Below are 44,506 nucleotides of genomic sequence, written 5' to 3' on the forward strand. Positions count from 1 at the left end.
ACCTGCTTGGGGCGCGCGTCCGCCGTGGGCGCCTGCTCCCCCGCGGCGCCCCGGGGCCCCGCGCCGGGCGCCCGGCGCGGGACCCAGGGACACGACGATCCCGACGCAGCGGGCCGCCCGGTCATCCGGCGGCCCGTCAGCGGGCGCAGGTAAGGTGCGGTGCCCGACTAATCGGTTGGCACCGCGCCGCCGCACCGCACTACCGTGCCGGTCGTGCCCATCCACGATGACGAGGTCCGGCCCACCGTCGGTCAGGTGCGTCGCCTGGTGGCGGCCCAGTGCCCGCCGTGGGCCGACCTCCCCGTGTCACCCCTGGCCGACGAGTTGGAGGGCACCGACCACGTACTGTTCCGGATCGGCAACGACCTCGTCGCCCGGATGCCCAAGATCGCCTCGGCGGTCGACCAGGCCGATTCCGATGCTCGATGGCTGCCCGTGCTCGCGCCCCACCTGCCGGTGCGGATCCCCGTTCCGCTGCACGTCGGCGAGCCTGGCGAGGGTTACCCGTGGCATTGGACGGTGGTGCCGTGGATCCCGGGCGAGACACCGCCCCGGCTCGGCTGCGACGACGTGACCCTGGCCCGCGACGTGGCGGCCTTCGTCCACGCCCTGCACCGGGTGGATCCCGCCGGAGGTCCGGTCAAGCCACCGGGTTCGCGCGGTTCCGCCCTGCGCCACGTCGACGCGGCCGTCCGCCGGGTGCTGCCGCGCCTCGCCGAGCATGACGACGGCTTCGACGTGGCCGACGCCGAGGCCGCCTGGGACGCCTGCCTCGCCGCTCCCGACTGGGACCGAGACCCCGTGTGGATCCACGGCGACCTCCAGCCGGGCAACCTGATCACCGACGCCGGCCGGCTGGCCGCGGTCGTCGACTTCGGGGCGCTCGGTGTCGGCGATCCGGCACCGGACGTGGCACCGGCGCTGTGGACCTTCACCGGCGCGGCCCGGGACGCGTACCGGGAGGCGATCGGGTACGACGACGCCACCTGGCACCGCGCCTGCGGCTGGGCCCTCGCACCGTCGCTGACCGGCATCGACTACTACCGGCACACCTTGCCCCGGATGGCGGAGCACGGCCGCCGAATGGTCCGCGCAGTGATCGCCGAACTGGCGTGAGCGCCGCTGCCGGCCGGGTGCCTCCGCGCTCAGCGGACCCCCCAGTCGCAGCGCCGGACGCGACGAACCCTGATGTTCAGGCCGAGGCAGGGTCACCGGCCGTGAACCTTGTCCTGCCGCCGCGCCTCACCGCCTCGGCGGAAAGCCTGCGTGACGCCGCTCACCGACGCGGACTACGCACCATCCAGCTCCACACCTTCGAGGTACCCGCCGGGATGCGCGCCGATCACCTCCTTGCGGGCCCAAACTTCGCCGACGTCGTCGCACCGCTGCTCGGGATCGCCCTCCTGGAGGCCGCGCCCAGCTGGCTGGCTCGGCTGCCCCGTGACCTCACCCGCCGGGAGATCGACCTGGTCGCCATCGGCGAGGCCTACGAACTCCGTCGACCAGCGTTCATCAAGTCACCCAACGACAAGAGCATCCCGGCGATGATCTACACCGACGGCTCCCGCCTTCCCGGCCCGGATGCCTTCGACCGGCGGACTCCGGTGCTCGTCAGCGACATCGTCGACTTCACCGCCGAGTACCGGCTGCACCTGCTCGACGGTGTCGTCCACGCAGGCAGCCAGTACGCCGAGCACGGCCGGTTACGCCTCGGCCCTGCGTCGACCGACGCGCTGGCCTTCGGCACCGACCTCCTCGCCGGATACGGGCACACGCTGCCGTCCGCCATCGTCGTGGACGTGGGACTGACCGACGGCCGCTGGGCCGTCATCGAGGCGAATGCCGCCTGGGCCAGCGGCGCCTACGAAGCAGACCCGGATCTGGTCCTCGACGTCGTCCTCCGAGCGGCCGGCCCGACGGCTTCGGTCAGCGCGCGCGACCGGCGGTTCATCCGACGGCCGCAGCGACCCGAACCGGCCCCTCGGCCCGCTGCGGACAGCGGTACGCAATGACCGCGCCTGCATGCGAGGCTCCATGCGAGCGTGGCAGATCCAGGTCCGCGAACCAGAAGCGCCGCGACGGACAGGAGCTTTCCTCATGAACAGGGTCGTCCAACAGGTCCTGCTCTACCGGACGCCCGACCGGTGGCGGATCTCGGTCTGGGAAACACCGGAAGCCATCGGCTGCGGCGACCTACCCGACACGCCACCAGGCGCACCCATCGAGGCCGCCCAGCAAGACCTCCTGGCACACCTTCGTAGGCACTGGCACTTCACGGGCCAGCTGACCTGGCGCGAAGAGAGACCCGACCGCTGGGTCGCGACGCCCACCACCAGCTGAAGCCGAAGATCGTCCAACCGGGCGTCGCGGGCCGGGGACCGGTGATGGTGGCGGTGGTGATGGGTGGGCGCGGCAGGTTTCGAACCTGCGACCCCTCGCTGGTAAGTTCTGGGCGCTCCCCAACTCACAGCCGTATTGTCCCCGACGCCGACTGCTTCGGTGTGAAGGAATCACCAGCCGTCGATGAGCTGCGCCAGCAGCAGGGCTGAGCTGCCCGAACGGTCCGCCGCAATCCACGGGCGTCCGGCGGTGCCCGCACCCGTCGTCACCCAGTTGGTCACCCAGCCCCAGTGTCAGACGTTGAAGCGGAACTTAAAGCGACTACCCCGCCACCAGCGGGAACGGCGGGCGACGCCTGCTCAGACGGGCGTCTCGGGCTGCCATCGTTCACGGCTACTTGACGACGTTTCACCGTGTCTTGCGCCCCCTGTGTGCCCCACAGCGGTCAGCCGGGCCAACAGGCGCGCCAGCGGAGAGCTGGGAGGATCCTCGTCGTGATCTCTCTACCTCAACCCGACGACCTCGCGTCACTGGTGCTCCGTACGGACTTCACCGACGACGCCGCCTGGGACGCCCTCAGACGGCCTTGCACACCTGGGAGGGCCACGGCAGTGCCACCTTCGTCAGCGACCCGCACTATGCGGGCCTAAGCCTCCAGGAGCTGGTTGACGCAGACAACGCCGCAAGCCACGAGAATAAGCTGATCTACCTCTTCCTCGCCGACGCGACCACGATGACCGACGGCGAACGCCCGCTGCTCGCCGTCGACCTGGCCCACGAGCCCGGCCGCACCTTCCGAGTGCCGCCCCGCTGGTACGCGGACGTCTCAGCCAACCTCACCATCGCGAACATGGACTTTGCCGAGTTCGCCGACGCCGCCGACAGGTCCGGCACGTACCGGGGCTTCAACGGGGACTGACGTCCTGGTCTAGGCCTTCAGGCGAAGCCGGTGACGAAAATCGAACCCGCACTGTCAGCTTGGGAACCAGGTTCATCTGCACTGTGAGTAGGCGTGTTGACTGGTGAATGAGCACGGAACGCTCAGATCGCCGATGCCCAGGTGCCCATGCAGGCCCGGTGTTGACCGCTGCATCGGGCACGGATCGGGCACGGTGCGGGCAGTGCCAGGCTGGTACCACAATGGCGACGTGCTGAGCTACGTGCGCTGGTACTGGCCGGAAGAGAATCGTTGGAACTACGACGAACTCGACACCGGTCGGTGGTGCCTGCGCCACGTCGAGCTGCACGGGAACGGAGCGGTCATGGCAGCGGCGTCTCTTGCAGAGGCGCTGGCCGCACGCGACTCAGGGGGTGCGGACGCCGTCGTGAGGTACGAGAGACGGTACGGCGTCATACCTGAAGCGCCGTTCCCGTCGCCTGACGCCGACGTCGAGCCTGCGCTGGAGATGCTGTCTGCCACCGAGTTCGAACAACTGTGGCGGCAGGCTCGCCGCCAGTTGGACCAGGACGACAGCAGGTGACCTGTTCGGTGTGCAGGAACGATCACGGGTCGATGAGCTGCGCGGGAAGCGGGATTGGGCTGCCCGAACGGTTCGCTCGCGTCCACAGGCGGCCATCCCTGGCCGCATCCGTCGTCACCCAGTTTGAGCGTCAGACGTCGAAGCGAAACTCGCACTACGGCGTACCGGGTGTGCCGCCCTCGCTCCCATAGGCTGCGTCATGCGAGAGGCCTACGTCGCCCCCGCCACCCCTACCACGCAGGCTGCCGCGCTTCGATCTCCGAGCTTCCCGATCGATCTGCTGGGCGGCGCGCCTGGCCAATCGCAGTTGCTCCTCCCGATCCAGCACCCGTGATGCTCCCCGACGCCGAGCCACCACCGCCACACTGACGATAGCCAGCAGCAAGAGCGCAACGACTCCCCATGCCGCGCCAGTCATACCCGCACGGTAACGAACACAGCCAACGCCCTGCCATCCCGCCGTCATGGAGAGCGGGCCGCCGCCCGGCCCGTCACGTCAACCGAACCTTGACGCACGTACGGACGCTGCCGCAACAGCCTGCGTCGGTGTCGGCTCTCGTGTCACGGACCGCGCCCTCGGCGGACACCGCCACAGTGGCGCAGTTGACCTAACCTCGCCCGGTACGGACCCGGCTCCTGGGGTCGGAGCTGGCCACCGGCGGCCACCCCTCCCCCTCCCAGGTGAGCGGTTGACCTGACCCTGAGTGGCTGCGGAGCCGGCTCCTGGGCGACCGGCATGCCGCCGCGCGGACACCACCCCCATGCTTGGGGCTTGCCGCGCGGACCCGGCACGCGCCCTCCCTGCGCCGCGCTGCTCGGGCGCGGCGCGGCCGGCTGCCGGCGACGGACCTCCACCACTCTCTCAACTACTCCGTCTGCGGCGGCCCCTCTGGGCTTTCCGCTCTCCGCGCCAGCCGCCGGGCGTGTTGCGTGGCCGGAGTCGGAGCGCCAGCGAAGCGACGGACGCGCGCCCAGGCGGCGGCGCGTGCGGCCCGTTCAGGGCCGCCTTGATAGACGTACAGAAAGTCCTCCCATGCGGATCGGCAGCCGGTCGGTCCGCCCTGGCGGCGGCGTCACGGCGGGTTGACGTGTCGGTACCCGGTGCTACTCTGGCGTTCGTCGAGCACGCCAGCGCGGCCCTCTGGCCGGACCGCTGGACTCGACGTCGGAGATGCCGAGCGGCCTTCCTGCCGCTGATGCGGGCCATGTCCCGCCGGCTCTCGATCGCACCGGCCGCTGTGCCGGTTCCCCGAATCCGCTGAGCGGCCCAGTACGGCGTCTCTGCCGTCCACGATGGCCCGGATTCGCTCACCTCCACGGGTGGGGGCAGCCTGCGGCAACCCGCCGGTCGCCGATATCCCAGGCTCCTCACCCGTGCCGGCCTCATTACCGAGTCCACGAGCGCAAAGGACATGACCAACGGCGGGAACTGGCATCACCAGCCAGCCGCCCTCCGGCGTGAGCCGCCCTTCCGGCGGTGCCAAGAGACACGACGAGCACCACCAGCGGACAGACGGCTGGTGGTGCTTCGTCTTCCGTCCCTGCCACCCCCGTGAGGAGAAGTCGTGTTCACACCCCTCGACCTGTACCGTCCCGGCCTCGCCGTCGGCCGTGACGCCCAAGCCCTACACCGGGCCGCCATGCCGGAGTTCTCCGGCTGGATGGAGCACACTCGCACCGCTGGCGGCTGCGCCCGCCCTGTTCGCCTCACCGGCACGATCGCCTCTGTCGATCGGCAGACCGGCCGGGTCTTGGGCGAGCAGCACACCGACGAGATGCCCGACGGGACGCTCTACAAGGCGTGCGGCAACCGCCGCGAATCGCACTGCCCCGACTGCGCCTGGGTCTACCAGGGCGACGCCTACCAAGTTGTGCGCTGCGGCCTGACTGGCGGCAAGGGCGTCCCCGCCTCGGTCGATCGGCATCCGGTCGTCTTCGCCACCTTCACCGCGCCGTCCTTCGGCGCAGTCCACCACCGCCACATCCCCCGGCACACCTGCACCAACCGGCAGCGCTGCGACTGCCGTCCGGCTCCCTGCCGCGCCCGGAGCAGCGCCGGCACCTGCCGGCACGGGCAGCCGGCGGCGTGCTTCGCCCGTCACGACGCCGACGATCCGCGGCTTGGGCAGCCGTTGTGCCTGGACTGCTACGACCACGGTGCCGCCGACGCGGCATTCCCTTTGTCCAGGTCGTCACCGACTCCGGCAAGGTGCGCCGGCTGCCGCCGGTTCGGGTGTCGCACGGGAAGGTCGCCGAGATGCAGCGCCGGGCAGCCGTGCACTTCCACGTCCTGCTGCGCCTCGACGGCGTCGACCCTGGCGACCCGGATGCGCTCGTGCCGCCGCCGGCCGGCATCACCGTCGATGACCTGGAGGCAGCCGTCCACGCCGCCGCCCGCCAGATCACCGTCACCACACCTTCGCACCCCGACCAGTCACAGGGCTGGGCGGTCGCCTGGGGCGAGCAGATCGACGTCCGGCGCATCAACAGCGCCAGTGACGAGCTGACCGACGGCAAGGTGGCCGCCTACCTCGCCAAGTACGCCACCAAGGCGACCGAAGCCACTGGCCACCAATCGACCCGCCTCACCCCTGCCACCGTTGACGACTACGCCGATCCGGAAGGCGACCACCTCGCCCGACTCATCGACGCCTGCTGGCACCTCGGACGGCCCACCGGCACCGACACCGCCAGCGGCGCCGTAACGGCCGGCGACCGTCAAGGCAGCCTTGACACCAAATCCAACGCCTACGCCGGGCTGCGCCGCTGGGCGCACATGCTCGGCTTCGGCGGTCACTTCCTCACCAAGGCCCGTCGCTACTCCGTCACCTTCGGCCTGCTCCGGGATACCCGCGCGACCTACCGCCGGGCCGAGAACGACAACCCCACCGACACCGTGATCTCACCTTCGCTGGCTCCGGATGGCTCACCGACGGCGACGCACTCCTGGCAAACACCGCCGCCGCACAGCGCCGGCAGGCCAGACGCATCGGCCGGGAAGAACTGGCCCACGAAACCTGGCTCGTTGGGGCCGCGGCATGAGCAGAGACCTCACTCCTCGCTGGTACTCGCCCGCCGAGGTCGCCATCCTGCTCGGCTTCGGCATCTCCAGGATCAAGATGAAGATCGCCACCGGCGAGCTGCGCTCTATCAAGGACGGCAAGTACCGCCGGATCCTTCCCGAATGGGTCGACGAGTACATCCGTGACCAGGTCGAGCGGCAGGAGGCGGCCTAATGCCCGGACGATCTCGCCCAACGGGGAAGGCTCGATCTTCCCGTACCGCAACGGCTTCGCCGCGTACGTCTGGGTCGAGAAGCCCGACGGCAAGCGGGGCCGGAAGTGGGTCTACGGCAAGACCCGCGAGGAGGTCCACGACAAGTGGATCAAGCTGCACGGGCAGGCCAAAGCCGGCCCGGTGGCGACGCGCTCTCCGACTGTGGGGGAGTACGCCGGCTACTGGCTGCGCGAGATCGTCAAGCCGAACCTCGCCCCGGGCAGCTACGTCACCTACGAGGTGGTGGTCCGGCTCTACCTCGTGCCGGGGCTCGGCGGGAAGCGGCTCGACAAACTTCGGGTCAGTGACGTCCAGACGTGGATCAACGAGGTCGGGCGGACCTGCCAGTGCTGCGCCCAGGGCAAGGACGAGCGGCGCAAGCCCGCCCAGCGTCGCTGCTGTGCCCTCGGCCGCTGCTGTAAGGATCTGCCCTCGGCAACGAGCGTCACCCATCTGCGGACCGTGCTCCGGACGCTGCTCTCCCAGGCGATCACCGAAGGGCTGATCACCCGCAATGTCGCGTCCCTGGTGAAGCTGCCACCGGTACGCAAGCGCAAGCGGAAGGCATGGATGAGCGACGAGGCGCGGCGCTTCCTGGAGTCGGCCCGCGCCGACGACGATCCGCTCTACGCCGCGTACGTCCTGGTCCTGGTGCTCGGTCTGCGCAAGGGCGAAATGTTGGGGCTCACCTGGGCTGACGTCGACCTCGGCGCGGGGGAGTTGACCATCGATCGGCAGCTCCAGCGGGTGGGTGCCGAACTGCTGCACCGGGAGACGAAGACGGCCGCCTCGGACGCCACCCTGCCGCTGCCGGACATCTGCACCGTGGCGCTCGACCGCCGCCGCGCCGCCCAGACCACCGCCCGGGACACCGCCGGCCCGGCCTGGCACCCCTCCGACCTGATCTTCACCACCCGTTACGGCCGTCCGGTCGAGCCGCGCAACTTCAACCGCTTCTGGGACCGGCGCTGCGACGCTGCCGGAGTCCGGCGGATCACCGTCCGGGACGCCCGGCGGACCTGCGCCTCGCTCCTGGCGGACCTGGACGTGCATCCCCGGGTGGCGATGCAGATCCTTCGGCACGCGCAGTTCGCCATCACCATGGAGATCTACACGGTGGTTTCCTCGGCGGCCACCCGCGACGCCGTCAAGCGGCTTGGCAGCGCGCTGGACCGGTGAACGGCCTACTGCTGTACTTCGCTGCTGTACCGGCCCTGATCGCAGCGTTCAGAAGCTCGGTCAGGGCCGGTGACCTGCGGAAAAGTGGGCCGCCAGGGACTCGAACCCTGAACCTATGGATTAAAAGTCCACAGCTCTGCCATTGAGCTAGCGGCCCGCGCGCTCAGGTTACCGGAAGGCTGCTGGTTCCGACTCTCGGCTTTCCTGTCGCCGTCGATACGAGCGGGTCGGGGGCCGGCCAGCAACGCCGCCGGAGGCGCCGGTGTCCGGGGAGCACCTCCGGGCGTACGGAAGAGGGTCAGGCCCGACCGGCGGTGCGGGCGACGAACGCGCGCCAGGCGGTGGGGGCGAAGGTCAGGGCGGGGCCGGTCGGGTCCTTTGAGTCGCGGACGGCGACCATGCCGGGCAGGTTGTCGGCCACCTCGATGCAGTTCCCGCCGCTCGCGCCGCTACGGGTGGACTTTCGCCACTGAGCGCTACTGAGGTCCATGAAGGCTCTCTACTTCCTTAAGCAGGTCGATGGACTGCCGGCGGGGCAAAGCCTCGTTCCGCACGCTTTCCCACCTGGCTTGAAGCGTAGCCACGTCGTCGTCCTTGTCCACCACGACGCCGGCAAGCTGGTTCTCAAGGTGCCCGACCCACACCCCGTCGCGTGAGCGGGCGAGGGCGAACGGCCCCGACAGGCCGACGTGCAGGCCGCTCCTCGCCGGGATGACGTGCACGTGTACGTGCGGCAGTTCGGCGCGGGCGATCAAATGGGCGATCTGTTGCGCCATGACGCCGCCGATGTCGTCGCCGGAGCGGCGTAGGGCTGCTTCGTCGAGTACCGCGACGAACTGCGGTGGTCGGTCGTCCGTCAGGATCTTCTGGCGCTCCATCCGAGCCGAGACGCGCTGTTCCACCTCGTCACTGGTGAGGACGTCGACGGAGCGCAGCACAGTGCGGGCGTAGTTCTCCGTCTGCAGTAGGCCCGGGATCAGGTTCGGCTCGAAGTAGCGGAGCTGGGTGGCGGCGCGCTCGGCGTCGAGCCACGGCAGGAACCAGGACGGGGCGCCGACGCTGGCGACGAGCCGTTCGAAGAGCCCGCCGGTCCTGAGCGCCCGGTCGGCTCCCTTGATGAAGTCCATCGTCAGCGCCCGGGTGCCGCCCTCGACGGCGCTGACGTGCGACGCGCTGAAGCCCGCGCCCCGGCCGAAGGTCTCCTGCGTCATGCCGGCACCGCCCCGGGCTCTGCGGATCTCGCCCACGATGAAGGCGGCGAGCGGGCTCGGCACGTCGGCCATTCAGGACCTCCCAATTTGAAGATCGACTACCCGTGGCGCCACCCGTCGGGCGAGGGCTCGGCCAGCCCGGCCCGGACGCGTTCCGTGGCTTCCGAGAGTAGTTGCCTGCACAGCACAGTGTCACTAGCGCGGGCTGCTCGTGGAGCGTTGGCCGGGGGCGGTCCTCGCGGGGGCCGCCCCCGGGGCGGGCGTCCGTCGGCGGCCCCCTTCCAGCACGTCGGCGGCCGCCGGGGTCACTGGTTGGCGAGGGCCACCCGCCCTCACCTCCGCTGCTCCGCTCGTGCTGAGCAGGGCGAGGCGGTCGCGGGTGGACGGGGGCTTATGCGGGCGAGCGGTTCGGCCATGGGCGGGAGGGGCCGCGCCCGGTTGGCTGGTGGGGACGACGACGGGGGAGGACCACCGATGACCGAGACGCTCCGTACCGCCGCCCTGGCCGGGGCGACCCTGACCACCGGGCTGGTGGCGGGGCTGTTCTTCGCGTTCACCTGCGCGGTCATGCCGGGTCTGGCCGCGACCGACGACCGGACGCTGGTCGGCACGATGCAGTCGGTCAACCGGAAGATCCTCAACGGCTGGTTCCTGGGCGCCTTCCTCGGCGCGCTGCCGCTGCTCGCCGTGGCCGCCGCCGCGCACCTGACCCGGGGCGGCCCGGTCCTGTTCTGGACCGTCGCCGCGCTGGCCTGCCACCTGATCACCGTCGGGGTTACCGTGCGGCTCAACGTGCCGCTCAACGACCGGTTGGAGGCCGCCGGCCCGGTGGACCGGATCGCCGACCTGGCCGAGGTGCGGGCCTGGTTCGAGGCGGCCTGGGTGCGCGGGAACCTCGTCCGCACGCTCTCCTCGGTGGCCGCGTTCGCCTGCCTGATCGTCGCCCTGCTGGCCCGGCACGGCTGACCCTCCGCCGCACTGCCGCCTGGCGCGGGAGGCCGCCGCGCTGCCGCCTGGCGCGGCCGCACCGCCGGCCCGACGCGGTGGACCGCCGCCCCGCCGACCCGGGCCGGCCGTGTCGTCGCCGCCACCGAGGCGGCAGGCATGGGCGGGTCGGCGTGGGGGAATCGTGCCCGTATGAGGATGAGCAGCACCCCGGCCGTGGCGGCCTCCAGCGAGGAGACGGGCCCCGACGGCGTACGGGAGCCGGCCGGTGAGGTGCACGCCTGGCTGCCCGGGCAGAACCAGACCGTCTGCGGGCTCCCGCTCAGCCGGACCCGGCTGCGCCGCTTCCCGCACGTGCGGTTCGAGTACACGTCGACGGACGTGCTCACCGAGGCGGACCCGGTCGGCCGGATCTGCCCGCGTTGCCTGGCCGCCTCGGACGGCCGGCGTCGGGGCGGGCAGAAGAGCTGGGTCCGGCACTCGCCCCGGCCCTGACGGCGGCGCGCGGCAGCGCGGATCCGCGGGCGACGACAGCCGGGCCCGACCGTCGCCGCCGCGCAGCGCGATTGACCCGTGGCTGACCGGGTACGGGGCGGACATGCGGATCGTGGTGGTGGGGGCGACCGGCAACGCGGGCACCGCCCTGTTGCGCCGGCTGCGGCGGGAACGCGGACTGGACCTCGCCGGGGTGGCCCGCCGGCTGCCCGGGCCGGACTGCGGCGAACCGTACGACCAGGTGGAGTGGCACTCCTGCGACGTCGGCCTGCCCGGCGCGGCCGACCAGCTCGCCGAGGTCTTCGCCGGGGCCGACGCGGTCGTGCACCTGGCCTGGCAGATCCAGCCCAGCCACGACCAGCGGGTGCTGCACCGGACCAACGTCGGCGGCAGCACGGCCGTGATCGACGCCGTGGTCCGCGCCGGCGTGCCCGCCCTGGTGTACGCGTCGTCGGTCGGCGTCTACGCGCCCGGCCCGAAGGACCACCCGGTCTCGGAGCGCTGGCCGGCGACCGGGGTGTCCGGCTCGTCGTACAGCCGGGACAAGGCCGAGGTGGAGGCGCTGCTCGACCGGGCGGAGCGGGAGCACCCGGGACTGCGGGTGGTGCGGCTGCGGCCCGGCCTGAACTTCCAGCGGGCGGCGGCCACCGAGATCACCCGCTACTTCCTCGGCCCGTTCGCGCCCGTCCGCCTGCTGCGCTTCGGCCGGATCCCGCTGGTGCCGACGAACCGGCGGCTGCGGATGCAGGCGGTGCACACCGACGACGTCGCCGACGCGTACGCCCGGGCGGTCCTGGGTGACGCGCGCGGCGCGTTCAACGTCGCCGCGGACCCGGTGCTGACCCCGGAGCTGGTGGCCCGGCACTTCCACGGCTGGACGGTGCCGGTCGCCGCCCCGGTGCTGCGCGTCGCCGCCGCGCTGACCTGGCGGGCGCGGCTGCAACCGATCGACGCCGGCTGGGTGGAGCTGGCGCTGCACGCGCCGCTGATGTCGAGCGAGCGCGCCGAGACGGAGCTGGGTTGGCACCCGCGCCACGACGCGCTCAGCGCGCTCAAGGAACTCTTCGCCGGCATGGCCGACGGCGCGCACACCCCCAGCCCGCCGATGTCGGCGGCCGGCCACCTCCCGGGTCGCCCCGCCGCCCTGCTGCGCGGCCGCCCCGCCGGCCACGGCAACCCCTACTGACCACCCTCCGACCGGCGGCGTGGCGGTCAGAAGTCGGCGAAGACGTACGGGTGCTGGCGGGGGAAGAGGCGGCGCAGCTCCGCCGCCGCGTCCGTCGACACGTCGCCCAGCCCGCGCAGGCCCACCTCCACCGGGTCCAGCACCCCGTACGCCAGGGCGGAGAGCCCGGCGGCGGTCAGCGCGCTGGTCGGCGGCGAGCCGACGGTGGCGGCGGCGCCGGTGACCAGCTCCAGCGCGCCCGTCGTGCCGTCCAGCAGGTACGACCCGGCCAGCCACCGGTCGCCGGTCAGCTCCACCCGCACCCGGCCCGGCCCGACGGGCAACCCGGCCAGTGCGTCGACCGACAGCAGCCGGGCCATCGGCGCCGCGAAACTCGGCCGCGCCACCCGCGCCTCGACGTGCACCGCCAGGTCGGTCAGCCACAGCTCCGGCACCTCGTCGACGGGCACCTGGACGGTCACCCGCTCCACCTGGTCGACGTGCCGGCCGAAGAACTGCAACATGAGCGCCCGGGCGAGCGGGTCGGCGGCGAGCAGGTCGCCGGCCGCGAGCGTGCCGCCGTGGTCGTCGATGCGGTAGAGCACCGCGCCGGTGACCGTGCCGCCCGTGCGGGCCGTCAGCAGCCAGTGCTCGTCGCGGTCGCGCAACCCCACGTCCCGGTAGCCGGGGAAGATCGCGAAGCCGTGCCGCTCGTTTAGGCACCGCTCGGTGAACGCGCGCCAGTCCCGGTAGCCCTCGCCGATGCGCTCCCAGCCCACCTCGCCCGGCAGGTCGGCGCCGAGCAGCTCGCCCAGGTCGGCCGGCGAGAACGTGACGGTACGCGGCTTCGGCAGCCCCACGTAGCCGAACCGGGCGTAGAACGACGGCCGGAACGGGTAGAGCGCGCTCAGCTGGTGCCCCTCGTCGCGCATCTCGTCGAGGAGCCGGTGCAGCAGGGTGCGCACGTGCCCGCGCCGGCGGGCCAGCGGGTGGGTGGCGACCCCGGCGACGCCGGCCATCGGCAGCACCTCGCCGCGCAGGTTCTGCCGCATCGGGATCGCCGAGGCGGCGGCCAGCGCGATGCCGCCCTCCTCGACGAGCAGCGTCCGGTTGCCTTCGTTGTAGGGCAGGTAGCCGCGGAACTCCTCCGCACGCGCCGCGCTGCGCGGCGACGCCTCGAAGGCGTACGCGCCGAGCGCGAAGCTGGTGGACAGTCTTTCCTCGGCGTTCACCCGGCGGACGGTCATCCGCCCATCCCATCCCGGCCCGGCGGTCGCCGCAACCGCAATCGCCGGTGACCGACCGGCGGGCGGTCAGCCGATCGGCAGGTGCCGCAGGTGCCGGCGGCGGCGCAGCCGGACGCTGGACACGGCCGCCACGGTGGCGATCAGCAGCGCGGTGACGGCCAGCCCGTGCAGCGACCCCCTGGTCAGGTAGCCGGAGTCGGTGTGGTCCACCGCCCAGGTGGCGATCTCCCGGCTGGACCAGAACGGGGTCAGTTTGGCGCCGGTGCCGGCCGGGTCGATCAGCATCTGCACCGCCATCACGGTGAGCAGCAGCAGCGTCCCCTCCAGCTCGCGGGGGAGCAGCGCGCCGATCAGCATCCCGAACGGCGCGGCCACCCCTACGCAGCAGAGCATCGCCACCGCCACCCCGCCGTGCCGCAGCTCGGGCGCGTCGACGACGGTGAGCACGAAGAACGGCACGGACAGGACGAGCCCGGCCGCCCACAGGCCGAGCATCCGGCCGAGGTAGAGATCGTGCGGGCGGTAGCCGGCCAGCCGCAGCCGGGGCTCCAGCTCGCGGGCCGCGCCGGTGGCGAAGAGGGCGGCGGTGCTGACGGCCCAGCTGATGCCGAGCAGCAGCGAACGCACCGACTGCCCGACGTGGGAGTCCCGCCGGATCAGCCAGAACGCCAGCGGCATCAACAGCAGCAGCATGAGCACGCCCCGACGGCGCAGCAGCTCCCGCAGGGTCATCTCGGCGACGGTGACGAGGCGGTTCACGCACGCCCTCCCTGGGTGGCCGGGGTCAGGTCGAGCACCAGGTCGACCCGGTCGAGGTGGTTGAGCAGGTGGGTCACCACGACGATCGCGCGTCCCTCGTCGCGCAGCCGGGCGAGCTGGTCCCAGAAGTTGACGTACGTGCCCCGATCGAAGCCCTGGTAGGGCTCGTCGAGCAGCAGCACGTCCGGCTCGCTGAGGGTGGTCATGGTCAGGTTCAGCTTCTGCCGGGTGCCGCCGGAGAGGTCGCGGGCGAGGACGTCGCCCTCGGTCTCCCAGCCGAGGTGGCGGGCCGCCGCCCGGCCGGCGCGGCGGGCCGGCCACCGGGCCACGCCCCGGCCGGCGCCGATCAGCACGAAGTGCTCGTCGGGCAGCAGGAAGTCGGCGGTGCCGCCCTGCTGGGGGCAGTAGCCGACCCGGCCGGAGACGGTCACCTCCCCGGCGTCGGGGGTGACCAGCCCGGCGCAGACGCGCAGGAAGGTGCTCTTGCCGCAGCCGTTCGCCCCGATCACGGCGGCGATCTGTCCGGCCCGGACGGTCAGCGACGCGTCGTGCAGGACGGTGCGTCGGCCGTACCGCTTGGTGATGCCCCGCGCGTGCAGCCGGACCGGTCCGGGACGCGGACCGGGCGAGGTGCCGATGGTCTCGACGATCGCGGCGGCGTAGTCGTGCGGCCGGCCGAAGACGACCCACGGGTCGCCCCCGCCGTCGCGCAGGTGCGTGGCGGCCTCGGCGACCACGTGCCGGGCGGCGTCCGCCCGGACCCGGCGCCGGTCCAACTCGGCCGCGAACGCCCGCAGCCACTCGTCGGCGTTCATCCGTCGACCTCCTTCGTGACGAGGCCGGTCACCGGGGCGACGAACGCGAGCCAGGCGCTGCCGCCCTGGTGCAGGGTCGCCCGCCCGCTGTCGGTGAGCCGGTAGTACTTGCGGGCGGGGCCGGATGCGCCCTCCCGCCACTCGGCGGTGACCAGACCGGTGCGTTGCAGGCGCAGCAGTACCGGGTAGAGCGTGCCGCCCTGGATCGGCCCGATGCCGGCGGCCTCCAGCGCCTGGGCGAGCTGGTAGCCGTAGGACTCGCCCTCGCGTAGCAGGGCCAGGACGCAGAGGTCGAGCACCCCGCGCAGCCACTGCCCGCGCCGGTCGGATTCCACCCGAGGAACATAGCGGCGCCACCTAGATGGCACAACTACCTAGCCGGCTGCGGCTGCCCGCCGCAGGGGCCGGGGCCAGCTCAGCCGGCGACGACGTCCGAGACCACGACGGTCACGTTGTCCGGCGCGCCGGCCTGGTGGGCGAGCTTGACGAGCTGCTCGCCGCACTGGTGGCGGTCGCCGTACGTGTGCAGCGCGGCGGCGATCGTGCCGTCCTCGACGTAGTCGGAGAGCCCGTCGCTGCACAGCAGCAGCCGGTCGCCGGCGACCACCGTGAGCACCCCGATCGCCGGGGGAGTGTCCGAGCCCTGCACCGCCCGGGTCACCAGGGACCGCTGCGGGTGGTGCCGCGCCTGGTCGGGCGAGAGCGCCCCCTGGTCGACCAGCGCCTGGACGAAGGTGTCGTCGCGGGTGAGCTGGGTCAGCTCCCCGTCGCGCAGCAGGTAGCAGCGGGAGTCACCCACCTGGGCCAGCACCAGCGCGTCCCCGGCGAGCAGGGCGGCGGTCAGCGTCGTACCCATGCCGTCGCGGGCCGGGTCGACGGTGATGGCGGCGTGGATGCGCCGGTTCGCGGTGCTCACCACGGCCCGCAGCGCCGCGGCTGCCTCGTCGGGGGTGGTCGGCGGGCTCAGCTCGTCCAGGATGCGGATGACGATCTCGCTCGCCACCTCGCCCGCGGGCAGGCCGCCCATGCCGTCCGCGACCGCGACGAGGCGGTCACCGGCGAGGGCGGAGTCCTCGTTGTTGGTGCGGACCAGGCCGATGTCGTTGAGGATGGCCGAGCGGAGGATCAGCGTCATGGGGACAAGCTTGCCAAGAACACCCTCCCGCCGTCTCTACGCACTACTGCGTAGGGTTGGGGAATGATGCCGGTGTCCATGGTCGGGCGCGCCGGTGAGCTGGCCGAGCTCGACCGGGCGTGGTCCACCGTGGTCACCTCCCGGCGCTCCGCGCCGGCCGTCGCGGTGATCACCGGTGAGGCCGGGGTGGGGAAGTCCCTGCTGGTCGCGGCCGCCCTGGACGCGTTCGCCCCCCGGCCGGCGGCGGTGCTCTCCGGCGCCGCCCGGGTGCACAGCCCCGCCCCGTACGACTGGTTGGCCGCCGTTCTCACGGGCCGGGACACGAGCCGGCTCGACCTGCCGCCGGACGCGCTGGCCTGGCTCGCCCAGCAGCCGACCGCGCCGCGCGAGCGCTACGCGCCGGGCACCCTGCTGCGGCTCGCGGTGCGGGTCGTCCGGCTGCTGGTCGGCGCCGGCCCGGCCGTACTGGTGGTGGAGGACCTGCACGCCCTCGACCCGGCCAGCCTGAACCTGGTCGGCGAGCTGGCGACCGCCGCCGATCTGCCGGCGCTGCTGGTGGTGGCGAGCCGGCCCGCCGAGGACGCCGTCGCGCCGGACCTCGCGATCCGCGCCCTGGCCCGGCTCTGCGGCGTCCGGGGCGCCGTCCGCCAACACCTCGGACCGCTGCTCCCGGCCGAGGTCGCCGCGGTGCTGACCCAGGTGTACGCGGACCCGCGCCCGTCCGGCCGGCTGGTGCGCGCCGTCTGGCAGCGCACCGGCGGCAACCCGTACGCGCTGACCGAACTGCTCGCCGCGCACGCCGGCCGGGGGCCCGAGGCGCTGCTCCGGCCGCCGCCCGCCCCGCGCCCGCCGAGGGTGGCGCCGCACCGACCCGCCGACCCGGTCGACGCCGAGCTGACCGGGCGGGAGATCGAGGTGCTGGGCTGCCTGGTCGCCGGGATGTCCAACAAGCAGGTCGCGCGGGCCCTCGGCATCTCGGTGCGGACGGTCACCGTGCACGTGTCCAACCTGCTGCGCAAGACCGGGTCGGCGTCGCGCACCGAGGCGGCGATCTGGGCGGTGCAGCGGCGACTGCCGGTGCCGACCCCGGTCGACGGCTGAGCCGACGGGACCGGGCCAGCGCGGTCCGCGTCGCCGGCGGGTGCTCAGGGGCGGGGGTAGCGGAGCAGGAGGCTGGCCGCGACCTCCTCGTCGCCGACGGCGGCGTACACGTGCGGCACGTCCGACGTCCAGCGCAGGTGCCCGCCGGCGCCGGCGGTCAGCGGCGCGTCGACCGGCCCGGCGCGCAGCACGCCCGAGAAGACGGTGACGTGCTCGGTGACGCCCCGCTGGTGCGCGGGGGAGAGCTGCTCCGGGCCGGGCGCGACCAGCATCCGGTACAGCTCGTAGGTGGCGTCGGAGTCCTCGAAGACCTCCAGCAGGATGGCGCTGACCGCGGCGCCGCGGACGGTCGGCCCGGAGGCCGGGCCGGAGAGCACGGCCGTCAGCGGTACGCCGAGCTGCGCGGTGATCGCGTAGAGCGTCTCCAGGGTCGGGTTGCGGGTGCCGTTCTCCAGGCCGGAGAGGGTCGCCTTCCCCACCCCGGCGAGCCGGGCGAGGGTGGACAGCGACATCGCCCGCTCCTCGCGCAGGGCGCGTACCCGGCGACCGACGGCCTCGGCGCCCGGATCGGGGGCCGATCGGTGGACTGGTGACGTCTGCGGCACCCCGCTATGGTGCTACAGGTCCGTGTTCCGTAAACGGAACGGTCGGGGGAGGCGGGATGGCGGGACGGTCGCAACCGGTGCTGGCGGGCGTGGTGACCGCGCTGGTCGGGTTCGCCAGTTCGTTCACGGTGGTGCTGGCCGGCCTGCGGGCCGTCGGCGCCTCCGACGCGCAGGCCGCGTCCGGGCTGCTGGCGGCGTGCGTGGCCGCCGGTATCTCCGCCGTCTGGCTGGGCCTGCGGCACCGGATCCCGATGAGCGTCGCCTGGTCCACCCCGGGCGCGGCGTTGCTGGTCGCCACCGGTGCGGTGCCCGGCGGTTGGCCCGTCGCCGTCGGGGCGTTCCTCGTCTCGGGTGCGCTGATCGTGGCCGCCGGGCTGTTCCCCGCGCTCGGGCGGGCTGTCGCGGCGATCCCCCGGCCGATCGCGGGCGCGATGCTCGCGGGCGTCCTGCTGCCGCTCTGCACCGCCCCCGTCCGCGCGCTGGTCGAGGTGCCCCGCCTGGCCGTCCCCGTGGTGCTGGCCTGGCTGCTGCTGCACCGGTTCGCCCGCCGGTGGGCGGTGCCGGGCGCGCTGGTCGTCGCGGTGGCGGCGATCGCGCTGACCACCCCGGTCTCCGGGCTCGGCGGCGCCCGGCTGCTGCCCGCGGTCGAGCTGACCGCCCCGGCCTGGAACGTCTCCGCCCTGATCGGCCTGGCGTTGCCGCTCTTCCTGGTCACCATGGCCGCGCAGAACGTCCCCGGGATGGCGGTGCTGGTCGGCTACGGCTACCGGCCGCCCTTCGGCGCCGCGCTGCGCGCCACGGGTCTGACCACCGTGGTCGCCGCGCCCGCCGGCGGGCACGCGGTCAACCTCGCCGCGATCACCGCCGCGCTGGCCGCCGGCCCGGACGCCCACCCGGACCCGGACCGTCGCTGGATCGCCTCGGTCACCGCCGGGATCGGGCTGGCCCTGCTGGGGCTGGGTGCCGGGGCGGCCACCGCGCTGGTCGCGCTCGCCCCGCCGGTGCTGATCGAGGCGGTCGCCGGGCTGGCGCTGCTCGGCGCGCTGGCCACCGCGCTCACCTCGGCGCTGGCGGAGCCGGCGGCCCGGGAGGCCGCGGTGGTCACCTTCGTGGTCACCGCCTCCGGGGTGAGCCTGGTCGGCGTGGGCGGCGCGTTCTGGGGACTGGTCGCCGGCGGGGCGATGCTCCTGCTCTTCCGCCAGCGCTCCGGCGGGTCGGCCGCGCCGCAGCCCGCGACCGGGCCTGCGACCGCATCGCCAGGGTCCGATGCGGCTGGGCTGGCTTCGGCCGAACCGGGTGCGGTCGGGCCGGGTACGGTCGGGCCGGCTTCGACAGGACCGGAGTCCGTCGCGGTCGCCCCGTCGCCGAGTGGCGGCCGGGCCGGCGGCGCCTGACCGCTGCGGCGGTGCGTTCGGGCGGGCACGCTGCGTGGTGCGTTCGGGCGGGCACCCGGCCGGCGGCGGTGCGTCGCTCACTCCTCGGGCGGCAGGTCTCGGGCCGGGACGTCGAGGCGTACCTGATCGTCGGTGACGGCTGCGATCTGCTCGGCGAGCACGTAGACCGCGCCGGTGCGGACCAGGGTGGTGGAGACCTTCAGGTAGCCGCTGTGCAGCAGCCGGGCCGCCAGGTCGGCCGGCACGTCCGGCTCCTCCACGGCCGTCGACTCGATCAGCTCGTCCAGGCTGCTGCCCGGGTCGGCGGTCGGCGCCTGCACGGTCACGGCGTTCGGGTCGCCCCGCTGGACGAGGTCGACGGTGCCCACCTCGGTGCCGTCCACGTCGATCACCCGCATGCCCGTGGTGACCCGGGAAACTGTCGCCTGTCGCTCGATGCCCTGCTGCTCCATCCTGGCGCGGTTCCCGGCCCCCGCTCCGGCTAAACCGCACCCGCCCCTCGACGGGCCTCGCTCAGGACTCGGGGGACCATGCGCTCGGCGGGCGGGGGGAGAGCTCACGCCACGTGTCGGTGCCCTGGAGCAGCGCCCGGACCGTCTCCTCGGCCTCGTCGGCGGTGTCGTGCTCGTAGAACCGGGAGACGCCCTCGGAGCCGCCGGCGCGCTGCTCGACGTGCCACCGGTCGCCGTCCACCCGGAGGAAGACGTCGCGCCGGGCCAGCCGGCCCCATTTCCCGTTCCACCAGTGCTTCCGCTGCTCCATGGCGGGGACTCTATCGAACAGGCGTACGAAAATGTGCGGCCCCTGCGGGAATCCCGCAGGGGCCGATGTGCGTGCGTCGGGTTCAGCGCCCGGTGGGTGGTTCCTCCCGGCGGCCGAGCACGTCGTCGAGCGCGCCGCGCCGCTGTCCGGGGGTGGTGTGGCCGGCGGCGACCAGGGCGTCGCGGATCTCGGTGAGCAGCCGGACCTCCTCGCTCGGCGCCTTCGGCGGCGGCTCCTCGCCCCGCTTGCGCCGCTCGGCCAGCTTGTTCATCGGGAACACCACGAGGAAGTAGAGCGCCGCCGCGGTGAGCAGGAAGGTGATCAGCGCGTTGACGAAGGCCACCCAGTCGAACGGGATCTCGCGGAACGTCGGCGTGGACCCGGTGAGGCCGTTCTTGCTGCCGGTGAGCAGCGCGATGAGCACCCGGACCAGCGGTTCCAGGAACGACTTGGTGAGCTGGGTGACCACGCCCGTGAACGCGGCACCGATGACGACACCGACCGCCAGGTCGACGACGTTTCCGCGCATGATGAAGTCTTTGAAGCCCTTGAGCATCCGTACTCCCGAGGTGTCCGGTCTTCCGTCCGGCACAACCTATGCCCCGGGCGTGGGCTCCAGAAAAGCGCCGGCCTCGATCGCCGCCCGGTCCGGATCGCCGGCCCGGATCGCCTCGACCAGCCGGGAGTGGTCGACGTAGCGCTCCGGCTCCAGCGCGTCGCCCATCGACTGGGCGACCGTGCTGCGCAGCGCCGCGCCGACCGAGGCGTACAGCTCGGCGAGCATGCCGTTGTGCGCCGCCGCGACCACGGCGGTGTGCAGCGCCGCGTCGGCCTCCACGAACTCGTCGACCCGGCCGCCGCGCCAGGCCGCCTCGCGGGCGGCGAGCGCGCCGTCCAGGGCCGCCAGGTCCTCGGCCGTGCGCCGCAGCGCGGCGAGCCGGGCGGCCTCCACCTCGAAGGCGCGGCGGACCTCGACCACCTCGGCCATCCGGTCGGCGGTGAGCCGGCGGGCCACCACCGGGGCCAGTTCGTCGGTCGACACCACGTACGTCCCGGAGCCCTGCCGGCACTCCAGCACCCCGGCGTGCACCAGCGCCCGCACCGCCTCGCGGACCGTGTTGCGCCCCACGCCGAGCGCCGCGACCAGCTGCGGCTCGGTGGGGATCCGCCCGCCGACCGGCCACTCGCCCCCGAGGATCCGCTCCCTGAGCTGCGCGATGGTCTGCCGCACCCGGTGTCCCCGGGGCGGCGCGGCGGCGGAATCAACCGACGGTGGCACTGGTTACAACACCTGCCCGGAATTCATCCCATGATTGTAGGTTCGGACGCATGACCCCGCCAACCACCGCCGTTCCGGCCGCCCCCGTCGACGCCGGCGCCTCGCCGGATGCGGCGGCTACCGCCGTCCGGTCGTCCCGCGCCGCCACCGCGCCGGCCGGTCCGGTCGCCGGTGGCCTGCTCGTGCTCGTCGGCATGCTGCTCGTGGCGCTCAACCTGCGGGCCGCTATCACCAGCCTCGGCGCCCTGCTCGACGAGGTGCGCGGCGGCCTGGCTCTCTCCGGGGCGCTCGCCGGGGTCGTGACCACCCTGCCCGCGGTCGCCTTCGCCGTCTTCGGGTCACTCACTCCCCGGCTGGTCCGCCGGAACTCCCCGGCCCGGGTGCTGGTGGTGGCGATGCTGATCCTCGCCGCCGGGCAGCTCGTCCGGGTCGGTACGGACTCCGCGCTGGTCTTCATCGCCGGCAGCGCCCTCGCGCTGGCCGGGATCGCGGTGGCGAACGTCCTGCTCCCGCTCCTGGTCAAGCAGTACTTCCCGCACCGCATCGGACTGGTCACCGGGGCGTACTCGATGACGCTGACGGTGGGCGCGACCGTGGCCGCCGCGGCGGCGGTGCCGGTGGCGCACCTCTTCGGCACCTGGCGGGCCGGGCTCGCCGTCTGGGCCGGGCTGGCCCTGGTGGCCGTACTCCCGTGGGTGCCGCTGGCGCTGCGGGCGCGCGCGGCCCGACGGGCGGCGACCCCGACGGCGGTGGCGCCCCGTCCCCGCCGGATCCGGCCCGGGCGGACCCGGCTCGGCTGGGCGATGGCGGTCTACTTCGGGACGCAGTCGCTGGGCGCCTACGCGATCATGGGCTGGCTGGCCCAGCTCTTCCGCGACGCGGGCTACCGGCCGCAGGACGCCGGCCTGCTGCTCGCCGGGGTGACGGCGCTGGGCGTGCCGATCGCGCTGCTGATGCCGACCCTGGCCGGGCGGCTGCGCACCCTGCACCCGCTGGTGCTCACGCTCTCCGCCGCGATGGCCCTCGCCTACGTCGGGATGGCCGTCGCGCCGCACGACGGGGCGCTGCTCTGGGTGGTGCTGCTCGCGATCGGGCAGAGCGCCTTCCCGATGATCCTGGCCACCATCGGGCTGCGCGCGCGGACCGCCGAGGGGACGGTGGCGCTCTCCGCGTTCAGCCAGAGCGTCGGCTATCTCATCGCCGCGCTGGGGCCGCTGCTGGTGGGCATCCTCTACGGAACGACCGGCGGCTGGACCGCCCCGATCGGGTTCCTGCTGGCGGCCCTCGCCGTGCAGACCTGCGCGGGCATGGTGATCGCCCGTCCCCGACACATCGAGGACGAGGCGTGAGGAGGGACCGTCAGGAGGTGGCCGGCGTGGGATCGCCGGCCACGGCCTGGTCGACCGTCGGGTAGGTGTGCAGCACCTCGACGAGACCGCTCACCTCGAGGATGCGGAGCACGCCCCGCTGCGGAGCGGCCAGCCGTACCACGCCGCCCGCCTCGTCGCAGCTGTTCTTGGCCCGGACGAACACCGACAGCCCCGTGGAGTCGCAGAACGAGACGTTCGCCAGGTCGAAGACGAGTCGGCTGCGGCCCTTGTCGAGCAGGTCGGTGATCTGGTCCTGCAACTGCGGTGCGGTCGCCATGTCCAGCTCGCCCGCGACCGACACGACGACCACGTCGCCGCGCTGTTCCGTGTGCACCGTCAAGGACATTCGCCAGACCTCCTGTTATCGGGGAAACGGTATCCCACGATCGGGGTGGTACGCAGAACGGGAGCCGGTATCCGGTGGCCGCCCTAATTCGTTTGCCCTGTGGCAAGTAGCGCTCCGGCCTCCGGTGATAGAGTCCGCCGTCGAGGTCGAAGGGGGTTCACCATGGCGTTGAGCGTCGAGGAAAGCAGCCGGCTGGCCGGTCTGCTGACCGGTCACGCCGAGCGGATCATGCAGCGCTGGACGGAGATCGCCGCCGGGTCGCTGCGCGGGCGACTCAGTCAGGGCGAGCTGCGCCGGCAGATGCAGGAGCTGCACTCTAGCATGATCACCGCGAGTCAGCAGGGTGCCGTCGACCTCGACTCCGAGCAGGCGACGGAGCTGCGCGCCGTGCTCTCCGAGCTGTCCCGGGGACGCGCCCGGCAGGGCTTCTCCGCCTCCGAGACCGCGGTCAGCGTGTTCTCGCTCAAGGAGGTGCTGCTGGAGCTGATGGAGGCCGAGGGCGGCCCCCACACGCTCCGCGACTACGTCGCCTTCTCGGGGCTGATCGACCAGATGGGTCTGTTCACCTTCGAGAGCTTCGTACGCACCCGCGAGAGCCTCATCGCCGACCAGGCGGAGCAGCTGCTGGAGCTCTCCACCCCGGTGGTGAAGCTCTGGGAGGGCGTGGTCGCCGTGCCGCTGGTCGGCACCCTCGACTCGGCCCGGGCCCAGGTGGTGATGGAGCGGCTGCTCCAGACCCTGGTCGACACCGGCTCGCCCTACGCGATCATCGACATCACCGGCGTGCCGGCGGTGGACACCCAGGTCGCCCAGCACATCCTCAAGACCGTGGTGGCCGCCCGGCTGATGGGCGCCGACTGCATCATCTCCGGCATCCGGCCGCAGATCGCGCAGACCATCGTGGCCCTGGGCATCGAGTTCGGCGACATCGCCACCAAGGCCAGCCTCGCCGACGCGCTGCGGCACGTGCTCCGGCTCACCGGGGTCGAGACCGGCCGCCGCCAGCGCCGGGAGGCCTGATGGAGCGGGTGCCGATCCTCAAGATCGGCGACATCCTGCTGGTCTCCATCCAGGTCGACATGTCCGACCAGACGGCGGTCCAGCTCCAGGAGGACCTCGCGGAGCGGATCGTCGCCACCGGCTGCCACGGCGTGATCATCGACATCACCGCCCTGGACATCGTCGACTCCTTCGTCGGGCGGATGCTGTCGACCATCGCCTCGATCTCCAAGGTGCTCGACGCGGAGACGGTCGTGGTCGGGATGCGTCCCGCCGTCGCCATCACCCTGGTCGAGCTGGGCCTGTCGCTCAACGGAATCCGGACGGCGCTCAACGTCGAGCGGGGCATGGAGCTGATCGCGGCTGCCCACGCCGACGAGCTCGCGTTCGACGACGAACCGGACACCGAGACGACGGCGTTGTCATGACCGCCGGAGTCGACCTGGGCCAGCCGCAGGCACAGGCGATCCGCAGCGACGAGGACGTGGTCCGCGTCCGGCAGTTGGTGCGTACGGTGTCGGTGGCGGTCAAGCTCTCGCTGGTCGACCAGACCAAGGTCGTCACCGCGGCGAGCGAGCTGGCCCGCAACACCCTGGTGTACGGCGGTGGCGGCATGGTCGAGGTGACCACGGTCGACAACGGCCGGCGACGGGGCGTGCGGATCGTCTTCGCCGATTCCGGCCCGGGCATCGCCGACCTCGACCTGGCGCTGACCGACGGCTACACCACCGGCGGCGGGCTCGGCCTTGGGCTCAGCGGCGCCCGCCGGCTGGTCGACGAGTTCGACATCCAGACCGCCGCGGGTGAGGGAACCCGGATCACGGTCACCAAATGGTCCCGATGAACGACGAAGCGGTCTCCGACCGCGGAGTCTGGTTCCGGGTCGAGAGCGGCGGTGCGGCCAGCGCGGTGCGTCGGGCCGCCGAACGGCTCGGCGCCCAGCTCGACCTGACCGCCGCCCGCACGGCCGACCTGGCCATCGTCGCCGCCGAGCTGACCAGCAACCTGGTCAAGCACGCCGACGACGGTGTCCTGCTGCTTCGGCCGGTGCGGCGCGACGGGGAGGCCGGCGTGGAGCTGATCGCTCTCGACACCGGGCCGGGGATGGCCGACCTCACCGCCTCCTCCCAGGACGGGCACTCCACCGCCGGGACGCTCGGCATCGGCCTCGGCGCGATCGTCCGGCAGGCCAGCTGGTTCGACGGCTACTCCCGGCCGGATCGCGGCACCGTCCTCGCCGTCCAGGTCTGGCCGAATCGCGACGGCGGGCACGAGCGGCCCTGGGTCGGCGCGCTCAGCCGGCCGCTGGCGGGGGAGTCGGTCAGCGGCGACGGGTACGCGTGGCGGATCGTCGAGGGCCGGCGCCAGGTGCTGGTCTGCGACGGCCTGGGGCACGGGCCGCTCGCCTCCGCCGCCACCGACGCCGCGCTCGACGCGTTCCGCAAGGCGCCGGCGGGGGCGCCGTCGGCGGTCGTGGCGCACCTGCACCGCTCGATGTCGCACACCCGGGGCGCGGCGCTGGCCGTGGCCGAGCCGGACCCGTCGGCCGGGGTGCTGCGCTACTCGGGGCTGGGCAACATCTCCGCCGCCGTGGTCGGCGCGGACGGCAAGCGGCGGGGCCTGGTCTCGCTGCCCGGCATCGCCGGGCACCAGCGTCCCTCGGTCCGGGAGTACGACTACCCCTTCGACGCCGACGCCCTGCTGGTGATGCACAGTGACGGGGTGGTCGACCGCTGGCAGTTCGCCGACTACCCCGGTCTCGTCGACCGGTCGCCCCTGGTGGTGGCCGCGACGGTGCTGCGGGACGCCGGCACGCGTCGCGACGACGCCTGCGTCCTGGCCGCCCGGGCATGGTCGTGACCGGACCCGCGGGGGCTCCGCTGCTGACGATGGCGCTGCGGGTCGAACACGACATCTTCGTCGTGCGGCAGCGCGGCCGTGAGGTCGCCGCCGCGGTGGGGCTGGAGCACCAGGACCAGGTACGCATCGCCACGGCGCTCAGCGAGGTCGCCCGGGACCTGCTGCACTCGGTCGGCGGGGCGGAGGTGGCATTCGTCATCGCCGATGACCCCGCCGACGGCAGGCGGCACCTCCGGGTGGACCTCGTCCCGGTGCGTCCGCTGCCCGACGGGCGGTACGAGCCGCAGTCCGGCGCCGTGGCGCGTTTGGTGGACAAGTTGGGCGTGGTGACACGGCAGGGGGATACGGTCGTGAGGATGTCCCGACGTGTTCCGGTCACCGCAGAGGTGCTGACCTCCGAGCGTCTCGCCGAGCTGCGGTCCGAGCTCGACCGGAACGCCCCGGGCAGCGCCCTGGACGAGTTGGCCGCCCAGAACGCGCAACTGATCGCCGCCCTGGACGAGGTACGCAGCCAGCGCGACGAGCTGGCCGTCCTGAACGAGGAGCTGGCCGAGACCAACCGGGGCGTGATGGCGCTCTACAACCAGCTCACCGAGGAGCTGGAGGAGACCAACCGCGGCGTGGTGGCCCTCTACGCCGAGCTGGACGAGAAGTCCGCCCAGCTGCGCGCGGCGAGCGAGTCGAAGAGCCGCTTCCTGGCGAACGTCAGCCACGAGCTGCGGGCGCCGGTCACCGCGATCATGGGGCTGGGCCGGCTGCTCGGCGACTCCGCGTCCGACCCGCTCACCGCCGAGCAGGCCCGCCAGGTCGGGCTGATCCGCTCCTCGGCGGGTGACCTCCTCACGCTGGTCAACGAGCTGCTCGACCTGGCCAAGGCCGAGTCGGGCCGGATCGAGCCCGACTGGGCCGAGGTCGACCTGCGGCCGGTCTTCGGCCAGTTGCGGGGCACGCTGCGGGCCCTGGCCACCCGGCCCGACGTGGAGCTGGTGGTGGAGGAGCCGCCCGTCCCGGCGACGCTGCGTACCGACGAGGTGCTGCTCGCCCAGGTCCTGCGCAACCTGCTGCACAACGGGCTCAAGTTCACCGAGCGCGGCGAGGTCCGGCTGCGGGCGGAGCGGCGGGACGACCAGTGGTCGCTCACCGTCTCCGACACCGGCGCGGGCATCCCGCCGGAGCTGCACGAGCGGATCTTCGAGGAGTTCTACCAGGTGCCCGGCGCGACCCGGGTCGGCGGCACCGGCCTCGGCCTGCCGTACGCGCGGCGGTTGGTGACCCTGCTCGGCGGCACCCTGGTGGTGTCCAGCGAGCCGGGCCGGGGCAGCACGTTCACGGTCACCCTGCCCACGGGAGGAGCGTGACCGTGGAGGGTGGCCCGGTGACGGTGCTGGTGGTCGACGACAGCCCCACCAAGCGCTACCTCCTGGTCAGCTGGCTCTCCCGGGCGGGCTTCACCGTGCTGGAAGCCGAGACCGGCACCGAGGCGCTGGCCCGGGTCGGGGTGGACCCGATCGACCTCGTGGTGCTCGACGTGCGGCTGCCCGACCTGAACGGGTTCGAGGTCTGTGAACGGATCAAGGTGGCGCACCCGGCGATGCCGGTGATCCACGTGTCCGCGCACGCGGTGGACGTGGCGGACCGGGCGCAGGGGCTGACCCGGGGCGCGGACGCGTACCTGGCCGAGCCGATCGAGCCGGAGGAACTGGTCGCCACCTCCCACGCGGTGCTGCGCTACTACCGGGCCCGGCAGCGCGCGGAGCTGCTCGCCGAACGGCTGCTCGGGCTCGCCGACACCACCGTGGCGGTGCACTCCGCCCGGAGCTTCGCGCGGCTGCTGGAGGCGGCGGCGACCGGCGCCGCGCAGATCTTCAAGAGCCCGGCCGCCGTGATCGCCGAGACGTTCGACGGCGACTGCCTCGCCGGGATCGCGGACGGCCCCGGCGGCACGGCCAGCATCGTCCCGTGGATCGTCGACGACACCGGGGTGCCGACCGGGACGACGGTCCGGGTGGACGCGCCGGCCGCCTGGGGTCTGGTCGACTGGCCGGTGGACGACACGGTCACGGTGGCCGCCGCCCGGCTGCGCGAGGACCGCGCGCCGCTCTACGTCGTCGTGCCCACCGCCACGCAGACCGCCCGCACCCCGGTGCTGCGGCAGCTCGCCCAGGCGGTGGCGGCGGCGGTGGAGGGGCAGCGCTCCTTCGACGAGGAGCACCGGATCGCGGTGACCCTCCAGCGCAGCCTGCTGCCGCGCCGGATACCGCAGGTCAACGGGCTCGACCTGGCTGTCCGCTACGAGCCGGCGAGCGCGCAGACCGAGGTGGGTGGCGACTTCTACGAGCTGGTGATGCTCGACGGTCACCTGCTGCTGGCGATCGGCGACGTGGCCGGCCACTCGCTGCACGCCGCGACGGTGATGGCCGAGCTGCGGCACGCGGTGCGGGCGTACGCGGTGGAGGGGCACCAGCCGGGCGAGATCCTGGACCGGGTCAACGACCTCATGCGCACCCTGCTCCCCAACGAGCTGGCCACGATCTGCGTGCTGCTGCTGCACCCACCCAGCGGCCGGGTGCGGCTGGCCAGCGCCGGTCACCTGCCGCCGGCGCTGAGCCTGGACGGCAAGGTGGAGTTCGTGCAGCACTCGGCCCCGCTGCTCGGGGTCCGCGCGCAACGGCCGCCCGACCTGGAGTTCGTGCTGCCGGCCGGGGCGACGCTGGTGTTCTACACCGACGGCCTGATCGAGCGGCGGGACACCACGATCGACGACGGGCTGGCCGCGCTGGCCGTGGCCGCCGGCCGGGTCGACGACGACCTGGACCGGTTCTGCGAACGGCTCCTCGTCGAGCTGGCCCCGCCGGAGATCCACGACGACGTCGCCGTGGTCGCTCTGCGCCGCCGCTGACCGCCGGCCGCAGGTCAACCCAGCGAGCGGCCGCAGGTCAGCCGAGCGAGCGGGCGTACGCGGCCGGGGAGACCCCGGCGACGGCGGTGAACTCGCGGACCAGGTGGGCCTGGTCGCTGTAGCCCAGGTCGGAGGCGAGCGCCGCCCAGTCCTGCGGCCCGCCGGCGGCCTGCTCGATCGCCTCCTGGAGCCGGTAGCGCCGGATGACCCATTTGGGGCCGACGCCGACGTACTCCAGGAAGAGCCGCTGCAACCGGCGGACGGAGCTGTCGTGTCGCCGGGCGAAGTCGCTCACCCGCAGGATGTTCCGGTCGGCGCGGATCTCCTCGACCAGCGCGATGACCTCGTCGGCGACCGGGTCCGGCTCGGGCGCCCAGGCGGTGAGGAAGGCGTCCAGCGCGGCGCAGCGCTCGTCGTCCGTACCCTCGCAGACCGCGCCGCCCCCGACGGGTCGCGGGGTCGGGTCGGCACCGGTCGGGTCGGCGGCGGTGGGGCTGCTGGCGAGGGGTAGGCGCCGGCCGGTCAGCTCGGCGATCGGCCGTCGCCAGTAGGGTCGGAAGCCGCCCGGGCGGAACTGGACCCCGCAGACCTGGCCGGCGCTGGCCAGCGTGATCGACAGGAGCCGCAGCCCGACGCCGGCGATCTCGGCGGTCTCGGGGGCGCCGTCGTGGCGGGCGAAGACCACGTTCACCGCGGGATGCGGCACGACCCGCTGCACGAACGGCTCGGTCAGCTGCCAGTCGACGAGCCAGTAGTGCTCCACGTAGGGCAGGAGCGTGGCGGCGGGCAGGAAGCGGCGGAGCCGGACCCGCCGCAGCAACCGGTGGGGGTCCAGAATTCCCCGGCTGTCGCGGCGCGGCTGGTGTCGCATTTCTTCAAGACGATCCTCATACGCTGAACCTATGTCCACAAAGACTAGTGATCTGCTGGCAGCCGCGGCACCCCGTACCGTCGCGGTCATCCGGGGAATCTCCGACGACCAGTTGGACCTGCCGACCCCCTGCAGCGACTATGCGGTACGCGATTTGCTCAACCACTTCTACCAGGCGGTACTCAACCTCCGGGTCCTCGCGGGCAAGCAGCAGCCGGAGTGGGTGGAGAAGCCCGACCACCTGACCGAGGGCTGGCGCGACCGGTTCGAGGGCGAGATCGGGAAACTCGTCGAGGCGTGGTCGGATCCGGCCGCCCTGGAGGGTGACTCGCCGGGCATGGGGATGCCGCAGGAGACGGTCGGCAGCATCGCGCTGCTCGAACTCACGGTGCACGGTTGGGACCTGGCCATCGCCACCGGCCAGCCGTTCCAGCCCGCGCCGGAGGCGCTGCCCCCGATCTACGCGTTCATGGAGCAGCGGGGTCCGGTGGCCCGCGAACGCGGTCTCTTCGCGGAGCCGGTGGACGCGTCCTCCTCGGACGATTCGGAGATCGATCGTCTCCTCGCCCTGACCGGTCGGCAGCCCGCCTGGTCGGCCGGCGCCTGATCGGACAGCCCTCTCCTTCTCGCAGGCCCGCGCGGCACCCCGCCGCGCGGGCCTTCTTGACAGCCACTATTCACCCGGCGAATAGTGACCCGGGTGTCCACACCGCACGTGCTGCTCGGGCTGCTGGCCGCCGGCAACCGGCACGGCTACGAGCTGAAGCGCGCCCACGACGAGCGCCTGCCCCGTGCCAGGCCGCTGGCGTTCGGGCAGGTCTACTCGACCCTCGGCCGGTTGCAGCGGGACGGCCTGGTGGCGCCGGCCGGGCAGGACCGCGAGGGTGGTCCCGACCGCACCGCGTACGCGCTGACCGGTGACGGCCGGGCCGCGCTGGAGCGGTGGCTCGCCGAGGTCGAGCCGCCGATGCCGTACGTCGCCAGCACGCTCTTCGCCAAGGTGGTCGTGGCGCTGCTGGTGGCCGACGCGGACCGGGCCCGGGCCTACCTCGTCGCCCAGCGCCAGGCCCACACCGAGCGGCTGCGCGAGCTGACCGCAGTGAAGACGGCGCCCTCGGCCAGCCTGGACGACATCGTCGCGGCCGACTTCGCCATCGCCCATCTCGACGCCGACCTGCGGTGGTTGCAGACCACCCTGGGCCGGGTCGCCGACTGGCACCGGGAGGTGCACTCGTGACGCAACTTCAGGCTCGCGGCGTGGTCAAGGCCTACGGGCGGACACCCGCGCTGCGCGGCGTCACCCTCGACGTCGCCGAGGGGGAGATCGTCGCCATCACCGGCCCGAGCGGCTGCGGCAAGTCCACCCTGCTGCACTGCCTCGCCGGCATCCTGCGCCCGGACGCCGGCGAGGTGAGCTGGAACGGGCACCGGATCGACACCTGGTCCGAGGCGGCACGGTCCAGGCTGCGGCGCACCGAGTTCGGCGTGCTCTTCCAGTTCGGCCAGCTCGTCGCCGAGCTGACCGCCGCCGAGAACGTCGCCCTTCCGCTGCTCCTCGCCGGCGTCCGGCGGCGCGAGGCGCGGACGGCGGCCCTGTCCTGGATGGACCGGCTCGGCGTGGCCGAGCTGGCCGACGTCCGGCCGGGCGAGATGTCCGGCGGGCAGCAGCAGCGCTGCGCCACGGCGCGGGCCCTGGTCACCGAGCCCCGGGTGCTCTTCGCCGACGAGCCCACCGGCGCGCTGGACACGCTCACCGGCGAGCAGGTGCTCACCCAGCTGGTTCGGCTCGCCCGCGAGCAGCGGACCACGGTCGTCCTGGTCACCCACGAGCCGCAGATCGCCGCGTACGCCGACCGCGAGGTCATCCTCCGCGACGGCACGGTCGACCACACCGGGCTCGGCCTCGACACCCCGCTGCCCGGCGGCCACCGGTGAGACCGTCGACGCTGGTACGCCTCGCCCTGGCCGGCACCCGCACCGACACCGTCCGGGTGGCGCTGACCGCGCTCAGCGCCGCCCTGGCCACCCTCGCCGCCCTGGCCGCGCTCACCGTGCTGGCCATCCCCACCCCGCCCGCCACCGACGGCAACAGAAGCCGCTGGTCCGAGCAGTACGCCAACCAGCTGCTCGTCGAGCCGGGGCTGCGCGGCGGCACGGCCTTCGCCCTGCTGCTGCTCATGATTCCCGTGCTGGCGTTGGCCGGGCAGTGCGCCCGGCTCGGGGCCCCGGCACGGGACCGCCGGCTGGCCGCGCTCCGGCTGGCCGGCGCCACCCCGGGCCAGGTGACCCGGATCGCCGTGCTGGAGACCGGCGTGGCGAGCCTGCTCGGCACGCTGGCCGGCGCGTCGGTCCACTTCGCCGGCCGGGAGCTGTTCGACCGGCCCGACGCCCAGGGCCGGCTCGTCCTCCCCACCGACGTGCTGCCCCCGGCGGGCGAGCTGGCGGCGGTGCTGGTGGGGCTGCCGGTCGTGGCGGCGCTGGCCACCGCGCTGATGCTGCGCCGGGTGAGCACGACCCCGTTCGGCGTGCTGCGTACGCACCGCCGGGAACGCGGCCCCCGACCCTGGGCGGGCGTCCTCATCTGCGTCGGGCTCGTGGCCTTCCTCGCCGTCGAACCGGTCACCCGCTGGTACGTCCGGCGCGGCGCCGACGGACCGTCGTGGCTGGTGCCGGCGCTGCTCGTCGGCGGCGGGCTGGCCGCGATGGTCGGGGTGGTCGTCGGCACCGGCTGGATCTCCTGGACCGCCGGGCGGATGCTGCACCGCTATGCCCGGGGGCCGGCCGCGCTGCTCGCCGCCCGCCGGCTGATGGCCGATCCGTGGGCGGGCAGCCGCACCTTCGCCGCCCTGCTGGCGGCGGTGCTCCTCGGCGCGGGCGCGGCCGGGCTCCGGGAGTACTTCGTGGCGGCCGGCGAGCTGAGCCGGTTGACCGGCGGCGGGATCGCCGGCGACTTCTACCTGCGGACCATGGACCTGGTGGACCTGGCGGTGGCGGTGGCGATGCTGGTCGCCGCCGGTGGGCTGGTCGTCGCGGTGGTGGAGGGGATCACCGCCCGGCGGCGCGCGTACGCGGCCCTGGTGGCGACCGGGGTGCCCCGGCCCACGCTCGGCCGGTCCATCGCCTGGCAGTCGCTGGCCCCGGCCGTGCCGGCGGTGGCCGTCGCGCTCGCCGTGGGCCTGCTGCTGGCCCGGGGGCTCTTCCGCGCGCCGGTCAGCACGATCCACGACGAGGTCTGCGACGCCACCGAGCAGCTCTGCGCCGACCCCGCCACCCGGGGGCGGTACGTCCGGGTCGTGGAGACCACTGAGGTGACCGTGCCGCCCGACGTACCGCTGGAACAGCTGGCCCTGCTCGGGGCCGGCGCCCTGGCGGGGGTGCTGGTGACGGTCGGCGTCGGCCTGCTCTTCCTGCGCGCGGGCACGGCCGTGGAGGAGCTGCGGGCGACCTGAGCCGGCGTAACGCGGATCCCGTCGGCGGCGCTGTAGGCGACGGAGGCCCGCAACCGGGCCGGGCCGGGCGCATCCACGCCCGGGGCTGTGCCAGGTGGCCGAGCAGCAGGAGACCATCAGATGCACCACCAGTCCGGCGGGTCACCGCCGGTTTTCGTCGACCGGACCGGGCGCCGGCGCCGGCTTGCCGTCATCGCCGGCACCGCGATGGGCCTCGGTCTGCTCACGAGCCTCGGCCTGATCGCCGCCGGCCTGTTCATGGACACGTCGGTGCCGCTGCCCGGCTGGTCGGACGACCGTCGGGCGCCGCTCGAAGCCGGGATCGACGGCCGCGACGGGGCCGATCGCCCGGCCCCGACCGGTGTGCGTCCGTCGACGGTGACCAGCACCTCGGCCCCGACGCCGACGGCCACCCGGTCCGCCGGATCCAGGTACGGCTCCGCCCCGGCCACCACCGGCCCCGCCCGGCCCGACCAGTCCGACCGACCGGGACAGGGCGACGAGCGGCGCGGTGCGAAGCCCAGCAGGTCCCCGGGAAAGCCGAGTTAGCGGGTGGCCCGTCACGTCGCGCGGCGTGACCCACGCGCGCACTGGGTCCTGCTGCTGCTCGGCCTGGTGCTGCTGCTCGCCGCGCTCACCGTCAACGGCGTGGTGACCGGGCTGGCCGGCGGCTCCGGCAGGGCGGGGGCTCCACCACCCGGCGCGGCCGTGGCCGTGCCCAAGGACGTCGTCGCGGGCGGGCCGGTGCTGCGGCTGGACCGGGACCGGCCGGTCAGCCGCTTCATGCCCGACCGGACGATCGCACTGACCTTCGACGACGGGCCGGACCCGCGATGGACGCCGCAGGTGCTCGACGCGCTGCGCCGGCACGACGCGCGCGCCACCTTCTTCGTGGTCGGCGCCCGCGTCAACGAGCACCCCGAACTGGTCCGGCGGATCCTCGCCGAGGGCCACGAGATCGGCTCCCACAGCTTCACCCACACCGATCTCGCCGCCGCGCAGAGCTGGCGGCGGGACCTGGAACTCTCGCTGACCCGCAAGGCGGTCGCCGCGGCGACCGGCCGCGAGGTCACCCTGCTGCGGCCGCCGTTCTCCTCCCATCCGTCCGCGCTGACCGGTCCGGAGTACGCGGCGCTGCGCGCCGCCGCCGGCAGCGGACACGTCGCGGTGCTCGCCGACCGGGACACCAGGGACTGGCAGCGGCCGGGCGTGCCGGCCATCGTCAAGGCCGCCAGCCCCGAGCGGGGTCGCGGCGCGGTGGTGCTGATGCACGACGGCGGAGGCGACCGGGCACAGACGGTCGCAGCCCTGGACCGGCTGCTGCCCGGGCTGGTCCGGCAGGGATACCGGTTCACCACCGTCTCCGAGGGAGTCGACGCGCCGGCCTCGATGGTGCCGGCGAGCGGCGGGAGCAGGCTCAGCGGCCACGCCCTGCGGTGGACCCAGGCCGGCGCCGGCTGGCTCGCCGGGGCGATGGACCTGCTGCTCGGGGTCGCGCTGGTGCTGGGCGTGGCCCGGCTGCTCGTGCAGGTGTGCTGCGCGCAGTCGCACGTACGGCGGGTCCGCAGGGCGAGGCGGACGCCGCCGAGGATCACCGCCCCGGTGTCGGTGATCGTGCCGGCCTACAACGAGGCCGCGAACATCGCCGCGACGGTCCGGTCGCTGATGGCCAGCGACTACCCGGCGCTGGAGGTGATCGTGGTCGACGACGGGTCCAGCGACGACACCGCCGGGATCGTCGAGCGGCTCGGCCTGCGCGGGGTGCGGGTCATCCGGCAGGCCAACGCCGGCAAGCCGGCGGCGCTGAACACCGGGGTCCGGGCCGCCCGCGCCAACCTGCTGGTACTGGTCGACGGGGACACGGTCTTCCAACCGGACACCGTGCACCGGCTGGTGCAGGGCTTCGCCGATCCGACGGTGGGTGCGATCTCCGGCAACACCAAGGTCGCCAACCGGCGTCGGCTGCTCGGCCGCTGGCAGCACCTGGAGTACGTGATCGGCTTCAACCTCGACCGCCGGATGTACGACGTGCTGGAGTGCATGCCGACCATTCCCGGCGCGATCGGCGCGTTCCGCCGCGAGGTGCTGCTCGCCGTCGGCGGGGTGCCCGCGGACACCCTCGCCGAGGACACCGACCTCACGATGAAGGTGCTGCGGGCCGGCTGGCGGGTGGTCTACGAGGAGGCGGCGATCGCCTGGACGGAGGCGCCCTCGTCGCTGCGGCAACTCTGGCGGCAGCGCTACCGCTGGTGCTACGGCACCATGCAGGCGATGTGGAAGCACCGCCACGCGCTGCGCGAGTCGGGCGCCGGCGGCAAGCTCGGCCGGCGCGGGCTGCCGTACCTGACGGTGTTCCAGATCGTGCTGCCGCTGACCGCCCCCGCGGTGGACGTCTACGCCGTCTACGGCCTGATCTTCCTGCCCTGGTCGACGCTGGTGCTGGCCTGGGCGGGGCTGCTGCTCCTCCAGGCGTTCACCGCCGCGTACGCGCTACGGCTGGACCGTGAGCGTCTCGGTCCGCTGTGGAGCCTGCCGTTCCAGCAACTGCTCTACCGGCAGGTGATGTACCTGGTGGTGGTGCAGTCGGTGGTCACCGCGCTGGTCGGCAACCGGCTGCGCTGGCAGCGGATGGTGCGTACCGGGGAGGCGGCCGCGCTGGTCGGGGCACAGGGACGGGCGCCCCTCTGACGCCCGGCGACGTCAGCCGGCGGTGAACAGGCCGGCGGAGAGCGCGAGCAGCGTCCCGGCGGCGGCCGAACAGCAGCACACCAGCAGGAACGCGACCACCGCGAGGATCGCCCAGACGCGCCGGTCACGCGCCGCCGCCCGCCACCCCGCCGCCGGTACGTCCTCGGCCGGCCCGTCGTCGTCCACCCCACCGGCCCCGGTCACTCCGGCAGTCTAGGTGCCGTCCCCGCCGTCCCGACCGCAGCGACGCGGGACCGTCGGCGTCCCCCGGATCGGGCAGGATTGGGCAATGGAGCTGGTCTCGATCACCGACGTCCGCAACGCCGCCGCCGACATCGCGGGCACCGTGCTGCGTACCCCGCTGCTGCGGACCGCATGGGACGCGCAGCTGTGGCTCAAGCCGGAGAGCCTGCAACCGGTGGGGTCCTTCAAGCTGCGTGGCGCGACCCACGCGGTCGCCCGGCTGACGCCCGAGGAGCGGGCGCGCGGCGTGGTCACCCACTCCTCGGGCAACCACGGCCTGGCGCTGGCGTACGCGGCCCGGGCGGCCGGTGTGCCGTGCCGGATCGTGGTGCCCGAGGGCGCCCCGGCGGCGAAGGTCGACCGGATCCGGGCGCTGGGCGTCGAGGTGCTGCTGGTGCCGCCCCCGCGACGCGGCCCGGAGGCGGAGCGGATCGCCGCGACGACGGGGGCGGTGCTGGTGCCGCCCTTCGACGACCGGCGGATCGTCGCCGGACAGGGCACGGTCGGGCTGGAGATCGCCGAGGACCTGCCCGACGTCGACGTGGTGCTGGTGCCCGTGGGCGGCGGCGGGCTCTCCTCCGGCGTCGCGACCGCGGTCACAGCGTTGCGGCCGGCGGCGACGGTGATCGGGGTCGAGCCGGAACTCGCCGCCGACGCCCGGGACTCGCTGGCGGCCGGCTCGGTGGTGGTGTGGGGCGAGGAACGCACCTATCGCACGATGGCCGACGGGCTGCGCCTGCCGCCGTCCGAGCTGACCCTCGCCCACCTGCGGGCCCGGCTCGACCGCATCGTCACGGTGACCGAGGAGGAGATCCGGGCCGCGATGGGCCGGCTGGTCCGCGACGCCCGCCTGGTCGTGGAGCCGAGCGGCGCGGTGGCCGTGGCCGCCCGGCTGTTCCGCGCCGCCGAGCTGCCGCCCGGTCGTACGGTCGCCGTGGTCACCGGCGGCAACGTCGACCCGGCGGTGCTGGCGGGCGTGCTGGGCTGAGGGCGGCGGGCAGGGCCCTCGTCGGGAGGGCCCTGCCCGCCGCCGCTCAGGCGCGGCCGAGGCGGTCGAGGATCCAGGCGTTGACGAACGCCTCCTCGCGCCAGGAGTCGTAACGGCCGCTCGGGCCGCCGTGGCCGGCGCCCATCTCGGTCTTCAGCAGGTAGTCGCCCTGCGGGGCGACCGCCCGCAGCCGGGCGACCCACTTCGCCGGCTCGTGGTAGAGCACCCGGGTGTCGTTGAGGCTGGTCACCGCGAGGATCGCCGGGTAGTCCACCGCCCGCACGTTCTCGTACGGCGTGTAGGACTTCATGTACGCGTAGACCTCCGGGTCGGCCAGCGGGTTGCCCCACTCCTCCCACTCGGTGACGGTCAGCGGCAGCGACGGGTCGAGGATCGAGGTGAGCGCGTCCACGAAGGGCACCTGCGCGACGATCCCGGCGAACGCGTCCGGGGCGATGTTGGCGACCGCGCCCATCAGCAGGCCGCCGGCCGAGGCGCCCCGGGCGACCAGCCGGTCGCTCGTCGTCCAGCCCGCCTTGACGAGGTGCCGGGCGCAGGCGACGAAGTCCGTGAAGGTGTTCTTCTTGGCCAGCAGCTTGCCCTGGTCGTACCAGCGGCGGCCCAGCTCGCCCCCGCCCCGGATGTGCGCGACGGCGAAGATGACGCCCCGGTCCAGCAGCGAGAGCCGGGCGACGGAGAACCACGGGTCCATGCTCGCCTCGTACGAGCCGTAGCCGTAGATCACGCAGGGGGCGGAGCCGTCCTTCGGCGTGCCGGCCCGGCAGACCAGCGAGATCGGCACCCGGGTCCCGTCGTCGGCGAGCGCCCAGTCGCGGTGCTGCTCGTAGTCGGCGGGGTCGTACGCCCGACCGTCCGGCCCGGGCTTCACCGGCTTCTGCCGGCGCAGCACCATCTGCCGGGTCACCAGGTCGTAGTCGTAGACCGAGTCAGGGGTGACCAGCGAGGCGTAGCGGAGCCGGATCTGCCCGGTGCGGTACTCCGGGTTGTCGTGCAGGCCGACGCTGTAGAGCGGCTCCGGGAAGTCGATGTCGTACGCGTCGCCGCCGCCGACGGGCAGCACCCGCAGCCCGGTCAGCCCGTTGGTGCGCAGCGAGACGACCAGGTGGTCGGCGAAGGCGTCGACCGCCTCCAGCCGGGTACCGGGCGAGTGCTCGATCAGCGGCACCCAGTCGCCGGGCGCGTCCGCCGACGTGTACGCCAGCGCGAAGTCCTCGGCGCCGTCGTTGTGCAGGATCAGGAAGCGGTGCCCGTGGTGCTCGACCGTGTACTCCACGCCCTGCCGCCGGGGCGCCACGGACGCCGGCGCGCCGGTCGGGTTGCCGGCCGGGATCACCAGCACCTCGCTGGTGATCTTGCTGTGGACGTCGATGAGGATGAACCGCTCCGAGCGGCTCAGCTCCACGCCGACCCAGAACCGCTCGTCGTCCTCCTGGTAGACCACCACGTCCTCGCTGGACGGGGTGCCCAGGGTGTGCCGCCACACCCGGTTGGGGCGCCACGTCTCGTCCACCGTCACGTAGAAGAGCACGGAGGCGTCGGCGGACCAGGCGGTGCCGTAGAACGTGCCGGGCACCTCGTCGGGCAGCAGCTCGCCGGTGGAGAGGTCCTTGACCCGCAGCGTGAACCGCTCGTCGCCGGAGAAGTCCGTGGAGTAGGCCAGCCACCGACCGTCCGGGCTGACGTCGAACGCGCCGAGCGCGAAGAAGTCGTGCCCCTCGGCGAGCAGGTTGCCGTCGAGCAGCACCTCCTCGCCGTCGAGCGGCGCGCCGTCCGCGCTGACCGGCGGCTCGGTCTCGCCGTCGCGGACCGCCCGGCGGCACTGCACGCCGTACTGCTGGCCCTCGACCGTGCGGGTGTAGTACCAGTAGCCGCCCTTGCGGCCGGGCACCGACAGGTCGGTCTCCTGGGTGCGCCGGCGGATCTCCTCGAACAGGTCGGCGCGCAGCCCTTCGAGGTGCGCCGTCCGGGCCGCGGTGTAGGCGTTCTCGGCGGTCAGGTAGGCGATCGTCTCCGGGTCGTCCTTGCCGGTGAGCCAGGCGTACTCGTCGACGACGGTGTCGCCGTGGTGGGTGCGCTCGCTGGGCACCCGCTTCGCCGTGGGCACGGGGGTCTCGGTGGTCACGGCGCCACGTTACCGGCCGCGCGCCGCCCGCCGCGCGGCCTCGTCGGCGACCCGCCGCCGCATCTTTCGAACATGTGTACGATGGCCGGCATGGCGGCTGCAGCGAGTTCCACCGACCGGCCCGGAGCCCTCGACATCACCCGGCGGTTGACGGAGATCTGCGGCCCGCCGTTCGCCCGCTTCGCCGGCCCCGCCGACGAGGTGGCCGGCCGCCCGGCCCGCTGGGTGGCCGTCCCGGGCGGTGCGCACGCCGCGGCCGAGGTGCTGCGGCTCGCCGCCCGGCACGATCTGACGGTGGTGCCACGCGGCGCCGGCACGAAGATCGACTGGGGCGCCGCCCCCGACCGGGTCGACATCATGCTCGACACCGGCCGGCTCGCCGGGATCGGGCACGAGCCGGTCGGCGCGCCCACCACCGAGGTCGGAGCGGGCACCCCGCTGCGCGCGGTGCAGGCCACTCTGGACCGCACCGGGCAGCGCCTGGCACTCGACGCCCCCTCGCCCGGCGCCACCCTCGGCGGCGTGCTCGCCGCCGGTGAGGCCGGGCCGCTGCGGCACCGCCACGGCAGCCCCTGCGACCAGCTCGTCCGGGTGCGCTACCTCGACGCCGACGGCGAGCTCGTCGAGGCCGGGGGAGGCGCCGCCGGGTTGGAACTGGCCCGGCTGCTCTGCGGTTCGCAGGGGGCGCTCGGCGTGCTGGTCTCCGCGACCCTGCGGGTGCAGGCCGTCCCGGCCGGCCGGATCTGGGTCAGCCGGCCGGTGTGGACGCCGCTGGAGGTGCACGACCTGATCCGCACCGTGCTCGCCGCGCGCCTCGACCCGGCGGCGGTCGAGCTGGACCTGCCGGCCGGCGCGGGACCCCGGCCGCGCCAGGGCAGCCGGGCCGCCGCGATGGCCGCGCACCCGTCCATGACGGGGCGCGCCGGCGGCGGCCCGGCCAGCGCCGGGCGGCTGGTGGTGCTGCTGGAGGGCGGCCCGGCCGACGTCGCCGAGCGCGCGGACCGGCTCGTCGCGCTCCTCGGCGGCGGCGCGGTCGCCAGCCACGCCGCGCCCGAGTGGTGGCGGCGCTACCCGTTCGGCCCGGGCGACACGGCGCTGCGGATCGAGGTGCCCATCGCCGACCTGCACGCCGCGGTCTACGCGCTGCGGGACGCCGCCGGTGGCCCCGTCCCGGTGCGCGGCTCCGCCGGCCTCGGCGTGGTGCACGCGGCCCTGCCCGGCGCCATGTCCCCCGACCGGGTGGCGGCCATCCTGGCCGCCGTCCGCGGCGTGCTCCTCGCCCGGCAGGGCCGGTGCGTGGTGGTCTCCGCGCCGGCGGCCGTCCGGCGGGCCGTCGACCTGTGGGGCGAGCTGGCCGGGCTGGCCCGGCTGCGCGCGGCCAAGGAGCACCTCGACCCGCACCGCCGCCTCGCCCCGGGCCGGCTCCCCGGCGGCCTCTGACCGCCCGGGCAGCTCACCGGCGTGTCCCGGCGACGCCGCGCAGCAGCGGCGGACGCTCGGCGGCCTGATGGACGGTGCATGGGGCCGGGCGAAGTCGTCCGGCGGCACCGACCGATCCGAAGGGGGACCGGCCGCGTCGCGCCGTGCCGGTCCTCGCCGCGACCCGGACGCCCGCGCCGTGCCGGCCCTGCCACCGGTGCTCAGGCGGCGTCGTTGCGGAGCACCAGGATGGCGATGTCGTCGCGGGGCGCCTCGGCCGAGAAGCCGATCGCCGTCGAGCGGAGCCGGGCCGCGATCACGTCGGCCGAGTAGCCGGCCAGCGGGGCGGCGGCGTCGCGCAGCCGCTCGGTGCCGAACAGCTCCCGGCCGCGCCGCCGCTCGGTGACCCCGTCGGTGTAGAAGACCAGCGCGTCGCCCGGATCGAGCGCCACCACCGCCGTCGGGGAGGCGATCGAGTCGAGCAGCCCGAGCGCGGTGCCGCCGGTGCCGACGAAACGCGCCCCGCCGCCGGCGGGCAGCAGCACCGGCCGGTCGTGGCCGGCGAGGTGCAGGGAGACGTCGAGCTGGTTGCCGTCGCCGGGGCCGACCGCCGCCAGCGCCAGCGTGCAGTAGCGCCCACCGCCCCGCTCGAACAGCGTCTCGTTGACCCGGGCCAGCGCCTCCGGCAGCGGCTTGCCGTCGCCCACCAGCACCCGGATGACGTCGCGGACCAGGCCGGTGACCGTCGCCGCCTGCACCCCCTTGCCCGAGACGTCGCCGATCACCACCAGCCAGCGCCCGTCCGGCAGGGGCACCACGTCGTAGAAGTCGCCGCCGACGTCGACGTCACCGCCGGTCGGGACGTACTCGGCGGCGAAGCCGATGCCCTCGACCACGGGCAGCACCGGCGGCAGCAGCGACTGCTGGAGCGTGTGTGCGACGCGCCGGCGTTCGGCGTGGATTCGGGCGTTCTCGATCGCCAGCGCCGACCGCCGGGCGACGTCCTCCAGCACGGCGACCTCGTCCGGGTCGTGCCGGTGCCGCTGGTGCCGGCCGACGGCCAGCGTGCCCAGCCGCTGCCCCCGCGCGATCAGCGGGACGGCGAAGCCCTCCATCGGCGCGCCGAGCGGCATCTGGGTGCCGTTGCGGGACGCCTCGCGCAGCCGGGCCTGGACCGAGTCCGGGCCGGTCTCCTCGAGCACCTGGTGCAGCTGGGGCAGCACCGACTCGTCCGCGTGGCTGGCCGCCGCGAGGCGGAGCCGGCCCCACTCGTCGGTCGTGTGCACCGCGCACCACTGCCCGAGCCGGGGCACCACGAGCTGGGGGACGAGCGCCATGGTCAGCTCGACGTCCAGCGACTGCGCGAGCAACTCGCTGGCCTCGGCGAGGAAGGTCAGCCAGGCCTGCCGGCGGACGTCCGCCCGGCGCAGCCGGTCGTTCTCCAGGTGCAGCGAGAGCCGCTCGGCCATCAGCACGGCCAGCGGTCGCGCGTACGCCGACGGGGCCGCGTCCAGCTCCAGTTCGCCGGCGTACGGCCGGTGCACGGCCAGCGGCACGCGGAGCAGCTCGTTGCCGGGCCGGGGCTGGCGGCCGTACCGGGCCAGCACCTGGGTGCCCTGTCCGTCCCCCCGGTCCAGCCGCACGACTCCGCCCGCCGCGCCGACCATCTCCGCCACCCGGGTGAGCAGGCTGGTCGCGAAGTCCGGCAGCGGATCCTCGGCGTACGGGTCGGGGGTGGTCTGCATCAGCTCGCTCATGGCCCCGGCGCTCGGCGCGGAACTCTCCGGGGCCGTCGGCGTGCCACCCCCGGCGGTCGCCGCGCCGGGCGTCCCCGCTCCCCGGTCGCCCGTGGCCCGGTCGGGCAGGTCCAGCCGGAACCACACCCCCTTGCCCGTGGGCAGGTAGGTGGTGCCCCAGCGGCTGGCGAAGTGGTCGACGAGCAACAGCCCCCGGCCGCGTTCGGAGACCTCGTCGATGTTGGTGGCGTCGTTGCGGACCCCGACGATCAGCTCCTCCACCGGGCCGGCAGCGAAATCGGACACGGTGACGGTGATCCCGACCGGGTCGGCGACCACCTCGATGTCCAGCTCGGTGCGGGCGTGCTCCACCGCGTTGGTGGAGAGCTCGGTGGTGAGCAGCATGGCCTCGTTGGCCAGTCCGTCCAGGCGGGCCTCGGTGAGGACGGACCGCACGAGGGCCCGCGCCGCGGCGGGCGTACGTCGGTCCGCGGGGAGCCGGACGCGCCGGACGTGCTCGTCTCGGCCCCCGGTCGTCGCGGGCCCCGTCTCCGCTGACACCCCCGTATCCTCCACCGCCACCCGTGCGGGTGCCAAGCCGATGCCCAGACGGCATGCCCACCCCCGCCCCCCACTCCGCGCCCTCACCCCGCCCTCCGCCTCGTCGATCACGGACTTGTGGTGGGCAATTGGTAATACTTCGCCCATCTCGTGGGGCACCACAACCGCATGATCGGCCCCTGGGTCGGGCGGGGGTGGGGACGGGGTGGATCGGGGGTGGGGTGGGCGCGTGGGCGTGGCGTGGGGGAGGTCGCGGGCACAATGATGGGATGGCCGGCGTCGGCAGGAGCCGGTGGCCCCGAGCTGAGCGAGGAATGATGACCACGAGACAGTCGGCGACCGCGGACCCTTCCGCGCCCGACCACGAGGCGCTCCTCGGCGAGCTGACCGAGGCACTGCGGCGGGTCGGCCGGGGTGACCTGAAGGTCCGGCTGCCCCGCCGGGCGGGCCGGGCCGGTGAGGTCGCGGACGCCTTCAACGAGGTCGTGTCGCTCCAGGAGCGGCAGTACCTCGACCTGCGGCGGATCAGCCGGATCGTCGGCCGGGACGGCCGGCTCACCGAGCGCCTGGACGACGAGGGCCTGGACGGCTCCTGGGCGGAGGGGCAGCGGGCGGTCAACTCGCTGATCGACGACCTGGGCCGGCCGACCACCGAGATCGCCCGGGTCATCGTCGCGGTGGCCGACGGCGACCTCTCCCAGCACATGGCCCTGGAGATCGACGGTCGGCCGCTGCGCGGCGAGTACCTACGGATCGGCCGCACGGTCAACACGATGGTCGACCAGCTCTCGTCCTTCTCGAACGAGGTCACCCGGGTGGCCCGCGAGGTGGGCACCGAGGGCAAGCTGGGCGGCCAGGCCGACGTGCGCGGCGTCGCCGGCACCTGGAAGGACCTCACCGACTCCGTGAACACCATGGCGTCGAACCTGACCGGCCAGGTGCGGTCGATCTCCCAGGTGGCGACGGCGGTGGCCAAGGGCGACCTGTCGCAGAAGATCACGGTCAGCGCGCGCGGCGAGGTCGCCGAGCTGGCCGACACGATGAACTACCTCACCGACACCCTGCGGCTCTTCGCCGAGCAGGTCACCCGGGTGGCCCGCGAGGTGGGCACCGAGGGCAAGCTCGGCGGGCAGGCCGACGTGCCGAACGTGGCCGGCACCTGGAAGGACCTGACCGACAGCGTCAACTCGATGGCGTCCAACCTGACCGCCCAGGTGCGCAACATCGCCCAGGTCTCCACGGCGGTGGCCCGGGGTGACCTGTCGCAGAAGATCACCGTGGCGGCGCAGGGCGAGATCCTGGAACTCAAGGACACCGTCAACACGATGGTGGACCAGCTGTCGTCGTTCGCCGACGAGGTGACCCGGGTGGCCCGCGAGGTGGGCATCGAGGGCAAGCTCGGCGGCCAGGCCCAGGTGCGCGGCGTCTCCGGCACCTGGCGCGACCTGACCGAGAACGTCAACCAGCTCGCCGGCAACCTGACCAGCCAGGTCCGCAACATCTCCCAGGTCTCCACCGCCGTGGCGAAGGGTGACCTGTCGCAGAAGATCACGGTCGACGCCCAGGGCGAGATCCTGGAGCTGAAGAACACCGTCAACACGATGGTGGACCAGTTGTCGTCGTTCGCCGACGAGGTGACCCGCGTCGCGCGCGAGGTGGGTACGGAGGGCAAGCTGGGCGGTCAGGCCCAGGTCAAGGGCGTCTCGGGTACGTGGCGGGACCTGACCGACAACGTGAACTCGATG

44 protein-coding genes, 1 tRNA gene and 2 pseudogenes are annotated in these 44,506 nt (G+C 73.8%); 29 read left to right on the forward strand and 18 right to left on the reverse strand.

The window, feature by feature from the left end; all coding sequences use genetic code 11:
- Positions 1-213: 213 nt before the first annotated feature.
- The 8 genes and pseudogenes from AB0G13_RS09220 to AB0G13_RS09255 all read left to right on the forward strand — a co-directional run bounded on the left by AB0G13_RS09220 (position 214) and on the right by AB0G13_RS09255 (position 8,276).
- Positions 214-1,116 carry an aminoglycoside phosphotransferase family protein gene (locus AB0G13_RS09220; RefSeq protein WP_357871205.1) on the forward strand — a complete coding sequence of 301 codons (903 nt, stop codon included), beginning with the start codon at positions 214-216 and terminating at the stop codon, positions 1,114-1,116.
- A 101-nt stretch (positions 1,117-1,217) separates the two neighbouring features.
- Entirely contained in the window at positions 1,218-2,012 is a 795-nt protein-coding gene (locus AB0G13_RS09225; RefSeq protein WP_357871208.1) for an ATP-grasp domain-containing protein, read from the forward strand.
- 85 nt (positions 2,013-2,097) lie between these two features.
- Entirely contained in the window at positions 2,098-2,340 is a 243-nt protein-coding gene (locus tag AB0G13_RS09230) for a hypothetical protein (RefSeq protein ID WP_357871210.1), read from the forward strand.
- Between the two features lie 586 nt (positions 2,341-2,926).
- Positions 2,927-3,259 (forward strand): hypothetical protein, encoded by a 333-nt coding sequence (locus tag AB0G13_RS09235; protein ID WP_357871213.1) that lies wholly within the window; start codon positions 2,927-2,929, stop codon positions 3,257-3,259.
- Positions 3,260-3,488: 229 nt separating this feature from the next.
- Positions 3,489-3,821 carry a hypothetical protein gene (locus AB0G13_RS09240; RefSeq protein ID WP_357871216.1) on the forward strand — a complete coding sequence of 111 codons (333 nt, stop codon included), beginning with the start codon at positions 3,489-3,491 and terminating at the stop codon, positions 3,819-3,821.
- A gap of 1,661 nt (positions 3,822-5,482) precedes the next feature.
- Positions 5,483-6,717, forward strand: a pseudogene (locus AB0G13_RS09245) (replication initiator); the annotation flags it as partial.
- 142 nt (positions 6,718-6,859) lie between these two features.
- A complete protein-coding gene (locus AB0G13_RS09250) occupies positions 6,860-7,057 on the forward strand; it encodes an excisionase family DNA-binding protein (protein WP_357871219.1) in 198 nt (65 codons plus the stop codon).
- Positions 7,057-8,276 (forward strand): annotated as a pseudogene (locus AB0G13_RS09255) (site-specific integrase). The gene AB0G13_RS09250 and the pseudogene AB0G13_RS09255 overlap by 1 nt, the downstream one beginning before the upstream one ends.
- Positions 8,277-8,361: 85 nt before the next feature.
- On the opposite strand, the gene AB0G13_RS09260 reads toward AB0G13_RS09255, so the two are convergent.
- The 3 genes from AB0G13_RS09260 to AB0G13_RS09270 form a co-directional block, all read right to left on the reverse strand.
- Positions 8,362-8,433 (reverse strand) — tRNA-Lys (locus AB0G13_RS09260).
- A gap of 141 nt (positions 8,434-8,574) precedes the next feature.
- Complete coding sequence (locus AB0G13_RS09265) at positions 8,575-8,766, reverse strand: DUF397 domain-containing protein (RefSeq protein WP_357871222.1); 192 nt, start codon at positions 8,764-8,766, stop codon at positions 8,575-8,577.
- The gene (locus AB0G13_RS09270) at positions 8,753-9,559 is read right to left on the reverse strand and encodes a helix-turn-helix transcriptional regulator (protein ID WP_357871225.1); all 807 of its coding nucleotides are present in this window, start codon (positions 9,557-9,559) and stop codon (positions 8,753-8,755) included. The genes AB0G13_RS09265 and AB0G13_RS09270 overlap by 14 nt, the downstream gene beginning before the upstream one ends.
- 402 nt (positions 9,560-9,961) lie before the next feature.
- Between AB0G13_RS09270 and AB0G13_RS09275 the strand changes: the two genes are divergently transcribed.
- The 3 genes from AB0G13_RS09275 to AB0G13_RS09285 all read left to right on the forward strand — a co-directional run bounded on the left by AB0G13_RS09275 (position 9,962) and on the right by AB0G13_RS09285 (position 12,113).
- Entirely contained in the window at positions 9,962-10,453 is a 492-nt protein-coding gene (locus AB0G13_RS09275) for an anthrone oxygenase family protein (RefSeq protein WP_357871228.1), read from the forward strand.
- 177 nt (positions 10,454-10,630) lie between these two features.
- On the forward strand, positions 10,631-10,927 hold the full coding sequence (locus AB0G13_RS09280) for a hypothetical protein (protein ID WP_357871231.1): 297 nt from the start codon (positions 10,631-10,633) through the stop codon (positions 10,925-10,927).
- Between the two features lie 103 nt (positions 10,928-11,030).
- Positions 11,031-12,113 (forward strand): NAD-dependent epimerase/dehydratase family protein, encoded by a 1,083-nt coding sequence (locus AB0G13_RS09285; RefSeq protein ID WP_357871234.1) that lies wholly within the window; start codon positions 11,031-11,033, stop codon positions 12,111-12,113.
- Positions 12,114-12,139: 26 nt separating this feature from the next.
- On the opposite strand, the gene AB0G13_RS09290 is transcribed toward AB0G13_RS09285, so the two are convergent.
- The 5 genes from AB0G13_RS09290 to AB0G13_RS09310 form a co-directional block, all read right to left on the reverse strand.
- A complete protein-coding gene (locus tag AB0G13_RS09290) occupies positions 12,140-13,339 on the reverse strand; it encodes a GNAT family N-acetyltransferase (RefSeq protein WP_357871238.1) in 1,200 nt (399 codons plus the stop codon).
- Between the two features lie 66 nt (positions 13,340-13,405).
- Positions 13,406-14,098 carry a hypothetical protein gene (locus AB0G13_RS09295; protein ID WP_357871240.1) on the reverse strand — a complete coding sequence of 231 codons (693 nt, stop codon included), beginning with the start codon at positions 14,096-14,098 and terminating at the stop codon, positions 13,406-13,408.
- Complete coding sequence (locus tag AB0G13_RS09300) at positions 14,095-14,913, reverse strand: ATP-binding cassette domain-containing protein (RefSeq protein ID WP_357871242.1); 819 nt, start codon at positions 14,911-14,913, stop codon at positions 14,095-14,097. Before AB0G13_RS09300 ends, AB0G13_RS09295 begins: the two co-directional genes overlap by 4 nt.
- Positions 14,910-15,248, reverse strand: coding sequence for a PadR family transcriptional regulator (locus tag AB0G13_RS09305; RefSeq protein ID WP_357871245.1), 339 nt, complete (start codon positions 15,246-15,248; stop codon positions 14,910-14,912). Before AB0G13_RS09305 ends, AB0G13_RS09300 begins: the two co-directional genes overlap by 4 nt.
- Before the next feature lie 80 nt (positions 15,249-15,328).
- Positions 15,329-16,048, reverse strand: coding sequence for a protein phosphatase 2C domain-containing protein (locus AB0G13_RS09310; RefSeq protein WP_357871248.1), 720 nt, complete (start codon positions 16,046-16,048; stop codon positions 15,329-15,331).
- Positions 16,049-16,111: 63 nt separating this feature from the next.
- On the opposite strand from AB0G13_RS09310, the gene AB0G13_RS09315 reads away from it, so the two are divergent.
- On the forward strand, positions 16,112-17,149 hold the full coding sequence (locus tag AB0G13_RS09315; protein WP_357871251.1) for a LuxR family transcriptional regulator: 1,038 nt from the start codon (positions 16,112-16,114) through the stop codon (positions 17,147-17,149).
- A gap of 44 nt (positions 17,150-17,193) precedes the next feature.
- Here the strand turns inward: AB0G13_RS09315 and AB0G13_RS09320 are convergent, their stop codons facing one another.
- A complete protein-coding gene (locus AB0G13_RS09320) occupies positions 17,194-17,661 on the reverse strand; it encodes a helix-turn-helix domain-containing protein (RefSeq protein ID WP_357871253.1) in 468 nt (155 codons plus the stop codon).
- Positions 17,662-17,810: 149 nt separating this feature from the next.
- Here AB0G13_RS09320 and AB0G13_RS09325 point away from each other — a divergent pair, with 149 nt between their 5' ends.
- A complete protein-coding gene (locus AB0G13_RS09325; RefSeq protein WP_357871256.1) occupies positions 17,811-19,148 on the forward strand; it encodes a benzoate/H(+) symporter BenE family transporter in 1,338 nt (445 codons plus the stop codon).
- Positions 19,149-19,225: 77 nt separating this feature from the next.
- Here the strand turns inward: AB0G13_RS09325 and AB0G13_RS09330 are convergent, their stop codons facing one another.
- The 4 genes from AB0G13_RS09330 to AB0G13_RS09345 all read right to left on the reverse strand — a co-directional run bounded on the left by AB0G13_RS09330 (position 19,226) and on the right by AB0G13_RS09345 (position 21,189).
- Complete coding sequence (locus AB0G13_RS09330) at positions 19,226-19,600, reverse strand: hypothetical protein (RefSeq protein WP_357871260.1); 375 nt, start codon at positions 19,598-19,600, stop codon at positions 19,226-19,228.
- A 61-nt stretch (positions 19,601-19,661) separates the two neighbouring features.
- Complete coding sequence (locus AB0G13_RS09335; protein WP_357871263.1) at positions 19,662-19,910, reverse strand: hypothetical protein; 249 nt, start codon at positions 19,908-19,910, stop codon at positions 19,662-19,664.
- Positions 19,911-19,992: 82 nt separating this feature from the next.
- Positions 19,993-20,466, reverse strand: coding sequence for a large conductance mechanosensitive channel protein MscL (mscL, locus tag AB0G13_RS09340; protein WP_357871266.1), 474 nt, complete (start codon positions 20,464-20,466; stop codon positions 19,993-19,995).
- 39 nt (positions 20,467-20,505) lie between these two features.
- Positions 20,506-21,189, reverse strand: a complete 684-nt coding sequence (locus tag AB0G13_RS09345) for an FCD domain-containing protein (RefSeq protein ID WP_357871269.1) — start codon at positions 21,187-21,189, stop codon at positions 20,506-20,508.
- A gap of 50 nt (positions 21,190-21,239) precedes the next feature.
- Between AB0G13_RS09345 and AB0G13_RS09350 the strand changes: the two genes are divergently transcribed.
- Positions 21,240-22,538, forward strand: a complete 1,299-nt coding sequence (locus tag AB0G13_RS09350) for an MFS transporter (RefSeq protein ID WP_357871272.1) — start codon at positions 21,240-21,242, stop codon at positions 22,536-22,538.
- A gap of 10 nt (positions 22,539-22,548) precedes the next feature.
- On the opposite strand, the gene AB0G13_RS09355 is transcribed toward AB0G13_RS09350, so the two are convergent.
- Positions 22,549-22,905 (reverse strand): STAS domain-containing protein, encoded by a 357-nt coding sequence (locus AB0G13_RS09355; protein WP_091624489.1) that lies wholly within the window; start codon positions 22,903-22,905, stop codon positions 22,549-22,551.
- Between the two features lie 162 nt (positions 22,906-23,067).
- On the opposite strand from AB0G13_RS09355, the gene AB0G13_RS09360 reads away from it, so the two are divergent.
- Genes AB0G13_RS09360 through AB0G13_RS09385 form a run of 6 tightly spaced genes read left to right on the forward strand, consistent with a single transcriptional unit; the run spans position 23,068 to position 28,663 of the window.
- On the forward strand, positions 23,068-23,925 hold the full coding sequence (locus tag AB0G13_RS09360) for an STAS domain-containing protein (RefSeq protein ID WP_357871275.1): 858 nt from the start codon (positions 23,068-23,070) through the stop codon (positions 23,923-23,925).
- Entirely contained in the window at positions 23,925-24,332 is a 408-nt protein-coding gene (locus AB0G13_RS09365) for an STAS domain-containing protein (RefSeq protein ID WP_357871278.1), read from the forward strand. The genes AB0G13_RS09360 and AB0G13_RS09365 overlap by 1 nt, the downstream gene beginning before the upstream one ends.
- Positions 24,329-24,748: an ATP-binding protein gene (locus AB0G13_RS09370; RefSeq protein WP_357871280.1), complete on the forward strand. Its 420-nt coding sequence runs from the start codon at positions 24,329-24,331 to the stop codon at positions 24,746-24,748. Before AB0G13_RS09365 ends, AB0G13_RS09370 begins: the two co-directional genes overlap by 4 nt.
- On the forward strand, positions 24,745-25,764 hold the full coding sequence (locus tag AB0G13_RS09375) for a SpoIIE family protein phosphatase (RefSeq protein ID WP_357871283.1): 1,020 nt from the start codon (positions 24,745-24,747) through the stop codon (positions 25,762-25,764). Before AB0G13_RS09370 ends, AB0G13_RS09375 begins: the two co-directional genes overlap by 4 nt.
- Positions 25,755-27,122 carry a sensor histidine kinase gene (locus AB0G13_RS09380; RefSeq protein WP_357871286.1) on the forward strand — a complete coding sequence of 456 codons (1,368 nt, stop codon included), beginning with the start codon at positions 25,755-25,757 and terminating at the stop codon, positions 27,120-27,122. Before AB0G13_RS09375 ends, AB0G13_RS09380 begins: the two co-directional genes overlap by 10 nt.
- A gap of 2 nt (positions 27,123-27,124) precedes the next feature.
- Positions 27,125-28,663 (forward strand): SpoIIE family protein phosphatase, encoded by a 1,539-nt coding sequence (locus tag AB0G13_RS09385; RefSeq protein WP_357871289.1) that lies wholly within the window; start codon positions 27,125-27,127, stop codon positions 28,661-28,663.
- 37 nt (positions 28,664-28,700) lie between these two features.
- Here the strand turns inward: AB0G13_RS09385 and AB0G13_RS09390 are convergent, their stop codons facing one another.
- The gene (locus AB0G13_RS09390; protein WP_357871292.1) at positions 28,701-29,534 is read right to left on the reverse strand and encodes an AraC family transcriptional regulator; all 834 of its coding nucleotides are present in this window, start codon (positions 29,532-29,534) and stop codon (positions 28,701-28,703) included.
- 31 nt (positions 29,535-29,565) lie between these two features.
- Here AB0G13_RS09390 and AB0G13_RS09395 point away from each other — a divergent pair, with 31 nt between their 5' ends.
- From AB0G13_RS09395 to AB0G13_RS09420, 6 genes are all read left to right on the forward strand, one after another.
- Positions 29,566-30,141 carry a TIGR03086 family metal-binding protein gene (locus tag AB0G13_RS09395; protein WP_357871294.1) on the forward strand — a complete coding sequence of 192 codons (576 nt, stop codon included), beginning with the start codon at positions 29,566-29,568 and terminating at the stop codon, positions 30,139-30,141.
- Between the two features lie 93 nt (positions 30,142-30,234).
- Positions 30,235-30,771: a PadR family transcriptional regulator gene (locus AB0G13_RS09400; protein ID WP_357871297.1), complete on the forward strand. Its 537-nt coding sequence runs from the start codon at positions 30,235-30,237 to the stop codon at positions 30,769-30,771.
- Entirely contained in the window at positions 30,768-31,469 is a 702-nt protein-coding gene (locus tag AB0G13_RS09405) for an ABC transporter ATP-binding protein (protein ID WP_357871300.1), read from the forward strand. Before AB0G13_RS09400 ends, AB0G13_RS09405 begins: the two co-directional genes overlap by 4 nt.
- A complete protein-coding gene (locus AB0G13_RS09410; protein ID WP_357871303.1) occupies positions 31,466-32,983 on the forward strand; it encodes an FtsX-like permease family protein in 1,518 nt (505 codons plus the stop codon). Before AB0G13_RS09405 ends, AB0G13_RS09410 begins: the two co-directional genes overlap by 4 nt.
- Positions 32,984-33,103: 120 nt before the next feature.
- Positions 33,104-33,532 carry a hypothetical protein gene (locus AB0G13_RS09415; RefSeq protein WP_357871306.1) on the forward strand — a complete coding sequence of 143 codons (429 nt, stop codon included), beginning with the start codon at positions 33,104-33,106 and terminating at the stop codon, positions 33,530-33,532.
- 3 nt (positions 33,533-33,535) lie between these two features.
- A complete protein-coding gene (locus tag AB0G13_RS09420; RefSeq protein WP_357871309.1) occupies positions 33,536-35,671 on the forward strand; it encodes a bifunctional polysaccharide deacetylase/glycosyltransferase family 2 protein in 2,136 nt (711 codons plus the stop codon).
- A 12-nt stretch (positions 35,672-35,683) separates the two neighbouring features.
- Here AB0G13_RS09420 and AB0G13_RS09425 read toward each other — a convergent pair whose 3' ends face one another.
- The gene (locus AB0G13_RS09425) at positions 35,684-35,875 is read right to left on the reverse strand and encodes a hypothetical protein (protein WP_357871311.1); all 192 of its coding nucleotides are present in this window, start codon (positions 35,873-35,875) and stop codon (positions 35,684-35,686) included.
- An 85-nt stretch (positions 35,876-35,960) separates the two neighbouring features.
- On the opposite strand from AB0G13_RS09425, the gene AB0G13_RS09430 reads away from it, so the two are divergent.
- Entirely contained in the window at positions 35,961-36,902 is a 942-nt protein-coding gene (locus tag AB0G13_RS09430) for a pyridoxal-phosphate dependent enzyme (protein ID WP_357871314.1), read from the forward strand.
- 46 nt (positions 36,903-36,948) lie between these two features.
- Here the strand turns inward: AB0G13_RS09430 and AB0G13_RS09435 are convergent, their stop codons facing one another.
- Complete coding sequence (locus AB0G13_RS09435; RefSeq protein WP_357871317.1) at positions 36,949-39,045, reverse strand: S9 family peptidase; 2,097 nt, start codon at positions 39,043-39,045, stop codon at positions 36,949-36,951.
- Positions 39,046-39,135: 90 nt separating this feature from the next.
- On the opposite strand from AB0G13_RS09435, the gene AB0G13_RS09440 reads away from it, so the two are divergent.
- A complete protein-coding gene (locus AB0G13_RS09440; RefSeq protein ID WP_357871320.1) occupies positions 39,136-40,485 on the forward strand; it encodes an FAD-binding oxidoreductase in 1,350 nt (449 codons plus the stop codon).
- Positions 40,486-40,685: 200 nt separating this feature from the next.
- On the opposite strand, the gene AB0G13_RS09445 is transcribed toward AB0G13_RS09440, so the two are convergent.
- On the reverse strand, positions 40,686-42,761 hold the full coding sequence (locus AB0G13_RS09445) for a SpoIIE family protein phosphatase (protein ID WP_357871324.1): 2,076 nt from the start codon (positions 42,759-42,761) through the stop codon (positions 40,686-40,688).
- Between the two features lie 314 nt (positions 42,762-43,075).
- On the opposite strand from AB0G13_RS09445, the gene AB0G13_RS09450 reads away from it, so the two are divergent.
- Positions 43,076-44,506 (forward strand): HAMP domain-containing protein (locus AB0G13_RS09450; RefSeq protein WP_357871327.1); only part of this gene is annotated, 1,431 nt, incomplete at its 3' end.

It is taken from the genome of Micromonospora sp. NPDC023633 (genome assembly GCF_040640035.1).
Classification (GTDB): domain Bacteria; phylum Actinomycetota; class Actinomycetes; order Mycobacteriales; family Micromonosporaceae; genus Micromonospora.

What these genes read in the sequence shown, in the direction of transcription:
- AB0G13_RS09285 (WP_357871234.1), top strand. Translation starts at nt 11,031, where the DNA reads ATGCGGATCGTGGTGGTGGGGGCGACCGGCAACGCGGGCACCGCCCTG.
- AB0G13_RS09290 (WP_357871238.1), bottom strand. Translation starts at nt 13,339, where the DNA reads ATGACCGTCCGCCGGGTGAACGCCGAGGAAAGACTGTCCACCAGCTTC.
- AB0G13_RS09370 (WP_357871280.1), top strand. Translation starts at nt 24,329, where the DNA reads ATGACCGCCGGAGTCGACCTGGGCCAGCCGCAGGCACAGGCGATCCGC.
- AB0G13_RS09280 (WP_357871231.1), top strand. Translation starts at nt 10,631, where the DNA reads ATGAGCAGCACCCCGGCCGTGGCGGCCTCCAGCGAGGAGACGGGCCCC.
- AB0G13_RS09320 (WP_357871253.1), bottom strand. Translation starts at nt 17,661, where the DNA reads ATGTCGCTGTCCACCCTCGCCCGGCTCGCCGGGGTGGGGAAGGCGACC.
- AB0G13_RS09380 (WP_357871286.1), top strand. Translation starts at nt 25,755, where the DNA reads ATGGTCGTGACCGGACCCGCGGGGGCTCCGCTGCTGACGATGGCGCTG.
- AB0G13_RS09250 (WP_357871219.1), top strand. Translation starts at nt 6,860, where the DNA reads ATGAGCAGAGACCTCACTCCTCGCTGGTACTCGCCCGCCGAGGTCGCC.
- AB0G13_RS09300 (WP_357871242.1), bottom strand. Translation starts at nt 14,913, where the DNA reads ATGAACGCCGACGAGTGGCTGCGGGCGTTCGCGGCCGAGTTGGACCGG.
- AB0G13_RS09330 (WP_357871260.1), bottom strand. Translation starts at nt 19,600, where the DNA reads ATGGAGCAGCAGGGCATCGAGCGACAGGCGACAGTTTCCCGGGTCACC.
- AB0G13_RS09415 (WP_357871306.1), top strand. Translation starts at nt 33,104, where the DNA reads ATGCACCACCAGTCCGGCGGGTCACCGCCGGTTTTCGTCGACCGGACC.
- AB0G13_RS09325 (WP_357871256.1), top strand. Translation starts at nt 17,811, where the DNA reads ATGGCGGGACGGTCGCAACCGGTGCTGGCGGGCGTGGTGACCGCGCTG.
- AB0G13_RS09265 (WP_357871222.1), bottom strand. Translation starts at nt 8,766, where the DNA reads ATGGACCTCAGTAGCGCTCAGTGGCGAAAGTCCACCCGTAGCGGCGCG.
- AB0G13_RS09395 (WP_357871294.1), top strand. Translation starts at nt 29,566, where the DNA reads ATGTCCACAAAGACTAGTGATCTGCTGGCAGCCGCGGCACCCCGTACC.
- AB0G13_RS09375 (WP_357871283.1), top strand. Translation starts at nt 24,745, where the DNA reads ATGAACGACGAAGCGGTCTCCGACCGCGGAGTCTGGTTCCGGGTCGAG.
- AB0G13_RS09355 (WP_091624489.1), bottom strand. Translation starts at nt 22,905, where the DNA reads ATGTCCTTGACGGTGCACACGGAACAGCGCGGCGACGTGGTCGTCGTG.
- AB0G13_RS09365 (WP_357871278.1), top strand. Translation starts at nt 23,925, where the DNA reads ATGGAGCGGGTGCCGATCCTCAAGATCGGCGACATCCTGCTGGTCTCC.
- AB0G13_RS09275 (WP_357871228.1), top strand. Translation starts at nt 9,962, where the DNA reads ATGACCGAGACGCTCCGTACCGCCGCCCTGGCCGGGGCGACCCTGACC.
- AB0G13_RS09230 (WP_357871210.1), top strand. Translation starts at nt 2,098, where the DNA reads ATGAACAGGGTCGTCCAACAGGTCCTGCTCTACCGGACGCCCGACCGG.
- AB0G13_RS09270 (WP_357871225.1), bottom strand. Translation starts at nt 9,559, where the DNA reads ATGGCCGACGTGCCGAGCCCGCTCGCCGCCTTCATCGTGGGCGAGATC.
- AB0G13_RS09440 (WP_357871320.1), top strand. Translation starts at nt 39,136, where the DNA reads ATGGCGGCTGCAGCGAGTTCCACCGACCGGCCCGGAGCCCTCGACATC.
- AB0G13_RS09430 (WP_357871314.1), top strand. Translation starts at nt 35,961, where the DNA reads ATGGAGCTGGTCTCGATCACCGACGTCCGCAACGCCGCCGCCGACATC.
- AB0G13_RS09350 (WP_357871272.1), top strand. Translation starts at nt 21,240, where the DNA reads ATGACCCCGCCAACCACCGCCGTTCCGGCCGCCCCCGTCGACGCCGGC.
- AB0G13_RS09335 (WP_357871263.1), bottom strand. Translation starts at nt 19,910, where the DNA reads ATGGAGCAGCGGAAGCACTGGTGGAACGGGAAATGGGGCCGGCTGGCC.
- mscL (WP_357871266.1), bottom strand. Translation starts at nt 20,466, where the DNA reads ATGCTCAAGGGCTTCAAAGACTTCATCATGCGCGGAAACGTCGTCGAC.
- AB0G13_RS09315 (WP_357871251.1), top strand. Translation starts at nt 16,112, where the DNA reads ATGATGCCGGTGTCCATGGTCGGGCGCGCCGGTGAGCTGGCCGAGCTC.
- AB0G13_RS09360 (WP_357871275.1), top strand. Translation starts at nt 23,068, where the DNA reads ATGGCGTTGAGCGTCGAGGAAAGCAGCCGGCTGGCCGGTCTGCTGACC.
- AB0G13_RS09310 (WP_357871248.1), bottom strand. Translation starts at nt 16,048, where the DNA reads ATGACGCTGATCCTCCGCTCGGCCATCCTCAACGACATCGGCCTGGTC.
- AB0G13_RS09390 (WP_357871292.1), bottom strand. Translation starts at nt 29,534, where the DNA reads ATGCGACACCAGCCGCGCCGCGACAGCCGGGGAATTCTGGACCCCCAC.